This is a genomic window from Mycobacterium kyorinense (assembly GCF_002101735.1).
GTDB classification, from domain to species: Bacteria; Actinomycetota; Actinomycetes; order Mycobacteriales; family Mycobacteriaceae; genus Mycobacterium; species Mycobacterium kyorinense.
Genome location: NZ_LQPE01000136.1, coordinates 1 through 48,184 on the forward strand (window position 1 = coordinate 1; position 48,184 = coordinate 48,184).

46 protein-coding genes, 1 tRNA gene and 5 pseudogenes are annotated in these 48,184 nt (G+C 68.0%); 34 read left to right on the forward strand and 18 right to left on the reverse strand.

Translation table 11 applies throughout. The features are described 5' to 3' along the window. From AWC14_RS29235 to AWC14_RS16680, 3 genes and pseudogenes are all read right to left on the reverse strand, one after another. Positions 1 to 83 (reverse strand): annotated as a pseudogene (locus AWC14_RS29235) (WXG100 family type VII secretion target); the annotation flags it as partial. A gap of 115 nt (positions 84 to 198) precedes the next feature. Then, positions 199 to 1,455 (reverse strand): PPE family protein, encoded by a 1,257-nt coding sequence (locus AWC14_RS16675; RefSeq protein WP_162267238.1) that lies wholly within the window; start codon positions 1,453 to 1,455, stop codon positions 199 to 201. A gap of 12 nt (positions 1,456 to 1,467) precedes the next feature. Continuing rightward, positions 1,468 to 1,767 (reverse strand): PE family protein, encoded by a 300-nt coding sequence (locus AWC14_RS16680; protein WP_045377697.1) that lies wholly within the window; start codon positions 1,765 to 1,767, stop codon positions 1,468 to 1,470. 215 nt (positions 1,768 to 1,982) lie between these two features. On the opposite strand from AWC14_RS16680, the gene AWC14_RS16685 reads away from it, so the two are divergent. After that, positions 1,983 to 2,056, forward strand: a tRNA-Leu gene (locus AWC14_RS16685). A 39-nt stretch (positions 2,057 to 2,095) separates the two neighbouring features. Here AWC14_RS16685 and AWC14_RS16690 read toward each other — a convergent pair. Continuing rightward, positions 2,096 to 2,416, reverse strand: coding sequence for a DUF732 domain-containing protein (locus AWC14_RS16690; protein WP_045377700.1), 321 nt, complete (start codon positions 2,414 to 2,416; stop codon positions 2,096 to 2,098). Between the two features lie 266 nt (positions 2,417 to 2,682). On the opposite strand from AWC14_RS16690, the gene AWC14_RS16695 reads away from it, so the two are divergent. The 7 genes and pseudogenes from AWC14_RS16695 to AWC14_RS16725 all read left to right on the forward strand — a co-directional run bounded on the left by AWC14_RS16695 (position 2,683) and on the right by AWC14_RS16725 (position 9,504). Continuing rightward, positions 2,683 to 2,985, forward strand: a complete 303-nt coding sequence (locus AWC14_RS16695) for a DUF732 domain-containing protein (protein ID WP_045377703.1) — start codon at positions 2,683 to 2,685, stop codon at positions 2,983 to 2,985. 125 nt (positions 2,986 to 3,110) lie between these two features. Beyond that, a pseudogene (locus AWC14_RS29990) lies at positions 3,111 to 3,608 on the forward strand (FAD-dependent monooxygenase); the annotation flags it as partial. 407 nt (positions 3,609 to 4,015) lie between these two features. Next, positions 4,016 to 5,053 carry a beta-propeller fold lactonase family protein gene (locus AWC14_RS16705; protein ID WP_052425564.1) on the forward strand — a complete coding sequence of 346 codons (1,038 nt, stop codon included), beginning with the start codon at positions 4,016 to 4,018 and terminating at the stop codon, positions 5,051 to 5,053. 47 nt (positions 5,054 to 5,100) lie between these two features. Further along, the gene (locus AWC14_RS16710; RefSeq protein ID WP_045377712.1) at positions 5,101 to 6,732 is read left to right on the forward strand and encodes a long-chain fatty acid--CoA ligase; all 1,632 of its coding nucleotides are present in this window, start codon (positions 5,101 to 5,103) and stop codon (positions 6,730 to 6,732) included. After that, positions 6,732 to 7,790 carry an NAD(P)H-dependent amine dehydrogenase family protein gene (locus AWC14_RS16715; RefSeq protein ID WP_045377715.1) on the forward strand — a complete coding sequence of 353 codons (1,059 nt, stop codon included), beginning with the start codon at positions 6,732 to 6,734 and terminating at the stop codon, positions 7,788 to 7,790. The genes AWC14_RS16710 and AWC14_RS16715 overlap by 1 nt, the downstream gene beginning before the upstream one ends. Before the next feature lie 11 nt (positions 7,791 to 7,801). Beyond that, positions 7,802 to 8,653, forward strand: coding sequence for a class II glutamine amidotransferase (locus tag AWC14_RS16720; protein WP_045377718.1), 852 nt, complete (start codon positions 7,802 to 7,804; stop codon positions 8,651 to 8,653). Next, the gene (locus AWC14_RS16725; protein WP_045377721.1) at positions 8,650 to 9,504 is read left to right on the forward strand and encodes a patatin-like phospholipase family protein; all 855 of its coding nucleotides are present in this window, start codon (positions 8,650 to 8,652) and stop codon (positions 9,502 to 9,504) included. The genes AWC14_RS16720 and AWC14_RS16725 overlap by 4 nt, the downstream gene beginning before the upstream one ends. Here the strand turns inward: AWC14_RS16725 and AWC14_RS16730 are convergent. After that, positions 9,490 to 10,062 carry a TetR/AcrR family transcriptional regulator gene (locus AWC14_RS16730; protein ID WP_235215879.1) on the reverse strand — a complete coding sequence of 191 codons (573 nt, stop codon included), beginning with the start codon at positions 10,060 to 10,062 and terminating at the stop codon, positions 9,490 to 9,492. The genes AWC14_RS16725 and AWC14_RS16730 overlap by 15 nt on opposite strands. 62 nt (positions 10,063 to 10,124) lie before the next feature. On the opposite strand from AWC14_RS16730, the gene AWC14_RS16735 reads away from it, so the two are divergent. Further along, positions 10,125 to 12,374, forward strand: a complete 2,250-nt coding sequence (locus tag AWC14_RS16735) for a molybdopterin-dependent oxidoreductase (protein ID WP_057003535.1) — start codon at positions 10,125 to 10,127, stop codon at positions 12,372 to 12,374. Here AWC14_RS16735 and AWC14_RS16740 read toward each other — a convergent pair. Then, complete coding sequence (locus AWC14_RS16740; RefSeq protein WP_045377724.1) at positions 12,363 to 13,406, reverse strand: patatin-like phospholipase family protein; 1,044 nt, start codon at positions 13,404 to 13,406, stop codon at positions 12,363 to 12,365. The genes AWC14_RS16735 and AWC14_RS16740 overlap by 12 nt on opposite strands. A gap of 190 nt (positions 13,407 to 13,596) precedes the next feature. Between AWC14_RS16740 and AWC14_RS16745 the strand changes: the two genes are divergently transcribed. Next, complete coding sequence (locus AWC14_RS16745) at positions 13,597 to 14,133, forward strand: cysteine dioxygenase (RefSeq protein WP_045377727.1); 537 nt, start codon at positions 13,597 to 13,599, stop codon at positions 14,131 to 14,133. After that, on the forward strand, positions 14,130 to 14,507 hold the full coding sequence (locus AWC14_RS16750) for a rhodanese-like domain-containing protein (protein WP_045377730.1): 378 nt from the start codon (positions 14,130 to 14,132) through the stop codon (positions 14,505 to 14,507). Before AWC14_RS16745 ends, AWC14_RS16750 begins: the two co-directional genes overlap by 4 nt. A 415-nt stretch (positions 14,508 to 14,922) precedes the next feature. On the opposite strand, the gene AWC14_RS16760 is transcribed toward AWC14_RS16750, so the two are convergent. Both AWC14_RS16760 and AWC14_RS16765 read right to left on the reverse strand, forming a co-directional pair. Then, the gene (locus tag AWC14_RS16760; RefSeq protein WP_045377736.1) at positions 14,923 to 15,696 is read right to left on the reverse strand and encodes an enoyl-CoA hydratase; all 774 of its coding nucleotides are present in this window, start codon (positions 15,694 to 15,696) and stop codon (positions 14,923 to 14,925) included. Further along, positions 15,693 to 16,748 (reverse strand): enoyl-CoA hydratase/isomerase family protein, encoded by a 1,056-nt coding sequence (locus AWC14_RS16765; RefSeq protein ID WP_045377820.1) that lies wholly within the window; start codon positions 16,746 to 16,748, stop codon positions 15,693 to 15,695. The genes AWC14_RS16760 and AWC14_RS16765 overlap by 4 nt, the downstream gene beginning before the upstream one ends. A 186-nt stretch (positions 16,749 to 16,934) precedes the next feature. On the opposite strand from AWC14_RS16765, the gene AWC14_RS16770 reads away from it, so the two are divergent. Then, positions 16,935 to 17,780 (forward strand): Bax inhibitor-1/YccA family protein, encoded by an 846-nt coding sequence (locus AWC14_RS16770; RefSeq protein ID WP_057003536.1) that lies wholly within the window; start codon positions 16,935 to 16,937, stop codon positions 17,778 to 17,780. Between the two features lie 102 nt (positions 17,781 to 17,882). After that, positions 17,883 to 18,740, forward strand: a complete 858-nt coding sequence (locus tag AWC14_RS16775) for a hypothetical protein (RefSeq protein ID WP_045377739.1) — start codon at positions 17,883 to 17,885, stop codon at positions 18,738 to 18,740. Between the two features lie 51 nt (positions 18,741 to 18,791). Here AWC14_RS16775 and AWC14_RS16780 read toward each other — a convergent pair whose 3' ends face one another. Further along, positions 18,792 to 20,009, reverse strand: a complete 1,218-nt coding sequence (locus AWC14_RS16780) for an acetyl-CoA C-acetyltransferase (RefSeq protein WP_045377742.1) — start codon at positions 20,007 to 20,009, stop codon at positions 18,792 to 18,794. A 43-nt stretch (positions 20,010 to 20,052) separates the two neighbouring features. Continuing rightward, positions 20,053 to 21,009: an SGNH/GDSL hydrolase family protein gene (locus AWC14_RS16785; protein WP_428838976.1), complete on the reverse strand. Its 957-nt coding sequence runs from the start codon at positions 21,007 to 21,009 to the stop codon at positions 20,053 to 20,055. A gap of 250 nt (positions 21,010 to 21,259) precedes the next feature. Between AWC14_RS16785 and AWC14_RS16790 the strand changes: the two genes are divergently transcribed. From AWC14_RS16790 to AWC14_RS16805, 4 genes and pseudogenes are all read left to right on the forward strand, one after another. Continuing rightward, entirely contained in the window at positions 21,260 to 22,312 is a 1,053-nt protein-coding gene (locus tag AWC14_RS16790; protein ID WP_045377823.1) for an alpha/beta hydrolase, read from the forward strand. A gap of 22 nt (positions 22,313 to 22,334) precedes the next feature. Next, a complete protein-coding gene (locus AWC14_RS16795) occupies positions 22,335 to 23,729 on the forward strand; it encodes a cystathionine beta-synthase (protein ID WP_045377748.1) in 1,395 nt (464 codons plus the stop codon). 180 nt (positions 23,730 to 23,909) lie between these two features. After that, a pseudogene (locus AWC14_RS16800) lies at positions 23,910 to 24,539 on the forward strand (RDD family protein); the annotation flags it as partial. Beyond that, positions 24,540 to 25,688: a cystathionine gamma-synthase gene (locus AWC14_RS16805; RefSeq protein ID WP_045377751.1), complete on the forward strand. Its 1,149-nt coding sequence runs from the start codon at positions 24,540 to 24,542 to the stop codon at positions 25,686 to 25,688. Positions 25,689 to 25,706: 18 nt separating this feature from the next. Here the strand turns inward: AWC14_RS16805 and AWC14_RS16810 are convergent, their stop codons facing one another. The 3 genes from AWC14_RS16810 to AWC14_RS16820 all read right to left on the reverse strand — a co-directional run bounded on the left by AWC14_RS16810 (position 25,707) and on the right by AWC14_RS16820 (position 27,554). Continuing rightward, positions 25,707 to 26,390, reverse strand: coding sequence for a GOLPH3/VPS74 family protein (locus AWC14_RS16810; protein ID WP_045377754.1), 684 nt, complete (start codon positions 26,388 to 26,390; stop codon positions 25,707 to 25,709). A gap of 42 nt (positions 26,391 to 26,432) precedes the next feature. After that, a complete protein-coding gene (gene greA, locus AWC14_RS16815) occupies positions 26,433 to 26,927 on the reverse strand; it encodes a transcription elongation factor GreA (protein ID WP_045377757.1) in 495 nt (164 codons plus the stop codon). Positions 26,928 to 27,137: 210 nt separating this feature from the next. Continuing rightward, on the reverse strand, positions 27,138 to 27,554 hold the full coding sequence (locus AWC14_RS16820; protein WP_045377760.1) for a DUF4307 domain-containing protein: 417 nt from the start codon (positions 27,552 to 27,554) through the stop codon (positions 27,138 to 27,140). 81 nt (positions 27,555 to 27,635) lie between these two features. On the opposite strand from AWC14_RS16820, the gene mca reads away from it, so the two are divergent. The 4 genes and pseudogenes from mca to AWC14_RS16840 all read left to right on the forward strand — a co-directional run bounded on the left by mca (position 27,636) and on the right by AWC14_RS16840 (position 31,125). Then, positions 27,636 to 28,508, forward strand: a complete 873-nt coding sequence (gene mca / locus AWC14_RS16825) for a mycothiol conjugate amidase Mca (protein ID WP_045377763.1) — start codon at positions 27,636 to 27,638, stop codon at positions 28,506 to 28,508. After that, positions 28,505 to 28,756, forward strand: a pseudogene (locus tag AWC14_RS16830) (hypothetical protein); the annotation flags it as partial. The gene mca and the pseudogene AWC14_RS16830, both read left to right, overlap by 4 nt. Then, positions 28,739 to 30,743 (forward strand): annotated as a pseudogene (locus tag AWC14_RS16835) (thioredoxin domain-containing protein); the annotation flags it as partial. The pseudogenes AWC14_RS16830 and AWC14_RS16835, both read left to right, overlap by 18 nt. A 10-nt stretch (positions 30,744 to 30,753) precedes the next feature. Then, the gene (locus AWC14_RS16840; protein WP_045377769.1) at positions 30,754 to 31,125 is read left to right on the forward strand and encodes a nuclear transport factor 2 family protein; all 372 of its coding nucleotides are present in this window, start codon (positions 30,754 to 30,756) and stop codon (positions 31,123 to 31,125) included. 3 nt (positions 31,126 to 31,128) lie between these two features. Here AWC14_RS16840 and trhA read toward each other — a convergent pair whose 3' ends face one another. Beyond that, positions 31,129 to 31,902: a PAQR family membrane homeostasis protein TrhA gene (trhA, locus tag AWC14_RS16845; RefSeq protein ID WP_428838977.1), complete on the reverse strand. Its 774-nt coding sequence runs from the start codon at positions 31,900 to 31,902 to the stop codon at positions 31,129 to 31,131. Between the two features lie 28 nt (positions 31,903 to 31,930). On the opposite strand from trhA, the gene AWC14_RS16850 reads away from it, so the two are divergent. The 4 genes from AWC14_RS16850 to AWC14_RS16865 all read left to right on the forward strand — a co-directional run bounded on the left by AWC14_RS16850 (position 31,931) and on the right by AWC14_RS16865 (position 35,135). Beyond that, on the forward strand, positions 31,931 to 32,725 hold the full coding sequence (locus AWC14_RS16850) for a (2Z,6E)-farnesyl diphosphate synthase (protein ID WP_045377775.1): 795 nt from the start codon (positions 31,931 to 31,933) through the stop codon (positions 32,723 to 32,725). 84 nt (positions 32,726 to 32,809) lie between these two features. Further along, on the forward strand, positions 32,810 to 33,202 hold the full coding sequence (locus AWC14_RS16855; RefSeq protein WP_045377778.1) for a hypothetical protein: 393 nt from the start codon (positions 32,810 to 32,812) through the stop codon (positions 33,200 to 33,202). Positions 33,203 to 33,236: 34 nt separating this feature from the next. Then, positions 33,237 to 34,586, forward strand: coding sequence for a hypothetical protein (locus AWC14_RS16860; protein ID WP_045377781.1), 1,350 nt, complete (start codon positions 33,237 to 33,239; stop codon positions 34,584 to 34,586). A 129-nt stretch (positions 34,587 to 34,715) separates the two neighbouring features. Then, on the forward strand, positions 34,716 to 35,135 hold the full coding sequence (locus AWC14_RS16865; RefSeq protein WP_045377784.1) for a hypothetical protein: 420 nt from the start codon (positions 34,716 to 34,718) through the stop codon (positions 35,133 to 35,135). Positions 35,136 to 35,290: 155 nt separating this feature from the next. Here AWC14_RS16865 and coaA read toward each other — a convergent pair whose 3' ends face one another. After that, a complete protein-coding gene (gene coaA, locus AWC14_RS16870) occupies positions 35,291 to 36,229 on the reverse strand; it encodes a type I pantothenate kinase (RefSeq protein ID WP_045377787.1) in 939 nt (312 codons plus the stop codon). 43 nt (positions 36,230 to 36,272) lie between these two features. Here coaA and AWC14_RS16875 point away from each other — a divergent pair, with 43 nt between their 5' ends. The 5 genes from AWC14_RS16875 to phoH2 all read left to right on the forward strand — a co-directional run bounded on the left by AWC14_RS16875 (position 36,273) and on the right by phoH2 (position 41,963). Next, entirely contained in the window at positions 36,273 to 37,484 is a 1,212-nt protein-coding gene (locus AWC14_RS16875) for a hypothetical protein (protein WP_045377790.1), read from the forward strand. Between the two features lie 5 nt (positions 37,485 to 37,489). After that, positions 37,490 to 38,917 (forward strand): glycine hydroxymethyltransferase, encoded by a 1,428-nt coding sequence (locus AWC14_RS16880; RefSeq protein WP_045377793.1) that lies wholly within the window; start codon positions 37,490 to 37,492, stop codon positions 38,915 to 38,917. After that, entirely contained in the window at positions 38,914 to 39,453 is a 540-nt protein-coding gene (locus tag AWC14_RS16885) for a hypothetical protein (RefSeq protein WP_045377796.1), read from the forward strand. The genes AWC14_RS16880 and AWC14_RS16885 overlap by 4 nt, the downstream gene beginning before the upstream one ends. Positions 39,454 to 39,510: 57 nt before the next feature. Continuing rightward, positions 39,511 to 40,338 carry an acyl-ACP desaturase gene (locus AWC14_RS16890; RefSeq protein WP_045377799.1) on the forward strand — a complete coding sequence of 276 codons (828 nt, stop codon included), beginning with the start codon at positions 39,511 to 39,513 and terminating at the stop codon, positions 40,336 to 40,338. 317 nt (positions 40,339 to 40,655) lie between these two features. Further along, a complete protein-coding gene (phoH2, locus tag AWC14_RS16895; RefSeq protein ID WP_045377802.1) occupies positions 40,656 to 41,963 on the forward strand; it encodes an RNA 5'-3' helicase PhoH2 in 1,308 nt (435 codons plus the stop codon). 43 nt (positions 41,964 to 42,006) lie between these two features. On the opposite strand, the gene AWC14_RS16900 is transcribed toward phoH2, so the two are convergent. Beyond that, positions 42,007 to 42,393 carry a hypothetical protein gene (locus tag AWC14_RS16900; RefSeq protein WP_045377805.1) on the reverse strand — a complete coding sequence of 129 codons (387 nt, stop codon included), beginning with the start codon at positions 42,391 to 42,393 and terminating at the stop codon, positions 42,007 to 42,009. A gap of 32 nt (positions 42,394 to 42,425) precedes the next feature. Between AWC14_RS16900 and AWC14_RS16905 the strand changes: the two genes are divergently transcribed. From AWC14_RS16905 to AWC14_RS16915, 3 genes are all read left to right on the forward strand, one after another. Then, positions 42,426 to 43,307 carry a polysaccharide deacetylase family protein gene (locus AWC14_RS16905; RefSeq protein ID WP_045377808.1) on the forward strand — a complete coding sequence of 294 codons (882 nt, stop codon included), beginning with the start codon at positions 42,426 to 42,428 and terminating at the stop codon, positions 43,305 to 43,307. 61 nt (positions 43,308 to 43,368) lie between these two features. After that, complete coding sequence (locus AWC14_RS16910; protein ID WP_057003532.1) at positions 43,369 to 44,325, forward strand: oxygenase MpaB family protein; 957 nt, start codon at positions 43,369 to 43,371, stop codon at positions 44,323 to 44,325. Positions 44,326 to 44,338: 13 nt separating this feature from the next. Then, on the forward strand, positions 44,339 to 44,926 hold the full coding sequence (locus tag AWC14_RS16915; RefSeq protein WP_045385783.1) for a TetR/AcrR family transcriptional regulator: 588 nt from the start codon (positions 44,339 to 44,341) through the stop codon (positions 44,924 to 44,926). A gap of 6 nt (positions 44,927 to 44,932) precedes the next feature. Here AWC14_RS16915 and AWC14_RS16920 read toward each other — a convergent pair whose 3' ends face one another. Both AWC14_RS16920 and glpX read right to left on the reverse strand, forming a co-directional pair. Then, on the reverse strand, positions 44,933 to 46,324 hold the full coding sequence (locus tag AWC14_RS16920) for a class II fumarate hydratase (RefSeq protein ID WP_045385785.1): 1,392 nt from the start codon (positions 46,322 to 46,324) through the stop codon (positions 44,933 to 44,935). 18 nt (positions 46,325 to 46,342) lie between these two features. Continuing rightward, a complete protein-coding gene (gene glpX, locus AWC14_RS16925; protein WP_057003533.1) occupies positions 46,343 to 47,428 on the reverse strand; it encodes a class II fructose-bisphosphatase in 1,086 nt (361 codons plus the stop codon). 54 nt (positions 47,429 to 47,482) lie between these two features. On the opposite strand from glpX, the gene AWC14_RS16930 reads away from it, so the two are divergent. Then, entirely contained in the window at positions 47,483 to 48,160 is a 678-nt protein-coding gene (locus AWC14_RS16930; protein ID WP_085241365.1) for a DUF4245 domain-containing protein, read from the forward strand. Positions 48,161 to 48,184: the final 24 nt, after the last annotated feature.

Sequence of the window (48,184 nt, forward strand, 5' to 3'; positions counted from 1 at the left end):
TCTTCGACGGTTTGGGCGTGCACGTCGAAACGGCCCGCCATGTCGCGCATCGCGTGCGGGTCGGTCATAAACCGGGCGGTCATCGAAATCTCCTTCGTGGTTGACGGGGCGTGCTGCGCTGGTCGCCTGGGTTACAGGTTACGACCTGCGTTTTAACAGCCGGCTTCAAACATGTGACGAGTTGTGTCCAAACTGCGCCTAACCGGCCACCACCGGCCGGCCCATCACGGTGGGCTTGAAGCCGTACCGCGGGGCGCCGAACCCGTAGCCGCGGTTGGCGCCCGCACTGCCGATCGGCATGCCCGGCATTCCTGGGCTGCCCGGCGCCGCCTCCGGGGCGGCTGCCCAGCCGCTGGCCTGCAAGGCGGTGGTGCCGGTGCTTGCCGGCGTGGCCGAGGTCCAGCTTGCCGGCACCGACAGGGCGCCCACCGTCGATGCGTGGCCCATGGTGCCGGTGACCGCCGACGCTGCGCTGGCCGCGCCGGTGCTCGCCCCGCCGGCGATGCCGCCGATGCCGCCGCCCAGTGCGCCGAGGTTGCCCAGCGGACCGCCGGGAGCCAGCAAGGCCCCCAAGCCGCCGCCGACCGTACCGCCACCTGCGGCGTTGAAACCGGGGCCGGCGAAGTAACCGATCATGCTCGGGATCAGCGTCGACGGGATATACATCACCGCCGTCGCACCGCCGGACGAGATGCCGTTCAAAATCACCGACAGGTAGTCCGTCCCCGAGCCCGCGCCGAGCGCATTGGCGATTCCGCCGAGCGCCGACGACGCCGAGCCGGTGGTGGTCCCCAGCGGCGACGACATGCTCTGCAGGGCGGCGGGCAGCGCCGACGTCAGCTGTGACAGCGTCGTCTGGGCGCCGCTGCCGCCCGCCGTACCGGCGGCGTTGGTAACCGCGGCCGCCTGCGCCGCCAGCCCACCCTCGTTGGTGTTTTTCGTCGGCGGGTCGAACGGCGTCAGCTGCGCGGCGACCGCCGAGGAGCCGGCATAGCCATACATCGCCGCCGCGTCCTGGGCCCACATCTCGGCGTAGTGAGCCTCGGTGGCCATGATCGCCGGCGTGTTTTGGCCCAGCACGTTGGTCGCCACCAGCGCTGCCAGCTGGGCGCGGTTGGCCGCGATCACCGGCGGCGGCACCGTCATCGAAAAGGCTGCCTCGTAGGCGGCTGCGGCCGCCTGGGCCTGGCTGGCCGCCTTCTGCGCTTGCGCGGCGGTGGTGGTCATCCACTCCACGTAGGGCGCGGCGGCGGCCGCCATCGATGCCGACGCTGGGCCCAGCCACTCCTCGCTGGTCAGTCCCGTGATCACCGACTCGTAGGCGGCGGCCGTCGAGCTCAACTCGGCGGCCAGCGCGTTCCACGCCGACGCGGCGGCCATCATCGGTCCCGACCCGGCGCCGGCATACATGCGCGCGGAGTTGACCTCCGGCGGTAACAGTCCGAAATCCAACATGATCCGCTCCCCCTATCGGGCCGCGATCGCGTTGGCGGCCTCGGTGGCCGCATACGATGTCGCGCTGGTGCTCAGTGTGTTGACGAACATTTCGTGGATGGCCTCGGCCTGGGCGCTGACGGCCTGATACAGGGCGGCGTGTGCGGCGAATTGGGTTGCCGTGAGCGCCGAAACCTCGTCCGCGGCCGCGGGTACCACACCGGTGGTGGGTGCCGCCGCGGCGGCGTTCTGTGAGGCCATCGCCGAGCCGATGCCTTGCAGGCTGGCGGCCGCAGACGTCAACGCTTCGGGTTGAGTGGTCACGAAAGACATGACTTCTCCTGGTGTCGCACTACCGATTCCACGCATCCACAGTTGCCCAAAACAAAGTCGAAGTGATAGCTCGTTAACGGCTTCTTAACTGTTGGGCCGGAAGTCTTAACACGGTGCCGCTGCCCGATACACAGATGTCACGTACGAGCCGGCAGTAGCGGTTCCGGTACCGGCTGAACCGGCTGCAACGTCGTCGCGCTACATTCGCCGCCGGGGCCCCCATAGCCCAATTGGCAGAGGCAGCGGACTTAAAATCCGTCCAGTGTCGGTTCGAATCCGACTGGGGGCACTAGAAGCGGATGCGATATTGCGTTGCAGCCGAAAGCATTCAGAGGTGTTCGGGGCAGTAAGCGCTCGCCGCGGTAATCGCAAACCTGGCGGCGTTCTCCACGGTGAATCCCGGATTGGTGCTGTGTACCGCATTGACCGTGTCCATCGGGGAAAGGCCCTGGTCCATCAACTGGCACACCGACTTACCGGCCGCGATGGCCTGGCTGGCGCCGCGGTGGGTGATGCCCTGCTGGTCGAGCGCCGCGAGGAAACTTGCATCGGTGCCCGAGGATTCGGCGTGCGCAGGCGCGGCCAGGCCGATGACGGCAGCGGCGCCCGCCAGCGCGAGTACCAACTTGGGCGCGCTCACGAGTGACATGGCCTCTCCTCCGGTCCGTGCGGGTTGCACGGAATCCAGCGTTGCTCAACGCAAGTTGAGAGGCCCAGCTCGTTAACGGCTTCTTTACGCCGGCATTGCAACTCTTAACACGTTTGCGCCCTTGGCCCGTCGAAAACCCGCGGCGCCGGGACGTGACCAGGTCAGACAGCGCCACCGAGGCGCCGTAACACCGAATTAACATTGTGACGGGCGATGCTAAAAACTCGGTAACACGTTCGTAACGGGCGCTGGGCAGCATAAGAGCCATGAAGCGCCTGCTGCTACTGCTGGGTTTCGCCACCATGATCGGTCTCGCTGCGCCGGCACACGCCGACGAGACCAGCGGCGACGCGGCCTTCCTGGCCGCCCTCGACCAGCAGGGCATCACCCACCGCGGCGCCAGTCAAGCCATCGCGGCAGGCAGGGCGGTGTGCGAGTTGATGGACGGCGGCCTTTCTCCGCTCGACACGGTCAACGCGGTGCGCAGCACCAACCCGGGATTCACCCCCGAGCACGCCGCACGGTTTGCGGTGACAGCGGCCTCGGCGTACTGCCCTCAACATCTCTGACCAGCGCAAGCTGGCGCTCCCAAGCGCGATTTTGCCCATCCGGCAACATTGCCCAGCAGGCAAGCTCGGGCGTACATTGATTGCCGCCTGCTTCGCCGATGTGGCTGCGGGCCTTGCGGTTCCGGCCCGGCCTCAACCTCGGCCTGCAGGGTGCGGTGAATCTCGGGTGGAAACTGGCTGCCGCTATAAACGGCTGGGCGCCAACCGAATTGCTCGATACCTACCATTCCGAACGTTTCCCGGTCGGCGAGCGGGTGATGATGCAGTCGATGGCCCAAACCGCCCTGATGTCCCCGGGCCCCGAGGTCACCGCATTGCGAGAACTTTTCACTGAGCTTGTCGAAAAGCCTGACGTCGCAGTGCATATGGCCCATCTGCTCGCCGGGTGAGATGTTCGCTACGACATCGGCGACGTCCATGAGCTTTCCGGGCGGCTGGTTCCGGAGGTGACGTTGCGCAGCGGGCGGCGCGTTGCCGAGTCGATGCGCCGGGCACGTGGGGTCTTGCTCGACCCGTCCGCCGGTACCTTCGCCGACGCTGCGGCGCCCTGGCGTGACCGCGTCGACACGGTCGTCGCCCACGCAGCCGACGCAATGTTGATCACCGGTTACGCGTCGCGCTGACCCGCTGGTTCGGCCCGGCCGACACGCGCCGGACGGAAAATGTGATGTTGACCGCTTTTGGCCGTCGAACGCTAAGGAATTCTTAATTTCGAACAGGATTGGACTTAGCGATACCGGGTTAGCGGCTCGTGCAAAAACCCTGGACACACCAGCCAATCGGTTCGCTGTCCTAGGCGGCATCGACAGCGAGGCGCCGCTTGCCTAAGGGCAACCTGAGTTATTGACGTGTTGTGCGTGGGTACTTGGCGAAAGACACACCGGTGGGTGCGAATCCCGCCACTAGACTCAGCCGAAAGCGCGCCCTGGGGCGCCGTATCCGATTGATCTCGGGCTTGTGCTGCCACAGCAGGCCAACCGGCGTCCAAGTCCGGTCACGGTCGGACGAACGTGCAAAGGCAGGTGCCACTGTGGGCAGTGTTAACCGTGTCGACAGCGAGGTCGGCGTCGCGCCAGGCTTCGCGGTGGCCGCCGAAATCGGCGTCCACCAGGGCGGTGTCAGCGGCATCGCGGTCAGCCCCGACACCAACCGGCTGATGGTGACGAATTGCGGCGGCGACAGCATCTCGTCGATCGACACCCGCTCGGGTGCGCTGGTGCGCACCGTCGTGGGCATCTGCGAGCCGTTTGCCATCGCGATCGCCGGAAACCGGGCCTATGTCAGCGCCGTATCGAGCGCCTACGACGCGATTCTGGCCGTCGACGTGGACACCAGCCTGGTCGTCGCCGTGCACCCGCTGGCCGAGAGCGTCCGCGACCTGGCAGTGAGCCCCGACGGCCGGCAGGTGTATGCCGCCCGCACCGCGGCCGGCGGCGCCGACGTCGCAGTCCTGGACACCAGTACCGGCCAGGTCGACGAGATCACCATCGCCGCAACTCCGGGCACCGTCGCCGAATGCGTGCGTGCCCACGCCGGCGGCGGTCGACTCTACGTCGCGACCAACAGCGCCGCCGGCGGAACGCTCACCGTCGTCGACATCGAGCACCGTCGTGTGGTCGGCAACATCGAGATCGCCTCGCCGATCAGGGATATCGCGATCAGCCCGAGCGGCGACACGGCGTATATCGCCAGCTGCGGGCCCGACTTCGGCACCGTCCTGGACGTCGTCGACACCCGCACCAACGCCGTCGTCAGCACCCACAAGGTCGCAGAGATCTGCGGCTTGGTGACCCAGCTGGCGTTGAGCCGCGACGGTCGGCGCGCCTACCTCGTCGGCGACGAGAGCGTCACCGTGCTGCGCACCGAGACCCACGAGGTCGTCGGCGCAATCGACGTGGGCCGTCAGCCGTCCTGCGTGGTCGAAAGCCCGCACGGCAACTCGCTCTACATCGGCGACTACGCCGGCACCGTCACCGTCGTCTCGGTGGACGTGGCCGACGACGAGCCCACCGCCCGGCACGAGTGGACCATGCCCGAGCTGTTTCGGCTCGAGCCTGCGCTGACCTGAGCTGAACGGGCGCCGTCGCTGCGCTCGGAACCATAAGCTGTACCTCGATGTACGGCACAATGCAGAACTTCCCGCTGACGATCACCGCGATCCTGCGGCACGCCACCAGCGTGCACGGCGCCCGACGGGTCACCACCGCTACCGGCAGTGGCTACCGGGATTGCAGCTACGCCGAACTGGGCCGACAAGCCGCGCAGCTGGCCCACGCCCTGCGCAAGCTGGGCATCACCGGAGACCAGCGGGTCGGCACGTTCATGTGGAACAACGCCGAACACCTCGCCGCCTACATGGCGGTCCCGTCGATGGGCGCGGTGCTGCACACGCTGAACATCCGGCTGTTCCCGGAGCAGATCGTCTTCGTGGCCAACGAAGCCGAAGACCAGGTTGTGCTGGTCGATACGTCGCTGGCCAAGCTGCTTGCCCCCGTTTTGGGCCGCCTGGAGACCGTGCACACGCTGATCGCGGTGGGCGAGGGGGACACGACGCCGCTGGCAGAGTCGGGCAAGACGGTGCTGCGCTACGCCGACGTGCTCACCGGCGAGCCCACCGAATTCGACTGGCCGGACATCGACGAGAATTCGGCCGCGGCGATGTGCTACACCAGCGGCACCACCGGAGATCCCAAAGGCGTTGTCTACAGCCATCGTTCCAGTTATCTGCACACGATGGCGGCCTGCACCACCAACGGCATCGGGGTCGGGTCGAGCGATTGCGTTCTGCCGATCGTGCCGATGTTCCACGCCAACGCGTGGGGGTTGCCGTACGCCGCGTTGATGGCCGGCGCCGACTTGGTGCTGCCCGACCGGCACCTGGACGCCAAGTCGCTGGTCGACATGGTCGAAAAGCTGCGGCCGACGGTGGCCGGCGCGGTGCCGACCATCTGGAACGACGTCCTGCACTACCTGGACCGTGACCCCGACCACGACATGTCGTCGCTGCGGCTGGTCGCCTGCGGCGGCTCGGCCGTGCCGGTGTCGCTGATGCGCACGTTCGAAGAGAAGCACGGCGTGCAGATCCGCCAGCTGTGGGGAATGACCGAGACATCGCCGATGGCCACCATGGCCTGGCCGCCGCCGGGAACGGCGGACGACCAGCATTGGCCGTTGCGAGCGACCCAGGGCCAGCCGGTGTGCGGCGTGGAAGCCCGGATCGTCGACGACGACAACAACGTGTTACCCAACGACGGCGACGCAGTGGGCGAACTGGAGGTCCGCGGCCCGTGGATCACCGGCTCCTACTACCGCGGCGCCGATCAGTCGAAGTTCGAATCGGGCTGGCTGCGCACCGGCGACGTGGGCCGCATCGACGAGCGCGGCTTCATCACGCTCACCGACCGCGCCAAGGACGTCATCAAATCCGGCGGAGAATGGATCTCGTCGGTGGAGCTGGAGAACTGTCTGATAGCGCATCCCGACGTCGTGGAGGCGGCGGTCGTCGGGGTGCCCGACGAGCGTTGGCAGGAGCGGCCGCTGGCCGTGGTCGTCCGCAAAGAGGGCGCGTCGGTTGATGCTGGCGAGTTGCGGAAGTACCTCTCCGACAAGGTCGTTCGCTGGTGGCTGCCCGAACGCTGGACATTCGTCGACGAGATTCCGCGGACCAGCGTCGGCAAATACGACAAGAAGACCATGCGCTCGCGATACGGCGAAGGGGACTACGAGGTTTGCGAGGTGCGCGACTGATGGGTTTGCGGGTCGTCCAGTGGGCAACGGGATCGGTGGGCGTGGCCGCGATCAAAGGTGTGCTCGAGCATCCCGAACTCGAACTCGCCGGCTGCTGGGTGCATTCGGAAGCCAAGAGCGGCAAGGACGTCGGTGAGATCATCGGCACCCCGCCGCTCGGCGTGATCGCGACCAACAGCATCGACGACATCCTGGCGCTGGACGCCGACGCGGTGATCTACGCGCCGCTACTGCCCAACGTCGAAGAAGTCGCGGCGCTGCTGCGCTCCGGCAAGAACGTCGTCAGCCCGGTCGGCTGGTTTTACCCGAGCGAAAAGGAGGCCGCCCCGCTCGAGGTGGCCGCGCAGGCCGGCAACGCGACGCTGCACGGCGCCGGTATCGGCCCGGGCGCGGCCACCGAACTGTTCCCGCTGCTGCTGTCGGTGATGTCCACCGGCGTCACTTTCGTTCGCTCCGAAGAGTTTTCCGACCTCCGGACCTACGGAGCACCCGACGTGCTGCGGTATGTGATGGGGTTCGGCGGCACGCCCGACAACGCGCTATCCGGCCCGATGCAGAAACTTCTCGACGGCGGCTTCATCCAGTCGGTTCGACTGTGCGTCGACCAGTTGGGCTTTGCCGCAGATCCCGACATCCGGTCCTGGCAGGAAGTCGCGGTGGCCACCGCGCCCATCGACTCGCCGATCGGGGTGATCGAAGCCGGCCAGGTGGCCGGGCGTCGCTTCCACTGGGAGGCGACGGTTGGCGACACGCCCGTCGTCCGCATCACCGTCAACTGGCTGATGGGCGAGGAAAACCTCGACCCGCCATGGTCTTTCGGGCCCGCAGGAGAACGCTACGAGATCGAGGTGCGGGGCAACCCGGACACCTTCGTCACCGTCAAGGGCTGGCAACCCGAAACCGTGGAAGAAGGTTTGAAGAGCAATCCGGGCATCGTCGCGACCGCGGCGCACTGCGTGAACGCGATTCCGGCGACCTGTGCGGCGCCGGCCGGCATCCAAAGCTTCTTCGACCTGCCGCTGATCACCGCGCGCGCCGCACCCCGGCTGAGCCGGTAACGTCGCACGCGATGTGTCGACTCTTTGCGCTGCACGCCGGGACCAACGTCGTTACTGCCACTTTCTGGTTGCTGGACGCCCCGGACAACCTGGAGGCGCAGAGCCGGCGAAACCCGGACGGCACCGGGCTCGGCGTGTTCGACGGTCAGGGCCGCCCGGATGTGCGCAAGCAGCCGATCGCGGCGTGGCAGGACAAAGACTTCGCCACCGAAGCCCATGAGATGACCGGCACCACGTTCGTCGCGCACGTTCGTTACGCGACCACCGGGTCGCACGACATCGTCAACACTCATCCGTTCCTGCAGGACGGCCGGATCTTCGCCCACAACGGCGTGCTCGAGGGATTGAATGTGCTCGACGAGCGGTTGCGTGAGGTCGGCACCGCCGATTTGGTGGGCGGCCAGACCGATTCCGAGCGGGTGTTCGCGTTGATCACGGCCTCGATCCGGGGGTGCGACGGCGACGTGTCGGCCGGGCTGGTCGACGCCGTGCGTTGGCTGGCCGCCAACGTACCGATCTACGCGGTCAACGTGTTGTTGAGCACGGCCACCGACGTCTGGGCGCTGCGCTACCCCGAGTCGCACGAGCTTTATGTCCTGGACCGCCGCGACGGCGCACCGGTTCATTTGCGCAGCAATCGGATTCGGGCGCACGCCGAGCAGCTGCGAGGCCGCGCCGCGGTGGTGTTCGCCAGTGAACCAATGGACGACGACCCGCGATGGCAGCTGATCGCACCGGGCGAGCTGGTCCACGTCGACGCCGGACTGCAGATCCAGCGCGACGTGGTGCTGCCGGATCCGCCTCGCTACCAGCTGCAGCGCGAGGAGTTGAGCTCGGCGGTGCAGGCCGCGCAGCACTCGTGAGCGCCAAACGCGCGCTGGTGTTGGCCGGCGGAGGGGTGGTCGGAATCGCCTGGGAGACAGGCATTTTGCGCGGCATTGCGGACGAGTCGCTGGATTTGGCGCAGGCGCTGCTGGACTCCGATGTGCTGGTGGGCACCTCGGCCGGTTCGACGGTCGCCGCGCAGATCAGCAGCGGGCGTAGCCTCGAGGACCTGTTCGCTGCTCAGGTCGCTGAGACGTCCTTCGAGATGGATCCCGGTGTCGGCGTCGACGACATCATGGATCTGTTCCTGGGCGCGATGGCTGAGCCGGACATGGCGCGCAAGCGACAACGGATCGGCGCCGTCGCTTTGGTGGCCGAAACCGTGCCCGAGCCGGTGCGGCGCAAGGTGATTGCCCAACGGCTGCCGTCGCACGACTGGCCGAAGCGAGACCTGCGGATCACCGCCATCGACATCGCCACCGGCGAACTTGTTGTGTTCGACCGTGATTCGGGCGTGGAGCTGGTGGACGCGGTGGCGGCCAGCTGCGCGGTGCCCGGCGCCTGGCCGCCGGTCACGGTGAACGGTCGCCGTTACATGGACGGCGGGATCGGCAGCACGATCAACCTCGAGGTTGCCGACGACTGCGACACCGCGGTGGTGCTGGTGCCCTCCGGCGTGTCGGCGCCGTCGTCGTTCGGAGCGGGACCCGCCGCGGAAATGGCGGCCTGGCGCGCTGCGACGCACGCCGTGTTCGCCGACGACGCGTCGCTGGCCGCGTTCGGGTCCAACCCGCTGGACCCGCGATGCCGCGCCGCATCGGCGATGGCCGGGCGCGCGCAGGGCCGACGGGAGGCGGCGGCCGTCGCGGACTTTTTAGGACGCGGCTGAGCCGATCAGGGACTCGAACTCGGCGATGACGTCGTCGAGTGGGGTTGTGGACCGTTGCAGTCGGCACAGAATGATCGCGCCCTCGAAGCCCGCGATCGCCATGGTCGCCAACCGGTCGGCACGCCGCGCCTCCACGCCGTCGGCGATGATCGCCGCGACGAGCGCCTGATGCCAACGTTGGAAGATCTCCGCCACAGCGGGCTGCAGATGCTGATCGTCGGGCGAGCCGCCGACCGCTACCGAGACGACGGGACAGCCGGCATTGAAGTCGGAGTCGAGCAGGAGTTTCTTCCAAAACTTCCCGAAGCGGCGCAGCGCGGCGATCGATCCCTGGTCGCTTGCCTTTTCGATGATGGTGCTGATGGTGTCGCCGGCGAGTGCGAGTGCCTCGGCAATGATCTCGCTACGACCCCCCGGGAAGTGGTGGTAGACCGAGCCCCGCGGCGCCTGGCTCCGGGACAGCACCGCATCCACCGTTACCCCGCCCGCGCCCCGCTCGCGTAGCAACTCGACCGAGCTGACCAGCATCTTCTGCCGGGTGTCGGTACGGACTCCCATTGACCCTCCACGTCGCTATGCTATGGTGCATAGCATACCATCCGCGGAAGGGAAGCGCCGCAATGACAACCGGCTGGCAGCAGACCGCCTGCATCTTGTGTGAATGCAATTGCGGCATCGTGGTGCAACTCGACGGCCGCAGGCTGGCCAAAATCCGCGGCGACAAAGAACATCCGGCATCGCGCGGCTACACCTGCAACAAGGCGTTGCGACTCGACCACTACCAGAACAACCGCAACCGGCTGACCTCGCCGATGCGCCGACGACCCGACGGCAGCTACGAAGAAATCGACTGGGACACCGCGATTTCCGAGATCGCCGCGGCTGTCACCCACCTCCGCGACACCTACGGCGGCGACAAGATCTTCTACTACGGCGGGGGAGGACAGGGCAATCACCTCGGCGGGGCGTACAGCGGGGCGTTTCTCAAGGCCATCGGCTCTCGCTACCGCTCGAACGCGTTGGCGCAGGAGAAGACCGGCGAAGCCTGGGTCGACGCCCACCTCTACGGCGGCCACACCCGCGGCGAGTTCGAGCACGCCGAGGTGTCGGTGTTCGTCGGCAAGAACCCGTGGATGTCGCAGAGCTTCCCCCGGGCGCGCACCGTGCTCAACGAGATCGCGAAAGATCCGCGCCGCTCGATGATCGTCGTCGACCCGGTCCTCACCGACACCGCCAAGATGGCGGACTTCCATCTACGGGTCCGTCCGGGAACCGACGTATGGTGCCTGGCCGCGATGGCCGCCGTGCCGGTGCAGGAAAACCTGTGCAACGAAGAATTCCTGGCCCGCCACGTCACCGGCGTCGACGCCGTCCGACAGACCTTGAGCGATGTGCCCGTCGACGAGTACGCGGCGCGGTGCGGTGTCGATGCCGAGCTGTTGCGTGCTGCGACCCGGCGCATTGCTGGTGCGGACAGCGTCGCGGTGTTCGAGGATCTCGGCATCCAGCAGGCGCCCAACAGCACGGTGTGCTCGTATCTGAACAAGATGCTGTGGATCCTGACCGGCAGCTTCGCCAAACGCGGTGGGCAGCACCTGCATTCAGCGTTCGGCCCGCTGATGCGCCACGGCACCGAAGTCGGGCGCACACCGGTGACCGGTGCTCCGCTGATCGGCGGGTTGGTGCCCAGCAACGTTGTGCCGCAAGAGATCCTGACCGATCATCCGGACCGGTTCCGTGCGATGTTCGTGGAGAGCAGCAATCCCGCGCATTCGCTGGCCGACTCGGCGGCCTGCCGCGCGGCATTCGAGTCGCTGGAACTCTTGGTGGTCATCGACGTCGCGATGACCGAAACGGCCCGGCTTGCCCACTACGTGCTGCCGGCGGCCAGCCAGTTCGAGAAGCCCGAGGCGACGTTCTTCAATCTCGAGTTCCCGCACAACACCTTTCACCTGCGCCACCCGCTGCTGGAACCGCTGCCCGGGACCCTGCCCGAGCCCGAGATCTGGGCCCGGCTGGTGCGGGCTCTCGGTGTCGTCGACGACGCCGAAATGCAACCGCTGCGAAAGGCAGCCAGAGAGGGCCGCGACGCGTACACGGTCGCGTTCATGCAGGCGATCGGCGAGAATCCGGCATTCCGAAAAGTGTTGCCGTATGTGCTGTATGAAACTCTCGGGCCCACCCTGCCGGACGGGCTGGCCGGTGCGGCAGCGTTGTGGGGCCTGGCTCAAAACGTTGCGCTGGCTTATCCGGATGCCGTTCGCCGCGCAGGTCATCGCGACGGCAATGCGCTGTTCGACGCAGTCCTGGAAAGCCGCTCCGGAGTGACGTTTACCGTCCACGAATACGACGACGACTTTGAGTTGATTCGCCATGCGGATCACAAGATTCATCTCGAGATGCCGGAGTTGCTTGAGGAGATCCGCCGACTGCCCGACGTACCCACCCGCCACACCACCGACGAATTTCCGATTGTGCTGTCCGCGGGTGAGCGACGGCCGTTCACCGCCAACGACATCTTCCGCGACCCCTCATGGCGCAAACGCGACGCGCAGGGAGCACTGCGCGTCAGCGTCGAAGACGCCCAAGAACTCGGATTGGTCGACGGCGGGCGGGCCCGGATCACGACCGCGGCCGGCAGTGCGGAGGCGAGCGTCGAGATCAGCGAGGCGATGCTGCCCGGCCATGCGTCGCTACCCAACGGGTATGGCCTCGACTTCGTCGATGACGATGGCGCAACACTGATCCCGGGTGTCGCCGCCAATTCGCTGACCTCGACCGAATGGCGCGACGAGTACGCGGGGACGCCGTGGCACAAGCACGTGCCGGCCCGCATCGAGGCGATCGCCAGCGCCGGATCACCCTCCTGAGCTCTCGTCGTCGAGAGTCGCCGACTCCTGCGAGTCAAGGGTGTCGAGAGTCTCGCGCGCCAGCGCGCGGCCGAAGTCGATCACCTCTGCGGCGCGGTGGAATTCCAGGCTGCGACAGGCCGAGCGCGGCACCTCGATCAACAGGTCGGGGGGATACGCGGCGAGGGTGTGCCGGGCCAGAGCGGCCTGGGCGATGTCGATCGTGCGGTTCATCACCTCGAAACGGCCACCGAGTTTGGGTGCTTCGGGCTCCGCGACGGGCTCGATCGGCTGCTCGACGTCCCCTGTCTCGCTTTGAGTTTCGTCCTCGGGCATGGTGGCGCCGAATCGGTTGAGCATGCCGTCGAACAGGGCGGTGGTGTTGCGGACCATGCGGTTCAGCCACTCGGTTGCGGGACGCGACTCGGCCTCGCGTTCGGCTTCGGATTCGTTGCCGCTCAAGCTGACCGCGATGGTCAGATCGGCGTTGACCGCCGCGATCGGCGCCATCGGCAGTGGGTCGAGGATCCCCCCGTCGGCCAGCAGCCGGCCGTCGACGACGTGCGGGGCGATCATCCCGGGGATGGCGATCGACGCCCGGATGGCCTCGTCGACGGGACCGCGCTGCAACCACACCGACTTTCCGGCGATCAGGTCGGTCGTCACCGCGGTGTAGGGGATCGGCAGCTCCTCGATGGACGCCTCGCCGAGAATGTCGCGGACCGCGTCGAGGATCTTCTCGGCCCGCAGCACCCCCGCCGCGGTGATCGACGGGTCGAGCAGCCGCAGCACCGCGCGCTGCGTCAAGTCCTTGGCCCAGGCGGCGAAGTCGTCGAGCCGCCCGGCGGCCTGCAGGCCACCGACGAGCGCGCCCATCGACGAGCCGGCGATCCCGACGATCTCGTAACCGCGGTCGCGCAGCTCGTCGATCACCCCGATGTGGGCATATCCCCGCGCCCCGCCGCTGCCCAGCGCCAGCGCCACCCGCGCCCGCGACCGACCGCTCGGGCGGCGCACCTCGACCGGGGCGCGAAGGGCGTCGGTGTGGGCCATTCCTCCATTTTTTACACCGTGATCCGAACCAACCGCACTCGTCGCGGGCGCCGGCCGGCACGGCGACGGCCCCGGCACCAGCACACGCCGTGCAACACTGCCTGGCATGACGGAGCGGACCGGATTTCGGGAGTGTTGTCGGCGCTGACGCCGCCGACCTTATCCGCGCCATCCGTTCTGGAGTCTTTCCATGGCTGTTGCCAACCCTGTCCTGCCGCGCCCGTCGGTGTCCGGTCCCACCCGGCTGCGGCTGCCCGATCTGCTGCAAGCCACCGACCAGGGCGCCGACGACGTGCTGTGCGGGCGCTACGACCACCTGCTGCCGCCCGGCGGGGTGCCCGTCGACCGGCGCTGGTTCGTTCGGCTGCACGGCGACGACGAGCTCGACATCTGGCTGATCAGCTGGGTGCCCGGGGAGCACACCGAGTTGCACGACCACGGCGGATCGATGGGCGCGCTGACCTTGTTGTCCGGCTCGGTCGACGAGTTCCGCTGGGACGGCGAACGGCTGCGCCGTCGTCGGCTCGACGCCGGTGACCAGGCCGGCTTCCCATTGGGCTGGGTGCACGACGTGGTGTGGGCGCCGAGCAGTGTTCCGGCCGGGCCGACGCTCAGCGTGCACGCGTATTCGCCGCCGCTGACCGTGATGTCGTATTACGAGGTCACCGCCCGCAACACGCTGCGCCGCCGGCGCGCCGAACTGACCGACCAGCCGGAGGCGCCATGAGCCGCATCGACCGGGTGCTCGCCGCGGCGCGCGACCGGTTGCAGCGCCTGCCCGCCGACGAAGTGCCCGCCGCGCTGCGGCGCGGAGCGGTGCTGGTCGACATCCGGCCGCAGGCCCAGCGCGCGCAGGAAGGGGAGGTGCCGGGCGCGCTGCTGATCGAGCGCAACGTGCTGGAATGGCGCTGCGACCCCACCAGCGACGCCCGGCTGCCGCAGGCCGTGGATGACGACGTCGAGTGGGTGATCCTGTGCTCGGAGGGCTACACCTCCAGCCTGGCGGCCGCCGCGCTGCAGGACCTGGGCCTGCACCGCGCCACCGACGTCGTCGGCGGCTACCACGCGCTGGTGGCGGCCGGGGTGCTGGCCGCTCGTTAGTTCGTCTCAGCCGCCGCCGGCGGCGCCTCCGCCGCTGTCACCCCCGTATACCCACCAGTCGACCGCCGGCGGTTGCGACGGCGGAGGCGGCGGCGGCGTTGGTTCGTCGGTTGCGGGATCCGCTGGGGGCGGCGCCGGAAGCGCTGCATAGCGGGCCGACGGGTCGGCCAAACCGACACAGGTGTGCGCTGCGACGCATGTGCCGACGGTCGACACAGCGACAAAGGCCCCCGCCGCTGCCGTCGCGACCATCCTGCCGCGGACGCCGGATGCTCTTGCCCACGTCACCTGTTTCTCCCTTCACGGGACCCCCGAACCGCTCATGTTGCCACCGGCTGGACCGGTGCGATACGGATTCGAGCAGACGTAACGTCGTGGTGAGGTCACCGAAACAGTTGGGGGCCGGCGCGGATCCCTAGCGGTGCGTGAAATTCGCGGGCCGCTTCTCGATGAACGCGGCCATGCCCTCCGACTGGTCGTCGGTTGCGAAAGCCGAATGGAACAGCCGTCTTTCGTAGAGCAGCCCTTCGGCCAGCGTGGATTCGAACGCGCGGTTGACCGCCTCCTTGGCCATCCGGGCCGCCGACCGCGACATCCCCGCGATCGTGGCGGCGGCGGCCTTGGCCTCCGTGAGCAGGTCGTCGGCGGGCACCACCCGCGACACCAGACCGCTGCGCTCGGCCTCGGCGGCGTCGATGGTGCGACCGGTCAGGATCAGATCCATGGCCTTGGCCTTGCCGATAGCCCGGGTCAACCGCTGCGAACCGCCCATGCCGGGCAGCACGCCGAGCTTGATCTCGGGCTGGCCGAATTTCGCTGTGTCGGCAGCGATCAACAGATCGCACATCATCGCCAGCTCGCAGCCACCGCCCAGCGCATGCCCCGCCACCGCGGCGATCGTGGGGGTGCGCACGGCGGCCAGCTTGGCCCATGGTGCGAAGAAGTCGGCGTCGAAGACGTCGGCGAACGTCAGGCTCGACATCTCCTTGATGTCGGCGCCGGCGGCGAACGCCTTGGCCGAGCCGGTGATGATGATCGCACCGATGCCCGGGTCATTGTCGAATTCGCTTGCCGCGCTGGTGACTTCGTTCATCATCTGACTATTGAGCGCATTGAGCGCCTGCGGCCGGTTCAACGTGATGATGCCGACGCGTCCGTCGCGGTCGACCAGGATGGTCTCGTAGCTCATCTGCGCTGCTCCTCCTCGAACGTCAGATCAGGGTCTGCAGGTGCGAAATACGCTTCGACGTCTTCCGCGCTCACCTCGGCCAGCGACGCCGGCGACCACTGCGGGTTGCGGTCCTTGTCGACAAGCTGAGCACGGATACCCTCCACCAGGTCGTGCGAACGCAGGGATCCGCAGGACACCCGATATTCCTGTCGCAGAACGTCTTCCAGAGTGTCGAGCTTCGCGGCCCGGCGCACCGACTCCAACGTGACCGACAGCGCGATGGGGGAGCGGGTGGCGATGACGTCAGCAGCGTCGTTCGCCGGTCCGGCGTCGTGGCCCCGCAGCGCGGCGACGATGTCGGCGACGGTGTCCCCGGCGTAGCATTCGTCGATCCAGTTCCGTTGCGCGACAAGGTCGCTGGGCGGTGGTTCGACGGCATGATCGGCCAGCGCCTGCTCGACGCCGTCGGCGACGATAGCGCGGCTGAACTTGTCGAGTTCGTCATGTGGAACGTAATGGTCGGCGAATCCCAACGCGATGGCGTCGGCGCCGGAAAACGGCGTACCGGTCAGCGCCACATGCAATCCCAGCGAGCCGGGGGCGCGCGAGAGCAAGTAGGTGCCGCCGACGTCGGGAATGAACCCGATGCCCACCTCCGGCATCGCCATTTTGGTGGTGTCGGTGACGACCCGGGTATTGGCGTGCGACCCGACGCCCACACCGCCGCCCATCACGATGCCGTCCATCAACGACACATACGGCTTGGAGAACCGGCCGATCTGGGCGTTGAGCAGGTATTCGTCGTACCAGAATCGCCGCGCCGCCACCCCGTCCGCGCGAGCGCTGTGGTAGATCGCCACCACGTCGCCGCCGGCACACAAACCGCGTTCCCCGGCCCCGGAGAGCACCACAGCGCGCACCGCGTCGTCGCGCTCCCAGTCGGCGAGGACTGCGCGCAACACGTTGACCATGTTCTGGTTCAACGAGTTGATCGCCTTGGGGCGGTTCAGGGTCAGAAAGCCGATGCCGTCGTCGACGCGGGTCAGGATCTCGTCGGACTCGCCCGTCACGTGCGTGGTCTCCCCTCGCTGGAAGCTGGACAGCACTCGACGAGCAATCTAGATCGTTACCCGCAATACAGCGCCCGCGGGTAAGGTTTAGCTGCAGAGCGACCCTGTGCTGGGAACCCATCCGGGACCCAAGACGTTGACCTGGTGTTCGCAGAGCTCGAACCAGAAGCAAGAGAGGATCCGACGGTGCGGGAGACTAGCAACCCGGTATTTCGCTCGCTGCCCAAGCAGCGAGGCGGATATGCCCAGTTCGGCACGGGCGTGGCCGGCGCCGCGACCCAGTACGGGCATCAGACCGATCCATATGCGCCGTATGTCGACCAGCGGGCCGGTGTTGCCCGGCCGCTGACCATCGACGATGTCGTCACCAAAACCGGAATCACGCTGGCGGTGCTGTCCGCTGTGGCCGCCGTCTCCTACTTCCTGGTGGCCGGCAACCTGGCGCTGGCGGGGCCCTTCACGTTCGTCGGCGCCTTCGGCGGCTTGGCGCTGGTGCTGATCGCCACGTTCGGCCGCAAGCAGGACAGCCCGGCGATCGTGTTGTCCTACGCCGCGCTCGAGGGGCTGTTCCTCGGTGCAATCTCGTTCATCCTGGCCAACATCGCGGTCTCGACCACCAACGCCGGGGCGCTGATCGGGCAGGCGATCCTGGGTACCCTCGGCGTGTTCTTCGGCATGCTCGTGGTGTACAAGACCGGCGCCATCCGCGTCACCCCGAAGTTTTCCCGGATGGTCGTCGCCGGCCTGTTCGGCGTGCTGGCCCTGATGATCGGCAACCTCGTGATCGGGTTCTTCAACCACGGCGAGGGCATGGGGCTGCGCAACGGCGGCCCGCTGGCGATCATCTTCTCGCTGGTGTGCATCGCCTTGGCGGCGTTCAGCTTCTTGATCGACTTCGACGCCGCTGACCAGATGATCCGCGCCGGCGCGCCGGAGAAGGCAGCGTGGGGCATCGCGCTGGGCCTGACCGTGACGTTGGTCTGGCTCTACATCGAGATCCTGCGCCTGTTGAGTTATCTACAGAACGACTAGCTCGTTGCATTGACTCTGCGCTGACCAGGCAACCTACTCGCACTTCCGCCTGGTAGCCGCAGAGTCAACGCGTTTGTCGGCGCCCACTGCCACCATGCCGGCATGGGGGGATTGGGAAAGCAGCCGTTCATCGGCTCCGAAGCGCTTGCTGCGGGCCTCGTCAGCTGGCATGAGCTCGGCCGGTACTACCGCGCGATCATGCCGAACGTTTACCTGGAGAACGGGCTGCAGCTGTCTCTGCGGCAACGAATTGTCGCGGCGTGGCTGTGGTCGCAGCGCAGCGCAATCATCGCTGGTGCCGCCGCGTCGGCGCTACATGGCGCCAAGTGGGTGGACGACGACGCCGTCGTCGAGTTGATTTGGCGCAACGCCAGAGCGCCGGACGGGGTGAAGACCCGCGACGAGCTGTTGTTGGACGGGGAAACCCAGCAGCTTGGCGGCCTTTGCGTGACGACGCCGGAGCGCACCGCCTTCGATCTGGCCAGACGCGGAACCGTCGGGCAAGCAGTCGCAAGGCTCGATGCGCTTGCCGCCGCCACCGGCTTCAAAGTGGACGATGTCCAAGCGCTTGCGGCGAACCATCGGCGTACCCGCGGGCTGCGACAACTGAAAGTCGCGCTGGATCTGGTCGACGCGGGAGCGCAGTCGCCCAAGGAAACCTGGTTGCGGCTACTGCTGATCGGCGCTGGATTCCCTAGGCCGCAGACCCAGATTCCCGTCTTGGGCCCAGACGGCTACCCGAAGTACTTTCTCGACATGGGCTGGGAAGACATCATGCTGGCGGTCGAATACGACGGCGACCAACACCGCACCAGCCGGCCACAGTATGTCTGGGACGCCGCGCGGCTGGAATACATCACCGCGATCGGGTGGACCCACATCCGCGTGTTGTCCGAGCACCGCGGCTGCGACGTCATCCGCCGTGTCGAACGAGCTTGGGGCGCATCGACTCTGCGCTGACCAGGCAACCTACTCGCACTTCTACCTGGTAGCCGCAGAGTCAACGCAAGATCAGCTCAGCCGCTCGATCACCATCGCCATGCCCTGCCCACCGCCCACACACATGGTTTCCAGGCCGAACGTCTTGTCGTAGGTCTGCAGGTTGTTCAGCAGGGTCGCCGTGATGCGGGCACCGGTCATGCCGAACGGGTGACCCAGCGCGATCGCACCGCCGGAGACGTTCAGCTTGTCCTCGTCGATGCCCAGCTCGCGGGCCGAGCCGAGCACCTGCACCGCGAACGCCTCGTTGATCTCGAACAAGTCGATGTCGCGGATCGACATGCCGGCGTTGGCCAGCGCCTTCTTGGTCGCCTCGATCGGACCCAGGCCCATGATCTCCGGCGACAGGCCGGTCACCCCGGTCGACACGATGCGCGCCAGCGGGGTCAGGCCGAGTTCCTTGGCTTTGGTGTCGCTGGTGATCACCACCGCCGCGGCGCCGTCGTTGAGCGGGCAGGCGTTGCCGGCGGTCACCGTGCCGTTGGGCCTGAATACTGGCTTGAGTTGGCTGACCTTCTCGTACGTGGTGCCGGGCCGCGGGCCGTCGTCGACGCTGACCGTGGTGCCGTCGGGCAGGGTGACCGGTGAGATCTCGCGCTCGAAGTGGCCGCTCTTGATCGCCTCTTCGGCGCGGTTCTGGCTGCGCACTCCCCAGTGGTCCTGGTCTTCGCGGCTGATCCCGGTCAGCAGCGCCACGTTCTCGGCGGTCTGGCCCATCGCGATGTAGATGTCGGGCAGCGTGCCGTCCTTGCGCGGGTCGTGCCATTCGTCGGCGCCGGCTGCGGCCGCCTCGGTGCGCCGCTGAGCCTCGTCGAACAGCGGATTCTTGGTGTCCGGCATGCCGTCGGCGCTCCCCTTGGCGAAGCGGGACACCGTTTCCACGCCGGCGGAGATGAACGCATCGCCCTCGCCGGCCTTGATCGCATGGAAGGCCATCCGGGTGGTCTGCAGCGACGACGAGCAGTACCGGTTGACCGTGGTGCCCGGCAGGAAGTCATAGCCGAGTTCGACGGCGACGACCCGGGCGATGTTGTAGCCGGACTCGCCGCCCGGCTGGCCGCAGCCCATGATCAGGTCGTCGATCTGGTGGGGGTTGAGCGCGGGCACCTTGTCGAGCGCGGCGCGCACCATTTGCGCGGCCAGGTCGTCCGGCCGCATGTTGACCAAGGATCCCTTGCCGGCGCGGCCAATTGGCGAGCGGGCAGTTGAGACGATGACGGCTTCCGGCACGGTCGGCTCCCTCTATCGGTGTGGGTTAGACCGAATCTAGCCGCTATCCCCCGGTGGGTACGACGACGGGGGCGGGCACCCCGGTGGTGTGCCGTCGCAGCAGGCGTGACACCACGTCTCGGGCGCGTCCCGGCCGGGACTCGCTGGCCGTGTTAGCCGTCAGCAGAGTCGGCGTCAGGTTGCGGCTGGATTCGCCGAGAGCGTTGCACAACGCCGGCAGCAGCTGATCGGCCACCAGCGCATAGCCGGCCGCCGAGGGGTGGTACTGGTCGTCCGACAGCAACACGGCCGCCGAGTGGCGGAAGTTCGACGCCAGCAGATCGGCCAGCGGCACCGGCACACCGCCGGCCGCCCGTACCGCGGCGGCCTGGGCGCGGGCCAGTCGCAGACCGCGGGTGTGCGCCGCCCAGCGCAGCGGCTGCGGGATCGCCCTGATCACGCCGAAGTCGGGGCAGGTGGCGACCACGACCACCGCGCCGCTGGCGCACAGCCGCCGCACCGCCTCGCCGAGCCGCCGCGCCGACGGCCCGATGCCGTTGAGCGCGGTGACGTCGTTGGCGCCGATCATGATCACCGCCGCATCCGGCGGCGGTCCTGCCACGAACATCGCGTCGACCTGGCCGGACAACCCCTTCGACGTCGCCCCGACGATCGCCTTGGTGCTCAGCCGGACGCTTTTGCCGGTCTGCTCGGCGAGGCCGCGGGCCAGCAGCACGCCCGGCACTTCGTCCGCGGTGCGGCAGCCGTAGCCCGTGGCGGTCGAGTCGCCGAAGACCATCAGGTGCAGGTCCACCGGCGTTCCGCGCTCCCAGCGCTGCACGGGTCCGCCCCCGCGGGTGTAGATGCCGTCGGCGCGGGGCGGGACGTCCCAGGCCTTGGGGATCACGCTGCGGGCATGCTGGGCCTGGCTGATCAGCAGGTTGCGCGCGCCCAGATAGGCCGTGCCCGTCGACGCCAGCGCACCTGCCGCAGCCAAGGCAACCGTCGATCGCCGCGGCACGCGAATATCCACGCCACCAGTTTAAGTCGGCGTCGGCGGATGGTCCGGCACCGCCGACACGGCTCGGTTACAGAGCGGCGCAGAACTGGTATCGAATAAGACTCTTTGATTGTTGAAACTTCTATAGCTGCCAAGCTAAGTTTGCGAGGTTGGCTGAGTGCCTGGGCGGGTACTCCCTTGCTAGGCAAGGGCTGAACCGGATGCTCTGCTACTTCGTCGACTGACTACAACGACGTAGGAAGTGGTGAGCATGACCGCACCGACCAAGGTTCCCGGCCCTTCCGCCAATCGTCTCCGCGCCCGCGATCCGCTGCGGGCGCGCAGGTTTTCCGTCAGCGACGGCACGCCCGTCGAGGTCGTCGAGAGCGGCCCCAGCGTTCCCGCCCGGTTGATGTCGGTGGCCTGTCATCTGACCATCCGGCCGGTGCTGGCCGTCGGCAGCCATGTTCCGCACATGCCGTGGCCGTTCGGCCTGGTCGACTTCGCGTCCCGGGTGCTGCTGCCCGCTCCGGGCACAATCCGGGCGACGGTGGGGTTGCCGAATGCCACCGCCCAGCTGGTTCGCGCCCCCGGGGTGTTGCCCGCCGACGGGACGCGCAGGGTGGTGCTCTATCTGCACGGCGGCGCCTTCCTCACCTGCGGGGTGCACTCGCACAGTCGGGTCGTCAACGCGCTGTCGCGGTTCGCCGACTCGCCGGTGCTGGTGGTCAACTACCGGCTGATTCCCAAACACTCCGTCGGCATGGCGCTCGACGACTGCTACGACGCCTACCGCTGGCTGCGGCTGCGCGGGTACGAGCCGGACCAGATCGTGCTTGCCGGCGACTCCGCCGGTGGCTACCTTGCGCTCGCGCTCGCCCAGCGGTTGCAGGAGGAGAACGAGGAACCGGCTGCGCTGGTGGCGATTTCGCCGTTGATGCAACTGGCCAAGGAGCCCAAGCAGTCCCATCCCAACATCAAGACCGACGCGATGTTCCCGGCGAAGGCGTTCGACGCGTTGGTGGCATTGGTCGCCAGCGCCGCCGCCAAGAACATTGTCGACGGCAAGCCCGAACAGCTTTACGAGCCGCTGGACCACATCGAACCGGGCCTGCCGCGGACGTTGATCCACGTGTCCGGGTCCGAGGTGCTGCTGTACGACGCGCAGCTGGCGGCGGCCAAGCTGGCGGCCGCGGGCGTGCCGGCCGAGGTGCGGATCTGGCCCGGCCAGATTCACGACTTTCAGCTCGCCGCGCCGCTGGTGCCGGAGGCGACGCGCTCGCTTCGCCAGATCGGCGAGTACATCCGCGAGGCCACCGGGTAAACCGACCTGAGACCATGAGTGCATGCGGATCGCGCGGCACATCAGTGAACTCATCGGCAATACCCCACTCGTTCAGCTGAACTCGGTGGTGCCGCCGGGAGCCGGCCGCGTCGTCGCCAAGGTCGAGTACCTCAACCCGGGCTTGAGCAGCAAGGACCGTATCGCCGAGAAGATGATCGACGCCGCCGAGGCCAGCGGGCAGCTCAAGCCCGGCGGCACCATTGTCGAACCCACCTCCGGTAACACCGGCGTCGGGTTGGCGCTGGTCGCCCAGCCCCGCGGCTACAAATGCATTTTCGTCTGCCCGGACAAGGTCAGCGAGGACAAGCAGAACGTGCTGCGCGCCTACGGCGCCGAGGTCGTGGTGTGCCCGACGGCGGTACCCCCCGACCACCCCGACAGCTACTACAGCGTCTCCGACCGGCTCGTCACGGAGATCGACGGCGCCTGGAAGCCCGACCAGTACTCCAACCCGGCGGGCCCGGCCAGCCACTACGAGACCACCGGGCCGGAGATCTGGGCCGACACCGAGGGCAAGGTCACGCATTTCGTGGCCGGTATCGGCACCGGCGGCACGATCACCGGCGCCGGCCGCTATCTCAAGGAGGTCTCCGGCGGGGCGGTGCGGGTGATCGGCGCCGACCCGGAGGGCTCGGTGTATTCCGGTGGCACCGGGCGGCCGTACCTGGTCGAGGGCGTCGGCGAGGACTTCTGGCCGCAGGCCTACGACCCCGAAGTGCCCGACCAGATCATCGCGGTGTCCGACTCCGACTCCTTCAACATGACCCGGCGGCTGGCCCGCGAGGAGGCGATGCTGGTCGGAGGCTCGTGCGGGATGGCTGTGGTGGCCGCGTGCAAGGTGGCCGAGGAGGCCGGCCCCGACGCGCTGGTCGTCGTGCTGCTGCCCGACGGGGGCCGGGGCTACATGTCGAAGATCTTCAACGACGCCTGGATGTCGTCCTACGGCTTCTTGCACACCCCGCTCGACGGCTCGATGGAACAGCCCACGGTCGGCGACGTGCTGCGCGGGAAATCCGGCACGCTGCCCGACCTGGTGCACACCCACCCGTCGGAAACGGTGCGCGACGCGATCGGCATCCTGCGTGAATACGGCGTTTCGCAGATGCCGGTCGTCGGCGCCGAGCCGCCGGTGATGGCCGGCGAGGTGGCCGGCAGTGTGTCGGAGCGCGAACTGCTCTCCGCCGTCTTCGAGGGCCGCGCCAACCTGGCCGATGCCGTCGCGCTGCACATGAGCCCCGCGCTGCCGATGATCGGCGCCGGCGAGTTGGTCAGCGCGCTGGCCAAGGCGTTGCGGGACGCCGACGCCGTGATGGTGGTCGAGGAAGGCAAACCGGTGGGCGTGATCACCCGCCACGACCTGTTGGGATTTCTGTCCGAGGGACCGCGACGAAAGTAGCGGGACGGCGTTCCAGCAAATTACTTCGGAAACGAAACCATCGCTGCCAGCTGGGCGATGGTCATGGCGGGCACGTTACAGCATCACAACCCAACGTAACGACGCTTTTCTGCGGCGCGTCGCGTCGGCTGGTTCGCAGGTGGCTCTCGGGTAGCCTGGTCCCGCCCCGTCCAGCTAACCCCCCGTAAGGGAGAGGCGTCGATGACCGATCAACCGCCCCCACCGCCGCCACCACCGGGTGGTTACCCGCCGCCGCCCCCGTCGTCCGGTGGATATGCGCCGCCGCCGCCCGGGCCCGCCATCCGCGCTCTGCCGACGCAGGCCTACACCTCGTGGTTCACCAGGGTGCTGGCGTTTCTCATCGACTACATCCCCTACGCGATCATCGTGGGCATCGGCTGGGTGATCCTGATGAGCACCCAGGAGGAGGAGTGCCTGGCCGACGTCACCCGCTACGACATCGACGAGGTCTGCGCGGTCGGCTACTCGTCGACCGGGCTGACCGTGTTCTGGCTGGCGGTGCTGCTGGGCCTGGCTTATCTGGTCTGGAACTACGGCTACCGTCAGGGCACTACCGGATCGAGCATCGGTAAATCGGTGCTGAAGTTCAAAGTGGTCAGCGAGGAGACCGGCCAGCCCATCGGTTTCGGCGCGTCGGTGGTGCGCCAACTCGCCCACCTCGTCGACACGATCATCTTCTACATCGGGTACCTGTTTCCGCTGTGGGACGCCAAGCGGCAGACACTGGCAGACAAGATCATGTCGACGGTTTGCCTGCCCGTCGAAGGCCCTGAAGGCAGCCCGGCGTAGATGGCCGACAAGCGCACCCCCGGGCCGGCCACCACCGCGATTCACGCCGGCTTCCACACCGACCCGGCCACCGGGGCGGTCAACCCGCCGATCTACACGGCCAGCACGTTCGCGCAGGACGGCGTCGGCAAGTTGCGCGCGGGGTTCGAGTACTCGCGGTCAGGCAACCCGACGCGGGCCGCGTTGGAGGCGTCGCTGGCCGCCATGGAAGAGGGCAGGTTCGGCCGCGCGTTCAGCTCGGGCATGGCGGCCACCGACTGCGCGTTGCGGGCGATGCTGCGCCCCGGCGAGCATGTGGTGATTCCCGACGACGCCTACGGCGGCACGTTCCGGTTGATCGATAAGGTGTTCACCGGCTGGGGCGTCGAGTACACGCCGGTCGCGCTGTCGGATCTCGATGCGGTGCGCGCCGCGATCACCCCACGCACCCGGCTGATCTGGGTGGAAACGCCGACCAATCCGCTGCTGTCGATCGCCGACATCGCCGCGATCGCCGAGCTGGCGGGCGAGGTAAAGATCTTGGTGGACAACACCTTTGCGTCGCCGGCGCTGCAGCAGCCGTTGACGCTGGGCGCCGATGTGGTGCTGCACTCGACCACCAAGTACATCGGCGGGCATTCCGACGTGGTGGGCGGGGCGCTGGTCACCGACGACGAGGAGCTGGACGCCGCGTTCGGCTTCCTGCAGAACGGCGCCGGCGCGGTGCCGGGGCCGTTCGACGCCTACCTGACGATCCGGGGCCTCAAGACGCTGGTGTTGCGCATGCAGCGGCACAGCGAGAACGCCGCCGCGGTCGCGGGATTCCTCGCCGGGCATCCGGGCGTGTCCACCGTGCTGTATCCGGGCCTGCCGGAGCATCCCGGCCACGACGTCGCAGCCCGGCAGATGCGCGGTTTCGGCGGCATGGTGTCGGTGCGGATGCGCGGCGGGCGAGCCGCGGCCGAAAGCCTGTGCGCGCGAACCGAAGTGTTCATTCTGGCCGAGTCGCTGGGCGGGGTCGAGTCGCTGATCGAGCATCCGGGCGCCATGACCCACGCCTCGACGGCCGGTTCGCAGTTGGAGGTTCCCGACGACCTGGTGCGCCTGTCGGTGGGCATCGAGGACGTCGAGGATCTGCTGGCCGACCTCGAGCAGGCGCTGGCCGAGTAGCGCGAAAACCCTTGGCTTTCAGGAGCTTTTACGTCTGCTCGTCACCAACGCGGGACGAATCGCTGCCGTCGTCACCGCCAGGTTGACTTCGGGCAGGTCGGGTTCGGACTCGCTTACCCAACTGCCGCTGGCGATGTCGGCGGCCCGGCTGCGCACCCACTCCCATCCCCGGTCGCTCAGGCTGAACACCGCGCCCAGCCCGTCGACCATGTGCAGCAACGAGATGATGGTCGCCGTCGTCGAGTCCGGGTTGTGCTCCTCGAACAGCGCGTTCATCAGGGCCGCGCGAGCATTCGACACCCGCGTACGGTCGACCAACGGCCAAGCATATGTACGCTTTAATCCGTTGCCCTGCAAGCGAACCTGTCGTATCTGGTCCAGGCGTTCCAGCTGGGTGAGCACCGCCGCGGGAGTCTCGCGCCGCAGCCTGGCGATCGCGGCGGCCGGGCTCATCGGCCTTCGCAGCAGCAGCTGCAGCGCGGGTTCCAGCACCGGGTCGGCCGGGTTGGGGCCGCTGAGCACCACCAGCCGCCCGGCCTCCACCGGCTCGCTGTCGACCGCCGGACGAATCCGGCACGCATGCGCCAAATCGAGCAGCGCCGCCGCGGTCAGTACACGCTCGCGGCAGCCGCGTTCCAACCCCGGCCGCGCCGACGCGTTGTCGAGCAGCAGCAGAAGAAGATCTTCGGCAATGCGTGCCATGAGCGGACGCAGTCCCGCCCTATTCCCCGACCCCTGCCGTAGCTATGAGTGGTACGGCTCCGCGCTGACCAGCGTCACTTTGACGGTGTTGCCGTTGGGCACGGTGTAGGTGCGCGATTCGCCCACCTTGGCGTCGATCAGCGCGCCGCCGAGCGGCGAGTTCGGCGAGTACACCTCCAGGTCGCCGTCGTTGATGCCCTCCCCGCGGGTGGCGATCAAGAACGTCTCGGTGTCCGACTTGTCATCGCCGTAGTAGACGGTCACCACCGAACCGGGCAGCGCAACCCCGGACTGCGTCGGCGCTTCACCGACCTTGGCGTTGTTCAGCAGGTCCTGGAGTTGGCGGATCCGGGCCTCCTGCTGGCCCTGCTCCTCACGCGCGGCGTGGTACCCGCCGTTTTCGCGCAGGTCGCCCTCCTCGCGGCGGTCGTTGATTTCCGCGGCGATGATCGGACGGTTTGCGATCAACTGGTCGAGCTCGGCCTTGAGTCGGTCATGTGACTCCTGGGTCAACCAGGTCACCTGAGTGTCCGTCATCTCGTCGCGCTCCTCATGTAATCGGTCCCGCGTATCCGCGTGGCTATGGCTGTGGCTGCGGGGTGTGTTCCATCGCGTGACAACGCGTATACCCGCTAATGCAGCAATACACGGCCCCAGCCGGAACCGTGCATGCACATATCGTACCACTGCGCGGCAGTGCGACCACCGTGTTTTCGCAGTTCGGCGTTCGTCCGCACCGCTGTGCGGTCAGGAAGCGCGCAGGTAGCCGGGCACATCAGTGCCGCAGCCGTACACGTCGCCCATTACCGGTGGCTTGCTGGATTTGACGGTCGTCGTCACCTGCACCGTGGCCGCCTGCGACGGGGGGATCAGCACCTCACGGCGCCCGGTCTCGCTGCCGTCTTTGGCGCGGACCCGCACGATGCAGTCCACCGGGCGCGACGGGTCGGATCGCGTCACGCTGATCGTTACCGACACCGTCTCGTCGTCGATCAGCCGGTAGCCGGCCAGCGCGCCTTCCACGTCGCTGCGGCCCAGCCGCTGGTAGCCGACGACTGCGATGACAACGCCGACGGCCACGACCAGCAGCGCCAGCGCGACGACGACGCCGCGCCGCGCCGTGCGAGAAAGCCGCGGACGGCCATAACGGGGGGTGTCGCTCATTGGTTCGCCGGTTTCGGATTCAGGCCGCCAGGATGGAACTATTAGGTTAAAGGCCCAAACGGCGGGCAAGACAGGGGGCACGTGAGCGAACTGCGGTTGATGGCGGTGCACGCCCACCCGGACGACGAGTCCAGTAAGGGCGCCGCCACCCTTGCCCGCTACGCCGACGAGGGCCACCGCGTGCTCGTCGTGACGCTCACCGGCGGCGAGCGCGGCGAGATCCTCAACCCCGCCATGGACCTGCCCGATGTGCACGGCCGCATCGCCGAGATCCGCCGCGACGAGATGGCCAAGGCCGCCGAGATCCTCGCCGTCGAACACACCTGGCTTGGCTTCGTCGACTCCGGGCTGCCCAAGGGCGACCCGCCGCCACCGCTGCCGCAGGGCTGCTTCGCGCTGGTGCCGCTGGAGGTCGCCACCGAGGCGCTGGTGCGGGTGGTGCGCGAGTTTCGCCCGCACGTCATGACGACCTACGACGAGCATGGCGGCTACCCGCACCCCGACCACATTCGCTGCCACCAGGTGTCGGTGGCCGCCTACGAAGCAGCCGGGGACTATCGGATGTATCCGGATGCCGGCGAGCCGTGGACGGTCGCTAAGCTCTACTACAACCACGGCTTCCTGCGGCAGCGGATGCAGCTACTGCAGGACGAGTTCGCCAAACACGGCCAGCAGGGCCCGTTTGAAAAGTGGCTGGCGCACTGGGACCCCAAGCACGACGTGTTCGCCGACCGGGTGACCACCCGCGTGGAGTGCTCGGCGTATTTCAGCCAGCGCGACGACGCGCTGCGCGCGCACGCCACCCAGATCGACCCGAAGGGCGACTTTTTCGCCGCGCCGATCGAATGGCAGCAAAGGCTTTGGCCCACCGAGGAATTCGAGCTGGCCCGTTCGCGGGTGCCGGTGCGCCTTCCCGAGACCGATCTGTTCGCCGGAATCGAGGCCGACCAATGAACCAGCTTCTGCTCACACTGCTGGCCGACGACGCACCCCGCAACACCGGGCCCGACTTCGGCAAGGCCAGCCCGTTCGGCCTTCTGGTGATCGTGCTCCTGCTGATCGGGACGTTCTTGCTGGTGCGGTCGATGAACCGGCAGCTGAAGAAGGTGCCCGAGTCGTTCGACCCGCAGCACCCCGAGCCGGATCAGGCGGCCGACGAGGGCACGGTGGACACCGAACCCGACGGATCACCGCGTGAGCCCGAGGGCTAACACGCTGGCCGAAGCGGCCAGCCCGTACCTGCGCCAGCACGCCGAGAACCCGGTGCACTGGCAGGAGTGGACGCCGCAGGCGCTGGCCGAGGCCGCCGAGCGCGACGTACCGATCCTGCTGTCGGTCGGCTACGCCGCTTGCCATTGGTGCCACGTGATGGCGCACGAGTCGTTCGAGGACGAGCAGGTGGCCGCCGCAATGAACGACGGGTTCGTCTGCGTCAAGGTCGACCGCGAGGAACGGCCCGACATCGACGCCGTCTACATGAACGCCACCGTTGCGCTCACCGGGCACGGCGGCTGGCCGATGACCTGCTTTTTGACGCCGGACGGCCGGCCGTTCTTCTGCGGCACCTACTACCCGAAACCTGTGTTCCTGGAAGTGCTTTCGGCCGTCGTCAACACCTGGCGGACCCGGCGCGACGAGGTGGAGCAGGTATCCGACCACATCGCCGCCGAGCTGCAAAACATGGCGTCCGGGCTGCCGGGCGGTGGCCCGGAGATCGAGCCGGCGTTGTGCGATCACGGGGTGGCGCTGGTGTTGGAAGACGAGGACACCGAGGACGGCGGGTTCGGCGGCGCGCCGAAGTTCCCGCCGTCGGCGCTGCTCGAAGCGCTGCTGCGGCACTACGAGCGCACCGGATCCCAGCCGGCGCTGCAGGCGGTGGAGCGCACCTGCGCCGCGATGGCCCGCGGCGGAATCTACGACCAGTTGGCTGGCGGATTCGCCCGCTACAGCGTCGACAATGCTTGGGTGGTACCGCATTTCGAGAAGATGCTGTACGACAACGCGCTGTTGCTGCGCGTCTATGCCCACTGGGCCCGCCGCACCGGGAACCCACTGGCCCGCCGGGTGGCCCGTCAGACCGCCAAGTTCCTGCTGCATGATCTGGGCGACGGCGACATGTTCACCTCGTCGCTGGACGCCGACGCCGCGGGCGCCGAAGGCTCCACCTACGTGTGGACGCCGGCGCAACTGACCGAAGTCCTCGGGTCAGACGACGGGCATTGGGCCGCTTCGGTTTTCGGCGTCACCGACACCGGCACATTCGAGCACGGCACGTCGGTGCTGCAGTTGCCGTCCGACCCCGACGATGCCGACCGTCTGGAGCGCGTCCGCACCGTGCTGCTGGCCGCCCGGCTGACCCGGCCGCAGCCCGACCGCGACGACAAGGTGGTCACCGCCTGGAACGGCCTGGCAATCACCGCGTTGGCGGAAGCCAGTGTGGCCCTTGGCGATCCGGAACTGCTGGCCGCCGCGAGGCGATGCGCGACGGCGCTGGTGGACCTGCACCTGGTCGACGGCCGACTGCGCCGGGCCAGCCTGGGCGGACGGGTCGGCGACAGCGCGGCGATCCTGGAAGACCACGGGATGCTGGCCACGGGTCTGCTGAGCCTCTACCAGTTGACCGGCGAGGACACCTGGCTGTCGACGGCCACCGCGCTGCTCGACATCGCGTTGGCGCACTTCGCCGATCCGGATCGGCCGGGCCGGTGGTTCGATGCCGCGGACGACGCCGAACAGTTGATGTTTCGGCCCGCCGACCCGTTGGACGGCGCGACGCCGTCGGGAGCCTCCTCGATCACCGAGGCGCTGCTGACTGCCGCGCATCTGGTCGGCGGCGAGCGCGCCGCAAGGTATTGGGCGGCGGGCGCCGACGCGCTGCTGGCGCACTCTGTGCTGCTCGCCCGCGCGCCGCGCTCGGCCGGGCATTGGCTGGCGGTCGCCGAGGCGGCGGTGCGCGGTCCGCTGCAGGTCGCGGTGGCCTGCGCTGGGCCGGGATCGGCGCTGCTGGCCGCCGCGCGCAAACTCGCCCCGGGTGGGGCCATTGTGGTCGGCGGCGCGGCGGGCTCGTCCGAGTTACTCCTCGACCGCGACCGGGTCGACGGCGCCGACGCCGCCTACGTGTGCCGCGGCCGGGTCTGCGATCTGCCGGTCACCGCCACCGACGATCTGGCCGCGGCCCTGTCGCGGTAGCCTGCGTCACATGCCGAGTGCTGAACACATCGCCGACACCGTCAACCGCTACATCAGCCTGGTTGCCAAGGGGGGCGCCGACGACATCGCGGAGCTCTACGCCGAGGACGCCACCGTCGAGGATCCGGTCGGCGGCGAGGTGCACATCGGCCGGCAGGCGATCCGCGGCTTCTACTCCGCGATCGAAAACGCCGAGCGCGAATGCGAATTGGTCACTTTGCGGGTCGCCGGCAACGAAGCCGCGTTCCAGTTCCGGCTCACGGTCAAGGCCGGCGACGGCGGGATGGTGATCGAGCCCATCGACGTGATGGCGTTCGACGACGAGGGCAAGGTCGCCGCGATGAAGGCCTACTGGTCGGCGGAGAACGTCCGACAGCTTTAGCAGCTACGCCGGGTGGCCGACATAAAAGACGGCCAGCCACATCGCGATGTAATGCAGGATTGCCGCGACCGCTGTGCAGGCGTGGAAAAACTCGTGGTAGCCAAAGGTTTTCGGCCACGGGTCCGGCCAGCGCAGGCCGTAGAGCAGTCCGCCGATGCTGTACAGCACGCCGCCGACGGCCAGCAGCACCATCGCCGCCACGCCGGCGGTGTGGATGATCGTCGGCGCGTACCACACCGCCACCCAGCCCAGCAGCAGATACAGCGGCACGCCCACCCAGCGGGGCGCCGTCGGCCACAGCACCTTCAGCAGGATCCCGGCCGCCGCCCCGCCCCACACGATGCACAGCACCAGTGTCCCGGTGTCGCGCGGCATGGCCAGCCGCGCGAACGGCGTGTAGCTGCCCGCGATGAAGATGAAGATCATCGAATGGTCGAGCCGCTTCATGCGCATCCGCGCCGTGACCGATTTCCACTCCACCCGGTGATAGGTGGCGCTGACGGCGAACATCGCCACGGTGGCCGCGGCGTAGATGAACGTCGCCAGGCCGGCCTGCGGTGAGGCCACCGCCCACGACACGGACACCAGGGTCGCGCCGCAGATGATCGCCAGCCACGCCGAGTAGAAGTGGATCCAGCCGCGCATCCGCGGCTTGGTAAGGATTTCGGTAGCGCCCTCGACGACGTCCTCGACAACGCTGATCGGTCCGGACTGGTGCGACTCAGCGTTCGTCTGGCTCAATTTCCCTCCCTGACTTGTGTCGGGATCGCCGTTGATCGTGCCTTTCACAGTAGTCTGGATTCCCGTGGAGATTATCCCCCCGCGCCTCAAGGAACCGCTGTATCGCATCTATGAGATGCGGTTACGGCAGGGTCTGGCGGCCTCCAAATCCGCGCTGCCGCGCCACATCGCGGTGCTGTGCGACGGCAACCGGCGCTGGGCGCGCGACGCCGGCTACGACGACGTCAGCTATGGCTACCGGATGGGTGCGGCCAAGATCGCCGAGATGCTGCGATGGTGTCAGGAAGCCGGCATCGAAATGGCGACGGTGTATTTGTTGTCCACCGAAAACCTGCAACGCGACCCCGACGAACTGGCCGCGCTGATCGAAATCATCACCGACGTCGTCGAAGAAATCTGCGCGCCGGTCAACCGCTGGAGCGTGCGCACGGTCGGGGACTTGGAGCTTATCGGCGAGGAACCGGCCCGGCGGCTGCGCGAGGCCGTAGAAAGCACGGCGGGCACTCCGAGTTCCGGCTTCCACGTCAACGTCGCCGTCGCCTACGGCGGCCGTCAGGAGATCGTCGACGCCGTGCGCGCCCTGCTCAACAAGGAACTCGCCAACGGCGCGAGCGCCGAGGAACTGGTCGACGCCGTCACCGTCGACGCCATCTCCGAAAACCTGTACACCTCAGGGCAACCCGACCCCGACCTGGTCATCCGGACGTCGGGGGAGCAGCGGCTGTCCGGCTTTCTGTTGTGGCAGAGCGCCTATTCGGAGATGTGGTTCACCGAGGCGCACTGGCCGGCGTTCCGGCGGGTCGACTTCCTGCGCGCGCTGCGCGATTACAGCTTGCGTCACCGCCGTTTCGGGATGTAGCCGGACGGGTCCTCGCGCTAGAACTGGCAGCGTTTGGCAGTGCAGTGCCTTCAGTTGGCACTGCGCTGGCCGCACCATCGGCACATGACAAGCGAATTGGTTTCACGTCGTTACAGTCAGCGCTGGCGAGCGATCCTTGCCGACCTGGTCTTCTGGAGCCTCGCGGGCGCGATCGTCGCCGCATTCTCTGGGCCGTTCGGCGAGTGGTGGCATGTGCCGCGCTCAGTGCTCCTCGCCGGAGGGCTGACGTTTCTCGTCGGTGGTCTCGGCCTGCTGTTCGGTCTGAACCGGCTGCGCCCGACGCCGCGTCGCCTGGTATGGGGTTTCGGGATGTTCAACCTGATCTTCGCCCCAATCGTGTGGGTTACGGCGATGTATGGCTGGTTGCCGCTCAGCGCGCCGGGTAATTGGGCGCTCGCCTCCGCCGGCGTCATCGCACTCGTGCTCGGCGGCTGGCAGCTGGATACTTTGCGCTGACTGACGCGCGGGTGGGCCGTGTCACACTGGAGCCATGGCTGCGCTGTCGGCGGCGGTGTTCGCACTGAGCTGGTGGCTGGGCGCATATCTGTTGGCGCGTGACCCGCGCAAGCCGGTGCTCGTGTTGGCGGCGACCGGGCTGTGCGGCTTCGCGGCCGTGGTTGCGCTGGACGCGGTGCGGCTGGTCGCGCACGTCGGGCTGCTCAACCAGGTCGAGATATACCTGGCGGCCGTGCCCGGTGTGGCATGGTTCGCGGTCCTTGTCGAGCTGGCCCGGCCCTGCGACAGCTGGCGGGCCCGCACCGGTGAGCTGCTGCTGATCGGTGGCGTCGCGGCGTTGACCCTGGTCGGCGCGGCGATGGCCGGCAGTGTCGACGGGCCGTTGCGGCTCGGCCATTGGGTGATGTTCGCGGTGATATCGCTTTCCACCCTCGGCGCAATGGCCAAGGCCCTGGCACGGCCCGCCCAGCCGATCCCGGTGGTCGGCCTCGTCGTCGTGGCGACGTTGTTCTTCTCGCTGAGCAATGCGATCTTGGTCATTCCGCTGGGTCTGGTCCCCAGCTGGCTGGCGCTGGCGTCGACGGGATGTGACGTGCTCGCGCTCGGTGTTGCGGTGGCGCTGTGGGATGCCTTCGACGAGGGCCAGGCGCTGCGCGCCGACATGCTGCGTTCTTTTTGGGGCAGCGTCACGGTGGCCGTGCTGTTCGGCGGTCAGGTGCTGATCGGCATCGCGTTGACCGGCCAGCAGACCGCACTGATGGTGCTGCTGTTCACCAGCCTGGCCATCGCGATCGACGTGCAGGTGCTCGCCGACCCGATGGCGGGCATGCTGGACCGGATGGCGTTCTGGCGGTCTCCGACGCTGCGCGCCGACCGGGCGACGCTGCGGCGCACCGAATCCGCGCTGCCGCTGCGCTCGGCCGACCCGCTCGACGACGTCGACGACGACACCTTCGCCCGGCTCACTCGCCGCGCGCTCGGCCACTACGGCGACCTGTCGAAGCTGGTCGCCAGCCCCCTGACCGCGCTGCCCGAAATCGACGAGCGGCTGGCCGCCCGCGGCGCGCCCGACCAGCCGCTGGAGCGGGCCATCGAACTCAAGGCGTTACTGGCCGATCGCATCGCGGCGCTCAAGCCGCGCGACGGCGGCGACTTCGGCACCACCGAACAATGGCGCTATTACAACTCGCTGTACTTCCCGTACGTCGTGGGCGTGCGCGCCTACGCGCAGAACGCCACGGCCGCCGGCCTGGACCCGATCGCCCGGCAGGCGTGGCAGTGGTTCGTCACCGAGGTGCCGCAGCGCTCGCTGCACAACTGGCAGAACGCCGCCGCCCGGTTGATCGCCGCCGATCTGCGTGGCCGGGTAGCCGTTTCCAGCTAAGGAAATATCTGTCCGGCAAAACCGTGTTGACCTGCGCATGGCATTAGTTGGCAGTGCCATGCGTCGATCTGGCAGTCCCAGAGCGGCACGCTCAAACATGTTCGAGCACGTCACCCAAGGAGTTTTGACATGACCGCTACTGCCGGATTGGCCACCCGCCCGTTCGCCGACTCGACCGACTCGCTGCTGCGCTTCGCGATGCGCGCCGACGCCACGCTGACCGGGCTCGCGGGCCTGGCCGTCGCCGTGCTCGCCGACCCGATCTCGTCGCTGACAGGCTTGAGTTCGATTCAGGAATACATCGCCGGGGCCCTGTGCGTGTTGTACGGGCTGGGCGTGTTCAGCATCGCCGCGGCGCCCGATCTTCGCCGCGCCGGGATCGGCGTCGTGATCGCCAATGTCGTGTGCACCGTGGGGGCGGTCGCCGTCGTCGCCGCCGGGGTGTTGCCGCTGACGGCCACCGGTGTGGTCGCAACATTGGCCAGCGGCGTGTACACCGCACTGTTCGGTTACCTGCAATACCTCGGAGTGCGCCGACTGCCGGCGTGACTCCCTTCCGCTGGTGCGGGGCGCTGCCACCGTTTCGAGGTTTGCGGTGGGGGTCCCCGCACCGGCTCATTGCGCGATATCCATCGCTCGAGCGTGGACTTTTGGCACGCAGAACCGCGAGTGGGCGTGTCTTAAGCCCACAGTCGACGCAGAAGTTACAGCTTGCGCAGCCGCAGCCGGTTGATGGAGTGGTCGGCGTCTTTGCGCAGCACCAGGGTGGCCCGTGGCCGGGTGGGCAGGATGTTCTCGACGAGGTTGGGCCGGTTGATCGAACGCCAGATGTCGCGGGCGGCGGCGACGGCTTGGGAATCGTTCAGCCCTGCGTAGTGGTGGAAGTGCGAGGCCGGATTGGCGAACGCCGTCGAGCGCATCGCCAAAAACCTTGACACATACCACTGTTCGATGTCCTCGATCCGCGCGTCCACGTACAGCGAGAAGTCGAACAGGTCCGACACCATCAGCGTCGGCCCGGTCTGCAGCACGTTGAGGCCCTCGAGGATCAGGATGTCGGGGTGGCGCACCACGTGTTTGGCGCCCGGCACGATGTCGTAGTGCAAGTGCGAGTACACCGGCGCGCACGCGTACCGCGCCCCCGACTTCACCGAGGTGACGAACCGCATCAACGCCCGCCGGTCGTAACTTTCCGGAAAACCCTTGCGGTGCATGAGGTTTCGCCGCTCGAGTTCGGAGTTCGGGTACAGGAAGCCGTCGGTGGTGACCAGGTCGACACGCGGATGGTGATCCCAGCGGGCCAGTAGCGCCTGCAGCAGACGGGCGGTGGTCGACTTGCCCACCGCCACACTGCCGGCCACCCCGATGATGAACGGCACCGGCCGGTCCGGGTTCTGCTGCGGCTCGCCTAGGAACTCCGCGGTGGCCGCGAACAGCCGCTGGCGGGCCGCGACCTGCAGGTGCAGCAGACGGGCCAGCGGCAGGTACACCTCTTCGACCTCGAGCAGGTCGACCTGCTCACCGAGACCACGCAGGGCAACGACTTCGTCTTCGGTCAGCGGCAGCGGCGTCGACATGCGCAGCGCGCGCCACTGACTTCGGTCGAACTCCACGTAGGGGCTCGGCTCGCTCAGCCGCGGCATGGCCCTCAGTCTTGCAGGGGCGGAATGGATAGCGTTAACCGGTATGGAGCCCGACAGCCTGATCCGCGAGTACCTGCTGCTGGGTTTGCGCTTCGACCGGATCGAGTCCGGCTACGTCGACGCCTACACCGGTGACCCCGCGCTGCGCCGGCTGGTCGCCGACGAGCCGGCGCCCGAGCCGGCCACGCTGGTCCGAGCGGCCGACGGGCTGATCGCCGCACTGCCGGACGTGCCGCGCCGCAACGGATTCGACGACACCCGCGCCGACTACCTGCGCGCTCACCTGCGGGCGCTGGCGTGCGCCGGGCGCAAGTTCGCAGGCGACGACATCGGCTTCGTCGAAGAGGTGCGCGACTATTTCGACGTCGACATCGCCAAAGGCGACGCCGACACCTACCGCCAAGCGCACAGCCGCCTCGACGAACTACTCGGCGGAACCGGCCCGCTGGCCGAGCGGATGATCGCCTACCGCGCCGCCGAGGAGATACCGCCGCAACGGCTGGCCGAGTGCATCGAGGCGTTCTCCAGCGCGCTGCGCGACCGGGTGCGCGCCGAATACCCGCTGCCGGACACCGAAACCATCGAATACCAGGTGGTCACCGACAAGCCGTGGTCGGGATTCAACTACTACCTGGGCAACTACCGCTCGACGGTGGCCGTCAACGCCGACCTCAAGCAGCTGATGTCCAACCTGCCGCGGCTGGTCGCCCACGAGTCCTATCCCGGCCACCACACCGAGCACTGCCGCAAGGAGGCGGGCCTGGTCAAACGCCACGGCCAGGCCGAGCAGACCATCTTCCTGGTCAACACCCCGCAGTGCCTGATCGCCGAGGGCCTGGCCGATTTGGCGCTGCACGTCGCCGTCGGCCCGGGCTGGGGACGTTGGGCTGCCGACATCTACGCCGACTTGGGGCTGCGTTTCGACGGCGAGCGGGCCGAGGCGATCTCGGAGGCGACGGCCGCGCTCGCCGGTGTTCGCCAGGACGCCGCGCTGATGCTGCACGACGAGCACCGCGACGCCGACGAGGTGACGGATTTCCTGCGCCGCTGGCTGCTGGTCACCGACGAGCGCGCCCGCCAGATGCTGCGGTTTTTGTCCTCGCCGCTGTGGCGCGCCTACACCAGCACCTACGTCGAGGGATACCGGCTGCTGCGGCGCTGGCTGGACAACCGGCCCGCCGGGGTCAGCCTCACCGAGCGGTTCGGCCGCCTGCTGGACGAGCCGCTGATCCCGTCGGCGCTTCGCATAGGCTGAGAGCCATGCCTGCCGAATACGCCGACACCGCGAGCGCCGCTTACCGCGCCGCGTTGCAGGTCGTCGAATCCGTCGAACCCCGCATCGCCGCCGCGACCCGCAAAGAGCTTGCCGACCAACGTGATTCGCTCAAGCTGATCGCCAGCGAGAACTACGCTTCGCCCGCGGTGCTGCTGACGATGGGCAGTTGGCTGTCGGACAAGTACGCCGAGGGCACCATCGGGCACCGCTTCTATGCGGGCTGCCAAAACGTCGACACTGTCGAGAGCGTGGCCGCCGAGCACGCCCGCGAGCTGTTCGGCGCGCCCTACGCCTACGTGCAGCCGCACTCGGGCATCGACGCCAACCTCGTTGCGTACTGGGCCATTCTGGCCACCCGGGTCGAGGCGCCGGGCCTGGCCGAGGCCGGCGTCAAGCACGTCAACAACCTGTCCGAACAGGACTGGGAAGCGCTGCGCCACAAGCTGGGCAACCAGCGGCTGCTGGGCATGTCGCTGGATGCCGGCGGGCACCTCACCCACGGTTTCCGGCCCAACATCTCGGGCAAGATGTTCCACCAGCGCAGCTACGGCACCGACCCGCAAACCGAGTTGCTGGACTATGACAAGGTCGCGGCGGCGGCGCGGGAGTTCAAGCCGTTGATCCTGGTCGCGGGCTACTCGGCCTATCCGCGGCGGATCAACTTCGCCACCATGCGCGAGATCGCCGACGAGGTGGGCGCCACCCTGATGGTCGACATGGCGCACTTCGCCGGGCTTGTCGCGGGCAAGGTGTTCACCGGCGACGAGGACCCGGTGCCGCACGCGCACGTCACCACCACGACGACGCACAAGTCGTTGCGCGGCCCCCGCGGCGGGCTGATCCTGGCCCAGCCGGAGTACGCCGACGCCGTCGACAAGGGCTGCCCGATGGTGCTGGGCGGGCCGCTGGCCCACGTCATGGCCGCCAAGGCCGTCGCGCTGGCCGAGGCCCGCCAGCCGACGTTCCAGACCTACGCCCAGCAGGTCGCCGACAACGCGCACGCACTGGCCGAGGGGTTCCTCAAGCGCGGAGCGCGGCTGGTGACCGGCGGCACGGACAACCACATCGTGCTGCTCGACGTCACGTCGTTCGGGCTGACCGGCCGCCAGGCCGAATCGGCGCTGCTGGACTCCGGCGTCGTCACCAACCGCAACTCGATTCCCGTCGATCCCAACGGCGCCTGGTACACCAGCGGCATCCGGCTCGGCACGCCGGCGCTGACCAGTCGCGGCTTCGGCGCTGCCGACTTCGACCGGGTCGCCGAGCTGGTGGTCGACGTCCTGAAGAACACCACGGCCGAGGGCACGTCGAAAGCCAAGTACACGCTGGCCGACGGCACCGCCGAACGGGTGCGCGCCGCGTCGGCCGAGCTGCTGGACGCCAACCCGCTCTACCCGGGCTTGACGGTGTGAAGTCGGCCCGGTTCGTCGCCTGCGTCGCCGTCGCGATGTTGGCGCCGTCGCCGGCCGCCGCCGCAGCACCGCCGGGATTTCCCGATCTGAGCGCTTTCGCTCCGGTGGATCCGCAGGGCTACCTGGGCGCCAGTCGCTACCTGGACAACAACGACAACGACGTGGGGGTGTGGTTTTCCACCTCCGACGGCGTGGTTTGCAGCTGGACCTATTTCCCCAAGGCCATGGAAAGCCCGATGGGTTGGCCGGGCATCACGTGCATGGGGGACATTCCCGGCATCCCGGATTCGGTTCCCGACAGCGGGGCTCCGGGATGCGCCCGGGTGTGGCCGCGGCCAGTCTCGTCCGACTTCGTTCTCGACAGGCATGGCGGCGCATGCCCGCCGTTTCGCGGCGCCGCCGTCATGAACGCCGGGCAGAAGATCGAAACCGGCGACGCCACCTGCGCGGTCGGCGCGAACCAGTTGCTCGCCTGTATCGATCCCTCCCGCGGCAAGGGATTCGTCCTGCAGCCATCCGGCAGCTGGGTGTTCTGACCGCCACGCGACCAGGGAGTTTCACGAAACCTGTGAACCCGGGTTACATTTACTTTCATGGCCGTGAAACCCGTTGCTAATGCACTGACGCTTGAACTCGAGCCGGTGGTGGAGCAGCTGATGGACCACCACCTCAACACCGAGGATCTGTGGTTCGCGCACGACTATGTGCCGTTCGAGCAGGGCGAGAACTTCGCCTTCCTCGGCGGCCGCGATTGGGACCCGTCCCAGGCGACGCTGCCGCGAGTGATCACCGACGCCTGCGAGATCCTGCTGATCACCAAGGACAACCTGGCCGGCTACCACCGTGAGCTCGTCGAGCACTTCATCCTCGAAGACTGGTGGGGCCGCTGGCTGGGCCGGTGGACCGCCGAGGAGCACCTGCACGCCATCGCGCTGCGCGAATACCTCGTGGTGACCCGTGAAATCGACCCGACCGCCAACGAGCAGGTCCGGGTCGACCACGTGATGAAGGGCTACCGGGCCGACCGCTACAGCCAGGTCGAAACGCTGGTGTTCATGGCATTCTTCGAGCGCGCCCATGCGGTGTTCTGCCGCAACCTGGCGGCCCAGATCGAAGAGCCCGTGCTGGCCGGGCTGATCACCCGGATCGCCAAAGACGAAGAGCGCCATGAAGACTTCTTCGCCAAGCTCGTCGCGCACTGCCTGGAGTACAGCTGCGACGAGACGATCGCGGCGATCGCGGCGCGGGCCGCGGAGCTCGGCGTCGTCGGCGGCGACATCGACGCCTACCAAGACAAGGTGCAGAAGATGGCCGAGGCGGGAATTTTCGGCGAACCCCAGTTGCGCCAGGTGATCTCGGACCGCATCACCGCGTGGGGCTTGGCCGACCAGCCCGAACTGCGGCAGTTCGTCGCCGGCTGACCTTTCCACCGCGAGCGTGCGTAGTTGCACGCGTTTTGGGCGGTTTCGACGTGCATCCATGCACGCTCGCCGTCCAGACGCGGCGCGCCTGCACGGCGGGCCTGCTCTGATGCGAGTAGCGTCGCATTCGATGGCTAGCGACGTGCTCTGCTGTCCAGACGGCACCTCTTGTCACGACCACAACAGGACCGGCCCCGGTCCTGGTGCCGCCGCCCCGCCGATACGCTCTGCGCGGGGCCGCGCGGAGTCCGGTCCGTCGACGATGCAGCCCGTGAAACGGGCTGCTGAGGAGCGGGCCACTAGCCTAGGAGCGCTCCGTGACTGATACCCGGACGTATGTGCTGGACACCTCGGTGCTGTTGTCCGACCCGTGGGCGTGCACCCGGTTCGCCGAGCACGACGTGGTGGTGCCGCTGGTCGTGATCAGCGAACTGGAGGCCAAGCGCTATCACCACGAACTGGGCTGGTTCGCCCGTCAGGCGCTGCGCTTGTTCGACGACCTTCGGCTGGAGCACGGACGGCTCGATCAGCCCATTCCCGTTGGGACACAAGGCGGTACGCTGCATGTCGAACTCAACCACAGCGACCCTGCGGTGCTGCCGGCGGGCTTCCGCACCGACAGCAACGACTCACGGATTCTGTGCTGTGCCGCCAACCTCGCCGCCGAGGGCAAGCGAGTCACATTGGTGTCCAAGGACATTCCGCTGCGGGTCAAGGCCGGCGCGGTCGGCCTGTCGGCCGACGAATACCACGCCCAGGACGTCGTCACCTCCGGATGGACCGGGATGGCCGAGGTCGAAGCCTCGGCCGACGACATCGACGTATTGTTCGCCGACGGCGAAATAGACCTGGCTGCGGCACGAGACCTGCCCTGCCACACCGGAATTCGGCTGCTGGGCGGTAGCTCGCATGCGCTGGGACGGGTCAACGCCCACAAGCGTGTGCAGCTGGTGCGCGGGGACCGCGAAGTGTTCGGGCTGCGCGGGCGCTCCGCCGAGCAGCGGGTGGCGCTGGATCTGCTACTCGACGAGTCGGTGGGCATCGTGTCGCTGGGCGGCAAGGCCGGCACCGGCAAGTCGGCGCTGGCATTGTGCGCGGGCCTGGAAGCGGTGCTGGAGCGACGAACCCACCGCAAGGTGGTCGTGTTCCGCCCGCTGTATGCGGTCGGCGGCCAGGAGCTGGGCTATCTGCCCGGCAGTGAGAGCGACAAGATGGGCCCCTGGGCGCAGGCGGTGTTCGACACCCTCGAGGGCCTGGCCAGCCCGGCGGTGCTCGACGAGGTGCTGTCCCGCGGCATGCTCGAGGTGCTGCCGCTGACGCACATCCGCGGCCGCTCACTGCACGACTCGTTCGTGATCGTCGACGAGGCCCAGTCGCTGGAGCGCAACGTGCTGCTGACCGTGCTGTCGCGGCTGGGCACGGGATCGCGAGTGGTGTTGACGCACGACGTCGCTCAGCGCGACAACCTGCGGGTGGGCCGTCACGACGGGGTGGTGGCCGTGATCGAGAAGCTCAAGGGGCACCCGCTGTTCGCGCACATCACGCTGTTGCGCAGCGAGCGCTCGCCGATCGCGGCGCTGGTCACCGAGATGCTCGAGGAGATCAGCCGGGGCCCGTTGCCCTAGCGGCGATCGCAAGCGCGGCGAAGCCGGGCGCAGCGGGTCGCCGCTATGCCCCGAGCGCAAACGCCAAGCCGGCGGTGTCGGCGACGGTGACGGTCAGCGCCGAATGGTCCCGCAGCCCGATCACCCGGCGGACCGGCGGCTCGAAGTGGATGCAGACGCCGGCGTCGGCGTTGGTCCCGAACGTGAGCCCGTCGTCGGCGAACGACAGCCGCGGCCCCAGCGCCGTCCACCACCGGTATGGACCCGTGACATGGGCGTCGCTTATCTGGCTCAGCGGCACGTCGACCCGCAGCGGCCCGTACCGGGCGACGAAGCGCCCGTCCGCGTTGAGGGTGACGCCCTGGCGTCCCGGCCAGCGACGGATCGGCAGCCATAGCGGCGCCAGCCGCGGCGCGTAGCGGTAGGGGAAGAAACGGTCCTGGGCGATCATCACTCTTACTATCCGCTGGATAGGCTGCCAGGGTGGCGAGACTCTGCGACAGCCAAGCCTGGCGGTACTGGCGTACCGTTCTCGGCGTCGTGGTGGCCGCCGCGGTGCTGGCCATCGGGGCTCTGACCGGACACGTGCGGCGCGCCGACGCCGACGACGTGGACTGTGCGCAGGTCAAGTGCGTGGCGCTGACGTTCGACGACGGGCCCGGGCCGTTCACCGACCGGTTGCTGCGCATCCTGGCCGACAACGATGCCAAGGCCACGTTCTTTCTGATCGGCAACAAGGTGGCCGCCAACCCCGCCGGCGCCAAGCGCATCGCCGAGGCCGGCATGGAGATAGGCAGCCACACATGGGAACACCCCAACATGACGACGATCCCGCCCGAAGACATTCCCGGCCAGCTGTCCAAGGCCAACGACGCGATCGTCGCCGCCACCGGCCGCACGCCTACGCTGTACCGGCCGGCCGGCGGGCTGTCCAACGCGGCGGTACACCAGGCCGCCGCTCGGCTCGGCCAGGCCGAAATCCTTTGGGACGTCATCCCTTACGACTGGATCAACGACTCCAACACCGCCGCCACCCGAGCGGTGTTGATGAGCCAGATCAAGCCCGGCTCGGTGGTGCTGTTCCATGACACCTACTCCTCGACCGTCGACCTGGTCTACCAGTTCATCCCGGTACTGAAGGCCAACGGCTACCACCTGGTGACGGTCAGCCAGTTGCTCGGGCCGCGGGCGCCAGGCAGCAGCTACGGCGGCCGCGAGAACGGCCCGCCCGCAAACGACCTGCGCGACATCCCGCCCGGCGAGATCCCGGCGCTGCCCAACACACCGTCGCCCAAGCCCATGCCCAACTTCCCGATCACCGATATCCCCGGCGCCAACTCCGGCGGCCCCAATAACGGGGCCTGAGCTATTGACACGTTGACACAAATCTCTATTCTTTGTGTCAACAGCTCGAGGGGAGTCGGCTATGACCGCAGCCGCCGATCAACCGGTCCGTCCCGGCCCCGTCGCGCCCGTGCGGCCGCGGGTGATGGCGGAATTCCGCAAGCATTCCGGCAGCGTGTTCGGCGGACTGTTCGGGGCCGCCGCATTCGACGAGGTGGCGCTGGTCCCGGTGGCCGCCGCCGTCGACAAGACCGGCCGTTTTGAACGCAACTTCGCCGACCGAGGGGTGCGCAGCGGATTCTCTGCGCTGCTGGCGATTTGGGGAGACGCCGACGACCGCGCGGCCGAAGGAGCGCGGCTCAAGCGGTTGCACCGTGACGTTCGCGGCCGGGGCAAGGGCGAATTCGCCGACGTCCGCTACAGCGCGCTGAGCCCGCAGCTGTGGAATTGGATCGCGATCAGCGGGATCTTCGTTGTGCTGCATTCGTTTACGCCCGCGACCGGCATCAGGCTGACCGCGGCCGAGCAGGAGGCGGCCTACCGCCAACTGGTGGAGGCATTCCGCGCGATCGAGCTGAGCGGCAAGTCGGCGAAGTTGCCCGCCGGCTACGCCGAAGCGGTCGCATACTACGACCGGATGGTCGAAACCGAGCTTGCGGCCAACCCGTTTCTCCGCCGGGTGACGGCCGATCTGACCCGGCTGCCGCTGCCGACCCTGCTGCTGCCGGCGCCACTGCGGCGCGCGCTGACCCCGCTGTGGTTAGCGGTGCGACCGGGGGCGGGGCGGGTGGTCAAGGTGTGCTCGTTCGGGATCATGCACCCGGGCGTTCGGGAGCTGACCGGATTTCGTTGGCAGCCTTGGCATGACGTCGAGTTCGGGGTCTACACGCGGCTGGTGCAGCTGGCCTGGCGGGTGCTGCCGGACCGGCTGCTGCTCGTGCCCCTGGCCTACAACCGCCTGCAATACGAAAAACTGGTCCGGTTGCATCGATCGGTGGCTCTGGACTCGTTCGCGGCACCCGGCTGCCCGGTCGGTTGACATACTGGTGCGGATGCCACGCCAACGGACCACCGCCAGCTCCAGCGCGCAGGAGGACGCCATCCTCAAGGCGGCCGCCGAAGAAGTCGCACTGGTCGGTGTGGGGCGCGCCAGTCTGGATGTCATCGCCCGCCAGGCCGGTGTCAGTCGCAGCACGCTGTATCGCCGGTTTCCGAGCCGGGATGCTCTGATCACCGAGCTGGGTCGACGCACCTTCGAGTTCGCGATGGCCCGGCTGCGTACCGTCGCAATGGATTCCGGCCCCAAAGACGCTGCGGTGGCGGCATTCTGCGAAGGTTTGCGGCTGCTGACGACGGAGCCGGTGATGCGGAAGTTCCTGCGACTGGATGGCGATGCGTGGTCGGTGGCGGGCGCATACGAGGAGGCCGAAGCCTTCCTGGAGCACGCGTCGCGGGCGATGGCCAGGGCGTTGCGCGCCGCCGGCGCCACGATGCCCGACGAGGAATTACTGGCCGTCGCCGAATTACACATCCGGGTGGCGGGCTCGCTGGCGCAGGTGCCGAGCAAAGTGCTCGACGCCGGCGACGACGACGCGGTGCGGGATTACGCGCGCAAGCACCTGGCGCCGCTGGTGTGGTAGCGCCGGCTACTCCTTGACCTTCGCCATCGCCAGCACGTCGAGGCGGCGGTCGAGCTCCTCCTCGGAGAGCTTGTCGCCGATCAGCCCGCGGTCGATCACCGTCTGGCGAATCGTCTTGCGCTCCTTGAGCGCTTCTTTGGCGACCGCGGCGGCCTCCTCGTAGCCGATCGCCGAGTTCAGCGGCGTCACGATCGACGGCGACGACTCGGCCAGCTCGCGAAGGTGCTCGACGTTGGCGGCCAGCCCGGCGATGCAGCGCTCGGCAAACAGCCGCGACACGTTGGTCAGCAGCTTGAACGACTCCAGCATGTTGCGCGCCATCATCGGGATGTAGACGTTGAGCTCGAAGGCGCCGTTGGCGCCGCCCCAGGCGATCGCCGCGTCGTTGCCGATCACCTGAGCCGCGACCTGCGTAACCGCTTCCGGGATAACCGGATTCACCTTGCCCGGCATGATCGAGCTGCCCGGCTGCAGATCCGGCAGCTGGATCTCGGCCAGGCCGGTCAGCGGGCCCGATCCCATCCAGCGGATGTCGTTGGCGATCTTGGTCAGCGACACCGCGATGGTGCGCAGCGCTCCGGACGCCTCGACCAGCCCGTCGCGGGCGGCCTGGGCTTCGAAAGAGTTGGTGGCCGTGCGCAATTCGGTCAGGCCGGTCTTGTCCACCAGCACCTCGACCACCTTGGCGCCGAAGCCGTCGGGCGCATTGAGCCCGGTGCCTACCGCAGTGCCGCCGATCGCCAGCTCACCGAGCCGCGGCAGCGTGGCCTGCACCCGTTCGATGCCGGCTTCGATCTGGCGGGCGTAGCCGGAGAACTCCTGTCCGAGCGTCACCGGAACAGCGTCCATCAGATGCGTGCGGCCCGACTTCACCACCGTGCGCCACTCGCGAGCCTTGGCCGCCAAGGCTTCCTGCAGCACCTCCAGCGCCGGGATCAGGTGGCGCACAGCGGCTTCGGTGGCCGCGATGTGAGTGGCGGTCGGGAAGGTGTCGTTGGACGACTGCGACATGTTGACGTCGTCGTTGGGGTGCACCGTGACACCGTTGGCCGCGGCGATGCTCGCGATCACCTCGTTGGTGTTCATGTTGGAGCTGGTGCCGGACCCGGTCTGGAACACGTCGATGGGGAACTGGTCGTCGTGCTGGCCGTCGGCGATCTCGTTGGCGGCGGCAATGATCGCGTCGGCCTTCTCCGGCGCCAACAGCCCGAGGTCCTTGTTGACTTGTGCGCAGGCACCTTTCAGCAGACCCAGCGCCCGGATCTGGGTGCGCTCGAGTCCGCGCCCGGAGATCGGGAAGTTCTCCACCGCACGCTGAGTCTGGGCGCGCCACAACGCTTTCGCCGGCACCCGGACCTCGCCCATGGTGTCGTGTTCGATGCGGTATTCGTCGGCCATGCGTGTCCTTACAGTCGGTTACGGCAGCGGGTATTGGGCGTTGGAGTCGCCGGTGAAGTCGATGGCAGAGTACTCGTTGAGCTTCGAAAGCCGGTGGTAGGCCTCAATCATCCGCACCGTGCCCGACTTCGAACGCATCACGATCGACTGGGTGGTGCACCCGCCGGGGTAGTAGCGCACACCCTTGAGCAAGTCACCGTCGGTGACACCGGTGGCGCAGAAGAACACGTTGTCGCCGGAGACCAGGTCTTCGGTGGTCAGCACCCGGTCCACGTCGTGCCCGGCGTCAATAGCCTTCTGGCGCTCGGCATCATCCTTGGGGGCGAGCCGCGCCTGGATCGCGCCACCCATGCATCGGATGGCCGCCGCGGCGATGATGCCCTCCGGCGTGCCGCCGATACCGGCCAGCATGTCGGTGCCCGAGTTCGGCCGGCACGCCGAGATCGCGCCGGCCACGTCGCCATCGGTGATCAGCCGGATCCGGGCGCCGGTGGCGCGGACGTCGTCGATCAGCTGTGCGTGCCGCGGCCGCTCCAGGATGCACACCGTCATGTCGCGCACCGACAAATCCTTGGCCTTCGCGACGGCGCGGATGTTGTCGGCGATCGGCGCGGTGATGTCCAGCACGTGCGCCGCTTCGGGGCCGACGGCGATCTTGTTCATGTAGAACACCGCCGACGGGTCGAACATCGCGCCGCGGTCGGCGACCGCCAGCACCGAGATGGCGTTGGGCATGCCTTTGCTCATCAGCGTGGTGCCGTCGATCGGGTCGACGGCGAAGTCGCAGTCCGGGCCGTCGCCGTTGCCGACCTCCTCGCCGTTGTAGAGCATCGGCGCGTGGTCCTTCTCGCCCTCGCCGATCACGACCACGCCGCGCATCGACACCGAGTTGACCAGCTCGCGCATGGCGTCGACGGCGGCCCCGTCGCCGCCCTCCTTGTCGCCGCGGCCCACCCAGCGGCCTGCGGCCATGGCGCCGGCCTCGGTCACCCGCACCAGCTCCAAGGCCAAGTTGCGGTCCGGGGCTTCACGACGAGAGGAGGCCGTTCGCGACGACGAGCCCGCGTCGGGCGAGGAGGCAGCGGCGCGATGAGCTTGCGTCATGGCGCCGATTGTCCCAGAAGCAGGTCGGCGGCCTAAAGCTGGGATACTCGTGCTGTGACGACGCAGCCGCAGCCGACGCCCAAGCCGGCCAAACCCCGGTTGCTGCAGGACGGCCGCGACATGTTCTGGTCGCTGGTGCCGCTGGTGGTGGCCTGCATCGTGCTGGCCGGCCTGGTCGGGATGTGCACCTTCGCGCCCCGCGCGGGCAACCGCGGACCGGTACCCTCCTACGACGCGGCCGCCGCGTTGCGGGCCGACGCGCAGACGCTGGGCTTCCCGGTCCGGCTGCCCCGGCTGCCCGACGGCTGGCAGGCCAATTCCGGCACCCGCAACGGTATCGACGACGGCCGCACCGACCCGTCGACCGGTCAGCGGCTACGGGCCGCGGTGTCGACCGTGGGCTACATCAGCCCGGCCGGCATGTACCTGAGCCTGAACCAGAGCAACGCCGACGAAGCCAAGCTGGTCGCCTCGATCCACCCGTCGATGTATCCCACCGGCACCGTCGACGTCGGCGCCACCCGCTGGATCGTCTACGAAGGTGACGGCGTCGAGCCGGTGTGGACGACTCGGCTCGACAGTGCAGCCGGCCCGGCCCAGATCGCGGTCACCGGCGCCGGCAGCGCCGCCGAATTCCGTACGCTGGCCGAAGCCACCCAGTCGCAACCGCCATTGCCCGCGAAAGGACTCTCAATGAAGATGTCAAGCCGCCGACTTGGTGATCGGGGGTGATTCGGGTTGCCAGGTGCGGTTGTC

Coding starts and splice junctions, on each gene's coding strand:
- AWC14_RS16740 (WP_045377724.1), bottom strand. CDS start 13,406: ATGGCCCACACCGACGCCCTTCGCGCCCCGGTCGAGGTGCGCCGCCCG.
- AWC14_RS16695 (WP_045377703.1), top strand. CDS start 2,683: ATGAAGCGCCTGCTGCTACTGCTGGGTTTCGCCACCATGATCGGTCTC.
- greA (WP_045377757.1), bottom strand. CDS start 26,927: ATGACGGACACTCAGGTGACCTGGTTGACCCAGGAGTCACATGACCGA.
- AWC14_RS16775 (WP_045377739.1), top strand. CDS start 17,883: ATGGGGGGATTGGGAAAGCAGCCGTTCATCGGCTCCGAAGCGCTTGCT.
- AWC14_RS16675 (WP_162267238.1), bottom strand. CDS start 1,455: ATGTTGGATTTCGGACTGTTACCGCCGGAGGTCAACTCCGCGCGCATG.
- AWC14_RS16735 (WP_057003535.1), top strand. CDS start 10,125: ATGACAACCGGCTGGCAGCAGACCGCCTGCATCTTGTGTGAATGCAAT.
- AWC14_RS16915 (WP_045385783.1), top strand. CDS start 44,339: ATGCCACGCCAACGGACCACCGCCAGCTCCAGCGCGCAGGAGGACGCC.
- AWC14_RS16855 (WP_045377778.1), top strand. CDS start 32,810: ATGACAAGCGAATTGGTTTCACGTCGTTACAGTCAGCGCTGGCGAGCG.
- AWC14_RS16715 (WP_045377715.1), top strand. CDS start 6,732: ATGGGTTTGCGGGTCGTCCAGTGGGCAACGGGATCGGTGGGCGTGGCC.
- AWC14_RS16730 (WP_235215879.1), bottom strand. CDS start 10,062: ATGGGAGTCCGTACCGACACCCGGCAGAAGATGCTGGTCAGCTCGGTC.
- AWC14_RS16760 (WP_045377736.1), bottom strand. CDS start 15,696: ATGAGCTACGAGACCATCCTGGTCGACCGCGACGGACGCGTCGGCATC.
- AWC14_RS16810 (WP_045377754.1), bottom strand. CDS start 26,390: ATGGCACGCATTGCCGAAGATCTTCTTCTGCTGCTGCTCGACAACGCG.
- AWC14_RS16690 (WP_045377700.1), bottom strand. CDS start 2,416: ATGTCACTCGTGAGCGCGCCCAAGTTGGTACTCGCGCTGGCGGGCGCC.
- AWC14_RS16720 (WP_045377718.1), top strand. CDS start 7,802: ATGTGTCGACTCTTTGCGCTGCACGCCGGGACCAACGTCGTTACTGCC.
- AWC14_RS16865 (WP_045377784.1), top strand. CDS start 34,716: ATGACCGCTACTGCCGGATTGGCCACCCGCCCGTTCGCCGACTCGACC.
- coaA (WP_045377787.1), bottom strand. CDS start 36,229: ATGCCGCGGCTGAGCGAGCCGAGCCCCTACGTGGAGTTCGACCGAAGT.
- AWC14_RS16710 (WP_045377712.1), top strand. CDS start 5,101: ATGTACGGCACAATGCAGAACTTCCCGCTGACGATCACCGCGATCCTG.
- AWC14_RS16790 (WP_045377823.1), top strand. CDS start 21,260: ATGACCGCACCGACCAAGGTTCCCGGCCCTTCCGCCAATCGTCTCCGC.
- AWC14_RS16900 (WP_045377805.1), bottom strand. CDS start 42,393: ATGATCGCCCAGGACCGTTTCTTCCCCTACCGCTACGCGCCGCGGCTG.
- AWC14_RS16840 (WP_045377769.1), top strand. CDS start 30,754: ATGCCGAGTGCTGAACACATCGCCGACACCGTCAACCGCTACATCAGC.
- AWC14_RS16890 (WP_045377799.1), top strand. CDS start 39,511: ATGGCCGTGAAACCCGTTGCTAATGCACTGACGCTTGAACTCGAGCCG.
- AWC14_RS16875 (WP_045377790.1), top strand. CDS start 36,273: ATGGAGCCCGACAGCCTGATCCGCGAGTACCTGCTGCTGGGTTTGCGC.
- AWC14_RS16750 (WP_045377730.1), top strand. CDS start 14,130: ATGAGCCGCATCGACCGGGTGCTCGCCGCGGCGCGCGACCGGTTGCAG.
- glpX (WP_057003533.1), bottom strand. CDS start 47,428: ATGACGCAAGCTCATCGCGCCGCTGCCTCCTCGCCCGACGCGGGCTCG.
- AWC14_RS16805 (WP_045377751.1), top strand. CDS start 24,540: ATGGCCGACAAGCGCACCCCCGGGCCGGCCACCACCGCGATTCACGCC.
- AWC14_RS16795 (WP_045377748.1), top strand. CDS start 22,335: ATGCGGATCGCGCGGCACATCAGTGAACTCATCGGCAATACCCCACTC.
- AWC14_RS16920 (WP_045385785.1), bottom strand. CDS start 46,324: ATGGCCGACGAATACCGCATCGAACACGACACCATGGGCGAGGTCCGG.
- AWC14_RS16860 (WP_045377781.1), top strand. CDS start 33,237: ATGGCTGCGCTGTCGGCGGCGGTGTTCGCACTGAGCTGGTGGCTGGGC.
- AWC14_RS16820 (WP_045377760.1), bottom strand. CDS start 27,554: ATGAGCGACACCCCCCGTTATGGCCGTCCGCGGCTTTCTCGCACGGCG.
- AWC14_RS16680 (WP_045377697.1), bottom strand. CDS start 1,767: ATGTCTTTCGTGACCACTCAACCCGAAGCGTTGACGTCTGCGGCCGCC.
- AWC14_RS16880 (WP_045377793.1), top strand. CDS start 37,490: ATGCCTGCCGAATACGCCGACACCGCGAGCGCCGCTTACCGCGCCGCG.
- AWC14_RS16745 (WP_045377727.1), top strand. CDS start 13,597: ATGGCTGTTGCCAACCCTGTCCTGCCGCGCCCGTCGGTGTCCGGTCCC.
- AWC14_RS16910 (WP_057003532.1), top strand. CDS start 43,369: ATGACCGCAGCCGCCGATCAACCGGTCCGTCCCGGCCCCGTCGCGCCC.